Raw genomic sequence first — 54,359 nt, 5'->3', positions numbered from 1 at the left:
CGGCGGCTGCGCCGAATACTTCGCGCAACTCATCGCCATCGAGCATGACCACCGATCGTCCTTCAGTACGCAGTCTGGCAACGAGTTCACGGGCCAGCGTTGACTTGCCCGCACCTGAAAGGCCCGTAATCCAGATTACCTGTCCATCAGCATCACATTTCATAGTGTTCTGACTCGTGTTCGATTCGAGTGTATCGGCAGGCTGTTTCCTCGCATGAGGGCTGGCGTGCTTTATTTTAATGTTTGTCCCGCTCGTTAATGTCGCCGAAAGAGTCAATCGAGAGTGGGCAATACTTCGACTCGTGCCGGTATTCAATCAGGTCGTGGAACACTTCCTGAGGCAGGGGCAAGTCGCTGTATTGTGCCTGGTAGAACTTGTTGTATATGTAATAACTGTCTTCTCGTGCCAGCAGGCTGAACCCTAGCGCCATGTCTCTGAGCTCATTGCTGCTTCTGGCAATTGGCAACAGGTTGTCCATTTGCTTTAGCCAGGCGTCGACCGTGAGATTGTTTTCTTCGGTAAAGGGCACGTAATAAATCGGCAGCTTGCAGGTATTGAGCATGAACGAAACACCACCGGTAGATGCATCGGTGATGACCGTGTCGCATTGTGCGTAGAAAGCCGTGCTGCTGGTGCCGGCCTTGTCGATGGTTATCCAGTCATAGGCAGACAGTTCTTCGCACAGAGCCTTTACGGTCGGATGGGAAAGTTCGGCCATGTACGGACGCAGGATGAATTTTGCGTGGGGAATTTGCGATTTGACTGCATTGATGACGGTCTGCAGGTTTTCATACAGTGTCGCCCCGTTCGGGCAGATACCCAGTTGGGTCGGCAGAAGCCCTACGACATAGTCGTCGGAAGTTTTTTTCGAAGGCGGTGATGATTCAAAAATGCCCGGAATCTTCACGGGCAGCGTAGCCACCGGGCTGGTTTTGCGCATGTCCGAACGCAACGCCAGTCCATCGATCAGCATTGTTTTCAGAGCCTTTCTGTCGCGACGGTATGCCTGCATTCCGGCCGTAATCAAATCAAAGCCCGACCGGGAAGAAGCGATGATCGCATCCCAGTAAGAAGTCAGCTCTGCGTAGTAATACTTGTCTTTGGTCGGCATGCCGACATTGCCGTGGCTGATGAAGATGCCAAAATTTGAATCGTCCAGCAGACGCCCGGCATAGGCATCATTTGAAATGACAACCTGCGATTTCAGGCTTGCAATGAAGTCATTGCCAACCTGCTTTACCGGGAAATCGAGGACGGCTTCGACTTCCTCTCGGCTTAAGCCGGTACGATCAGTATTGAGTACGACACAGTTATACTTTTCTCGAAGCGAATTGAGCGCGGGGATCAGATACTCGAGATATGTTTTGCCACCATCCACCACGTTGCTGAGCAAGTAAACGTTTTTCATTATGAAGTTGCGCTTTTAAAGTTTGTTTAAATAAGGTCGATGTCAAGCCGGGTAATAATGCTGGGCAAGGACTTTGTAGTTGTCTGGATTTAAATTGACGACCAGGTAAACGCATGCAAGCCAAGTTTGGCTTGACTAATGACTACACTGGTTGATTGACGGCTTTGCCCGATAAGCAATAGATATCTTCTCCATGATGTCCAGCCTCCATTTTCACGCTGAAAAATGCTCTATGTCTTGACGATGGACGGATAACTAATAAAAAGAGCGTCGCCGTTATATCACATCTCGGTCTATGGCCATCGACACGGATGTTTATTTTTTGCCCCGCCCATTTGCGAGTAGCGCTGTCATTCTCACTGTGTTGCCGGCCGATATTGCAACGCCTCTGCCAAGTGCTCGCGCCGGACGTTTTCTTCCTGCCCCAGATCGGCCAACGTCCTGGCGACCTTGAGAAGTCGGTGCGCCGAGCGCAGCGACAAGGTCAGTCGTTCACAGGCTGATTCCAGCCAGGTCTCGTCGGTTGTGGATAACTTGCAGTGGCGACGCAGCCCCGGCAGATCAAGAAACGCATTGGCACATCCCTGACGTTTCTGTTGTCGCTCGCGGGCCTCGGCTACCAGCGCGGCGGCACTGGCGCTGTCTTCCCCTGGCTGGACCGCAGGGTTCAGCGCCGTTGCCTCCCGCGCCACCGTCAGGTGTAAGTCGATCCGGTCCAAGAGGGGGCCCGACAGCTTGTTGCGATAACGCTGAACCATGTCCGGCGTGCACGAACACTTGCCACTTGGTTCACCCAGATATCCACAGGGACACGGGTTCATCGCTGCCACCAATTGAAAGCGCGCTGGAAAGCGCACGCGGTCCTTGGCTCGTGCAATCACGATGTGGCCGGACTCCAGCGGTTCGCGCAGCACCTCCAGCACCTTGCGATCAAACTCCGGCAGCTCATCGAGAAACAGCACGCCGTGATGGGCCAGGGTGATTTCGCCGGGTTGCGGTTTCGAACTGCCGCCGACCAGTGCCGGGCCTGATGCCGAGTGGTGTGGCTGGCGAAAAGGACGTTGCGGCCAATGGGTCAACGGCACGCCGCTGGCGACGGATTGAATGGCGGCCACTTCCAGTGCTTCGCATTCGGACAATGGCGGGAGCAGTCCCGGCAATCGACTGGCCAACAATGTCTTGCCCGTTCCCGGCGGCCCGCTGAACAACAGGTTGTGCGCGCCCGCCGCCGCGATCAGCAGCGCACGTTTGGCTGCCATTTGCCCCTGCACTTCGTTGAGATCGGGATAGGGTCTGGCGGCATGAATCAAGCCGTCCGATACATAAGGCTCGACGGGCGTGTGCCCGTTGAAATGTGCCACCGCTTCCAGCAGATGATCCACCGCGTACACCTTCAAACCCGAGGCCAGACATGCTTCCTCGGCATTCGCCCGCGGCACCACCAGCGCCCGTCCGGCCTTGCGCGCCGCTAATGCCGCGGGCAACACGCCACGCACCGCTCGTACGGCGCCGGACAGCGCCAACTCACCCAGACATTCCACATCATCCAGCGTCAGACACGGCACCTGCACACTCGCCGACAGAATCCCCAAGGCAATCGCCAGATCAAACCGTCCGCCATCCTTGGGCAGATCCGCCGGCGCCAGATTCAAAGTGATCCGCCGCGCCGGAAACTGCAGCCCGGAATTGATGATCGCGCTGCGCACCCGATCCTTGCTCTCCTTCACCGCCGCCTCGGGCAGGCCGACCATGGTCAGCGACGGCAGACCGTTGGCCAGGTGAACTTCGACGGTGACGGCGGGGGCTTCCACGCCAATCTGGGCGCGACTGTGGACGATGGAGAGGGACATGGTCGTTCCTTGAGCTGAATCGGGGAGCCGCTTCCTGCGGGTTTTTTAAGGGTAGTTGGGAGAGCGAATCCAGGCGACACGGATCCGAGGGTAAACCTTCACTGGATGTTGCCAAGGTGCCCTTCCACGTTCAGTAGAGGCGCCACATTAGTTTTCTTCTTCGGGATTTCTTACTTGGCTTCCTCCCCCGGCCAACCAACCATCCGGTTCGAGTTCTTTACCGTACTTGGCCGCTACCTCAATAAAACGACGCTGATTGGCTGAAATACCTCCGGCTAACCGAAGTGCTTCAGCGTGATATCCAACAATCTCTTCTAGCTTTTTCCTTCTCTTTTTGTCTTTCATTGAGGCCTCGTTTTTCGGGTGACAGATGCTTCGCTGGTCACCGTAGTACAAGGAGGAAAGGTCGCGTAATCAGGCGCAGACGCTGATTTTTGTAGGGCCATGCCCTAATAGTTGTAGGACGCCGGCGAAAGGCTTTCGACGGTCTTGTATCTCTGTGTCCTATGCTCCAGTTTGGCCGCTCGATGCAGTCTCTGGAGGCGAAAAATGGACCGCAATGGTATGCGCCCGATTCATCCGGGCGAGGTTCTGAATAAAGAATTCATGGAGCCGCTGGGCATGACCGTCATGGATCTGGCCATGCCCACGAAATGGCCCGAAAGTGAGATAGAAAAGCTTGTGAAATGCCAGCTCAGGATCTGCGCCGATCTGGCAATCAGGCTTGCCATTCATTTCAACACTACACCTGAGTTCTGGATGAATCTTCAGTCGACTTACGATTTACGCAGGGCTCAGATCAGGCATGCGGGTTTATAGCGATTGCAACATCCGTGTAGCCCTTTTCCACCAAGGTCCTGCCTCTGAGCGTTTCGGCTTTTCCCGTTCCACGACCATCAGCGGCACATCCTGCAACCGAATCCACGGCTGGTTATTCCAGTGCAACAAACTCAACGTCATGTCCGGCCAACTGAGCAGGCTCAGGTGTGGGCGTTCGCTTGTGGTGGGGTGTTGGATGTCGCGCAGGGTGGGGATGACTTGGTGAGTAAGCCATTCGCGCAGGGCTCGGTATTCGGGGCAGTAGTGGTAGACGAGGAGGGCGTAGATGCCGGATTCGCTGATCAGCAGGGTGTTTTCGATCTGGTTGTGGATCAAGGTTTTGCGGGTTTGGTATTGGTCGGGGTCGAGTTTTCGCAGCATGCGTTCGTTGAGGTAGATGTGCAGCAGGCGGCTCAGGTCTCGGGCGCAGAACCAGGGTTGGTTCTGGATGAGGAGGGCGTGGAGGGGGAGTTTGTGGCGGGTGAAGATGCTAGGTGTCAGGTAGTTTTCGTCCATGGTTCAGTTCTCGAATTCAAGTGAAGAAAACTGCTTCTGTTCGTCGCCAAACGAAAAGGGTGGCAGCCATGCGCGGGTTGGCGAACCGGTGAATTCGAAACCGGCAGACCCTGAGGTCTCCCACGCAAAGCCGCCATAACTCATGGAGAGAAAAAACCTCTCTGTGAATTTAGTTGCATTGCGTCGAATTCGATCCAGGTCGCCAAACCCGGTGCTGAACATTCAGCATCGAGTGAGCTTAGGTACCGGGGCTTTTCGGCGCAATCGGACAGCGGTGGTGCAGTGTGTAGGACGTTGCCGTGATTGTTGCAGGGCTGCGGATCAAAAGATCGCAGCCTGCGTGAATTCCTACACATGAAGCTGAAGGTCGTGCCGACCTTCAATCGCTAGCAGGCTAGCTCCCACAGGGGATTACGGGGTTATTCGGCTGGCGGCGTCAGCTTCGCTTCCATCTCGGCAACCTTGGCTTCGAGGCTCTCAAGACGTGCGCGCGTACGCGCCAGCACGACCATCTGACTATCGAACTCTTCACGGCTGACCAGATCGAGTTTGCTGAAGGCACTCTGCAGCAGCATCTTGAACTGGCTTTCGATTTCGGCTTTCGGCAGCGGGGTGTCGCCGCTGAACAGGCGGGAGGCGGTGCCGCTCAGGGCGTCGAGGAAGTCTTTGGGCGCGAGCATGGTGGATGTCCTGGAAACAATGGCCGGCAGTGTATCACGCAGTGTCTATAGTCAATCTCGTGGTCAGGGATGCACGCTTTTCGCGCAGGCAGACGGACGGCGACGCACCGTTGTTGTGCGTATCCGCTGGGCCTTTTGCGCGGGATGGCTTGCGGCAGCGGCCAAGGGATTGAAATCAGGGGATTTTGGCGAGATGGCAAGGTTTCTGCTTAGTCACCTTCGACCCATGCACTGATGCAGTCGCTGTGACGAATGCAGTGCGGCAGGCGAAGCGGGGAGTTTCGTCTGATGCGGTTAGCTGGCGTCAGCGATGCGTTACAAAGCCAGGCACTGCGCTTAGACTTGAGTCGGGTTTGTTTTCCTGGGGCAAGTCCACCAATTCGGGAGAGAGTTTCATGAAGCTAGTCACTGCCATCATCAAGCCGTTCAAGTTGGACGACGTGCGCGAGTCGCTGTCCGAAATCGGCGTGCAGGGCATTACCGTTACTGAAGTCAAAGGCTTCGGCCGGCAGAAGGGTCACACCGAGCTGTATCGCGGCGCGGAATATGTGGTCGATTTTCTGCCCAAGGTGAAAATCGACGTGGCCATCGACGACAAGGATCTGGATCGGGTTATCGAGGCGATAACCAAGGCGGCCAACACCGGCAAGATCGGTGACGGCAAGATCTTCGTGGTCAATCTGGAACAGGCGATTCGCATCCGTACCGGCGAAACCGATACCGACGCGATTTAAACGCCGCCACAAACCCCAACGCCCCAGGAGAAAACAATATGACTCTGCGTAAATTCGCAGGGCTAGGAGCCCTGTTGTCCATCGTAATGCCCAGCCTTGCAATGGCGGCAGACGAAGTGGCGGCCCCGGTCCTCAATTCCGGCGACACTGCCTGGATGCTCACCTCGACAGCCCTCGTGCTGTTCATGACCATCCCGGGCCTGGCGCTGTTCTACGGCGGCATGGTTCGCTCGAAAAACATTCTTTCCGTGATGATGCAATGCTTCGCCATTACCGGTCTGATCAGCGTCCTGTGGGTCATTTACGGCTACAGCATCGCGTTCGACACCACCGGCATGGAGCAGGGCGTCGTCAACTTCAACTCCTTTGTCGGCGGCTTCGGCAAGGCGTTCCTCGCGGGTATCACGCCAGCCAGCCTGACCGGCCCTGCGGCGTTGTTTCCTGAGGCAGTGTTCGTCACCTTCCAGATGACCTTCGCGATCATCACACCGGCGTTGATCGTCGGTGCGTTCGCCGAGCGGATGAAGTTCTCCGCGATGCTGATCTTCATGGGCATCTGGTTCACCCTGGTTTACGCACCGATCGCGCACATGGTCTGGTCCGGTAACGGCGGCCTGATGTGGGACTGGGGCGTGCTCGACTTCGCGGGCGGCACCGTGGTGCACATCAACGCCGGTGTTGCCGGTCTGATCTGCTGCCTGGTTCTGGGCAAGCGCAAAGGTTTCCCGACCACCCCGATGGCTCCGCACAATCTGGGTTACACCCTGATGGGCGCGGCGATGCTGTGGGTTGGCTGGTTCGGCTTCAACGCCGGTTCTGCTGCTGCGGCCAACGGCACTGCCGGTATGGCGATGCTGGTTACCCAGATTGCTACCGCTGCTGCTGCACTGGGCTGGATGTTTGCCGAGTGGATCACTCACGGTAAGCCAAGCGCACTGGGCATCGCCTCGGGTGTGGTTGCCGGCCTCGTAGCGATTACTCCGGCTGCCGGCACCGTGGGCCCGATGGGCGCACTGGTGATCGGTCTGGCGGCGGGCGTGGTGTGCTTCTTCTGCGCCACCACCCTCAAACGCAAACTCGGTTATGACGACTCCCTGGACGCGTTCGGCGTGCACGGTATCGGCGGTATCCTCGGCGCGATCCTCACCGGTGTGTTCGCCGCACCGTCGCTGGGTGGCTTCGGCACCGTCACCGACATCGCCGCACAAGTGTGGATTCAGTGCAAAGGCGTCGGCTTCACGGTGATCTACACCGCGATCGTCACCTTCATCATCCTCAAGGTTCTGGATGCTGTGATGGGTCTGCGTGTGACCGAGGAAGAAGAGTCGGTGGGCCTCGATCTGGCACAACACAACGAACGCGGCTACAACTTGTAAGTACGCGCATTGAAAAAACTTGCCCGGTTCGCCGGGCATTTTTTTGTCTGGAATTTGTCGATCACGATACAGCTGAAAGGATTTTTCGTACGCCTTTGGTCGTGTTTACGACGGGTGTTTTTCTGCGGGCAATGGCTTACATGATTGCAGGAATATTAGGGCCTTTGTTTTTTCCCAGAGCGCGCTAGAATGCGCCCCGAACGTGCGGAGAACTGTATGTGGCAACAGACTCTGATAACCCTGCGGGCACGGCCCCGGGGCTTTCATCTGGTAACGGACGAGTTGATCAAAGGCCTGCCTGAACTCAGGGAGTGCCGGGTCGGTCTGTTGCATTTGTGGCTGCAGCATACCTCGGCGTCGTTGACCATCAACGAGAACGCCGATCCGGCGGTCCGTCGCGACTTCGAACGATTTTTCAATCGTCTGATCCCACAAGGAACAGACGGCTATGAGCATAACGACGAAGGCCTGGACGACCTCCCGGCGCACTTCAAGGCCAGCGTGCTTGGCTGTCAGATCAGTCTGCCGGTTTCGGCAGGCCGTTTGGCACTGGGCACCTGGCAAGGCGTTTATCTGGGCGAGCACCGTGATCATGGCGGTGCTCGAAAAGTCCTCGCCACCTTGCACGGTGAAGGGGCATAAACCGTTGGTCACCAATGGTTACTGATTTTTTAACGGCGACTTTCGACAGTTGCCAAAGCTGGTCTATAACTAATCTGCTTTTCGCAAGTCATGAGGTAGAACATGAGCGACGATGATCTGGAAAACGACGACCTCGAAGTAGGCGACGAAGACGAGGCCGAGGAAGGCCTGGAAGCAGCAGCGGAAGACGTTGCTGACGACGATGGCGGTGACGATACGCCGGCCCCGGCTGCCAAAGGCAAAGCCAAGGCTGCGGTGTCGGTAGACGAGTTGCCGAGCATTGAAGCCAAGAACAAGGAACGCGACGCCCTGGCCAAGGCCATGGAAGAGTTCCTGTCGCGCGGCGGAAAAGTGCAGGAAGTGGAGGCCAACGTGGTCGCCGATCCTCCGAAGAAGCCGGACAACAAGTACGGTAGCCGCCCTATCTGAGGCCTGCCGCTTGCTTGCTGAAAAAGCCCGCCGTCGCTGCGGGCTTTTTCATGCCTGAAATAAACATTTGAAGGCGATGCAGACCCTGTGGGAGCTGGCTTGCCAGCGATGGCGGCCTGTCAGACAACATTGATGTTGAATGTGCTGGCCTCATCGCTGGCAAGCCAGCTCCCACAGGGGATGAGGTGAATTCAGGCTCAGTGCTGGGCATTCCAGCGTGCGAGCACCGCTGGCAAATCGGTCAGGCTGCGAACTTCTGCATCCGGCAGGCGATCCGCTTCCCAGACTTTTCCCGTCGGGTTAAACCAGATAGCCCGCAACCCGGCTTGCTGCGCCCCGGCGATGTCATCGCCCGGATGATCACCAATATGCACGGCTGTTTCAGCCGTGGCGCCACCGCGTTGCAAGGCTTCGTGGAACAACCGGGCATCCGGTTTGGCGATGCCGATGTCTTCCGCACACAGCGCAAACTTGAAGTAATCCGCCAGCCCCAGCCGACTTACATCGGCATTGCCATTGGTGACCACGCCAAGCGAGTAATGATTGGCGAGAATCTCCAGCACCGGCTCGACTTCAGGAAACACCTCAATCTGATGTCGCGCATGCAGAAACACTTCAAAACCCTTGTCTGCCAAGTCGTTGGCTTCGCCATGGGCGTATCCAGCGTCTTCCATCGCATGAAACAACACCCGCCGGCGTAACGCACTGATCCGATGCTTGAGCCCTGGCTCGTTTGCCAATACACGCTCGCGAATCGCCCACAGATGTTCCACCGGTACCGCGCCCAGGTTCGGTGCATGTTCGCTCAACCATTCGCGCAATACCGCTTCGGCGCTGACGATCACCGGGGCGGTGTCCCACAGGGTGTCGTCGAGGTCGAAAGTGATCAACTGGATGCTCATGAATCATCGCCTTTCATGCGTTTGGCCCGTGGGTGGGCACTGTCGTAGACCGCCGCCAGGTGCTGGAAGTCCAGGTGGGTGTAGATCTGCGTGGTCTTGATGTCCGAGTGGCCGAGCAGTTCCTGCACCGCGCGCAGGTCCTGCGAGGACTCCAGCAAATGGCTGGCAAAGGAATGTCGCAGCATGTGCGGGTGCAGGTTCTGCCCCAGTTCACGCTCGCCGGCCAGTTTGACCCGCACCTGAATTGCCCGTGGGCCGAGGCGTCGGCCTTGTTGGCTGACGAACACGGCGTCGTCCGCCGGGTTGGTCATGGCCCGCAAAGGCAGCCATTGTTCGAGGGCTTCACGGGCTTTTTTACCGACCGGCAACAGACGGGTTTTACTGCCCTTGCCGAGTACCTGAACCATGCCATCGGCGAGGTCGAGTTGATCAAGATTGAGTCCGGTCAGTTCGGAAAGGCGCAGGCCGGAGGAATAGAACAACTCCAGAACCGCCTGATCGCGTCGCGCCAGAAAATCATCCTCGACCGCGCCCTCAAGCAGTTGCAATGCACGGTCGGTGTCGAGTGTTTTTGGCAGGCGACGTTCGCCTTTCGGTGGCGCCAGACCGGTCGCCGGATCGTGGTCGCAGAGGCCTTCGCGATTCAGATAGTGATAGAGCCCGCGCACCGCCGAGAGCAGTCGCGCGAGGCTGCGCGAGGACTGGCCCTGCGCGTGCAGGCGGGCGATCAGACTGCGCAGGCGCTGAATATCCAGCGCGGCCCAGCTGCCGATGTTCTGCTTGATGCACCAGCCGAGGACTTTATCGAGGTCGCGGCGGTAGGCCGACAGCGTGTGCGGCGACACCTGCCGCTCACTGCGCAGGTGTTCGCAGTAAGCGTCCAGTTGTCGTTCCATGCTCAGCGTACCGAGCGCAGGGAGCTGTTGACCCGTGGCAGCACGCGGCCCATGACTTCGGCGATGTAGCTCAGGAACAGTGTGCCGACCGAGCTCTTGTAGTGCTGCGGATCACGGCTGGCAATCGCCAGAATCCCGTGGATGCCTTGATGGCTGACCGCGACCACGGCGGTCGAGCCGATCTGCTTGCGCTGTTCTTCGCCGAAGAGGAAATCCAGTTCATGTTCGCGCAGGTTGCCGCTGACGCTTTTGCCTTCGGTGAGCAAACCGCCGATGGCCGTTTGTGCGTCGGCGTGGGTCACCCAGCGACCGACCGGCGCCGGGTTGTCGCCGAGCAGAATCAGGCTGACGAAGGGCACCTGAAAGTCCTGACGCAGGCTGTCTTCGACACTGATGACCACGTCTTCCAGGCTGGCGGCGTCCATCAGCGAGAGGATCAGGCGGCGGGTCTTGTCGAACAGCCGATCGTTGTCACGGGCGACATCCATCAAATGCGAGAGGCGGTGACGCATCTCGACATTGCGGTCGCGCAGGATGGTCATTTGCCGTTCGACCAGCGATACGGTGTCGCCGCGCTGATGCGGAATACGCAAGGCCGGGAGCAATTCTTCATGTTCGACGAAGAAGTCCGGATGAGCCTCCAGGTACGCGGCAACCGCTGCCGCCTCCAGGCTCTCGGACGCTGATTCGTCGGACTGTCGGGCGGGTACCTGAGGCTTATCGGTCATGGCTTCTGCTCACTCAAAGACGCACTTGTCCTTCGTATACACGCACTGCCGGACCGGTCATCAGCACCGGTTGGCCAGGGCCTGCCCATTCAATGGACAGACGCCCGCCGGGCAAGTCGATCAACAGCGGCGAATCCATCCACCCCTGACTGATTGCTGCGACAGCCGCCGCACAAGCGCCGGTGCCGCAGGCCTGGGTTTCCCCGGCGCCGCGTTCCCACACGCGCAATTGCGCGCGGTTGCGGTCGATGACCTGGAGGAAACCGACATTGACCCGTGCCGGGAAGCGCGGGTGGTGTTCGATCTTCGGCCCCAGCTCATGCACCGGAGCACTGTTGATGTCCTGCACGCGCAACACCGCGTGTGGATTGCCCATCGACACCGCCGCCAGTTCGACCGTGGTGCCGTCGACTTCCAACTGATAGCTTGCGGCCTGCGCCGGTGCTTCGAACGGAATGTCCGCCGGCACCAGGCGCGGGGCGCCCATGTTCACGCCGATCTGGCCGTCGTTACGCACGTCCAGCTCGATGATGCCGCCCTTGGTCTCGACGCGGATCTGGCGCTTGGCGGTCAGACGCTTGTCGAGCACGAAACGTGCGAAGCAGCGCGCACCGTTGCCGCACTGTTCCACTTCGGAGCCGTCGGAGTTGAAGATCCGATAACGGAAATCCACGTCCGGGTTGCTCGGCGCCTCGACGATCAGCAACTGGTCGAAGCCGATACCGGTGTGCCGGTCGCCCCATTGCTTGGCGTGCTTTGGCTGAATATGCGCGTGCTGGCTGACCAGGTCGAGAACCATGAAGTCATTGCCCAGGCCGTGCATTTTGGTAAAACGCAGCAGCATGGGTTACTCCGGCAGCAGGCTTTCGCCGGCAAACAGCTCGGCCACGGTTTCGCGGCGGCGCACTTCAAATACCTGATCACCGTCTACCAACACTTCAGCGGCACGGCCACGGGTGTTGTAGTTGGAACTCATCACGAAGCCGTAGGCTCCGGCCGAATGCACCGCCAGCAAGTCGCCTTCTTCCAGTGCCAGCTCGCGATCCTTGGCGAGGAAATCGCCGGTCTCGCAGATCGGGCCGACCACGTCGTACTGGCGTGCGGCGGTGTCGCGCGGCTTGACCGCGGTGACGTCCATCCAGGCCTGGTACAGCGCCGGGCGGATCAGGTCGTTCATCGCCGCGTCGACGATGGCGAAGTCTTTGTGCTCGGTGTGCTTGAGGTACTCGACCTGCGTCAGCAGTACGCCGGCATTGGCGACGATGAAACGGCCCGGCTCGAACACCAGCGCCAGATCACGACCGTGCAGACGCTCACGCACGGCTTTGATGTAGTCGGCAGCCAATGGCGGCTCTTCATCGCGATAACGCACACCCAGGCCGCCACCGAGATCGATGTGGCGCAGATGAATGCCGCAATCGCCGAGACGGTCGACCAGATCGAGCAAGCGATCAAGGGCATCGAGGAACGGCGGCAGGGTGGTCAGTTGCGAACCGATGTGGCAGTCGACACCGACCACTTCCAGGTTCGGCAGATGCGCGGCGCGCACGTACACGTCTTCGGCGTCGGCAATGGCGATGCCGAACTTGTTCTCTTTGAGACCGGTGGAAATGTACGGGTGGGTGCCAGCATCGACATCCGGGTTCACACGCAGCGAAACCGGTGCGCGAACGCCCAGCTCGGCGGCGACGACTTGCAGGCGTTCGAGCTCGTCGGTGGATTCGACGTTGAAGCAATGCACGCCGACTTCCAGCGCACGACGCATGTCGTCTCGGGTCTTGCCGACACCGGAAAACACGATCTTGTCAGGGCTGCCGCCAGCGGCGAGTACGCGCTCCAGCTCGCCACGGGAAACGATGTCGAAACCGGCGCCGAGACGGGCCAGGACATTCAGTACACCGAGGTTGGAGTTGGCTTTGACCGCATAGCACACCAGATGCGGCATGCCGGCCAGCGCATCGGCGTAGGCCAGATACTGGGCTTCGATGTGCGCGCGCGAGTAAACATAGGTGGGCGTGCCGAAACGGTCGGCGATGGCGGACAGCGCCACACCTTCCGCGAACAGCTCCCCGCCACGGTAGTTAAAAGCGTCCATGGCGATCCCTTAGTAAACGTCGTGCTTGTGTGCCTTGGAGGCAGGCTGCTTTTGCGAAGACTGGGCTTGCTCGGCCGGGTCCTGATCGTCATCGGGCAGGTACAGCGGGCCTTTTTGACCGCAGGCCGAAACGAGGCAGGCAACCGCGACGAGCGCAGCAAGGGAAGAGATCAGGCGCTTCATGGCGAAATCCTTGAAAATGCGTTAATTGCGCCGGAGTATACCGGCCACCCGGCGGCTTGCCTATGTGATGGCCCACCCGTCCGGCGGGGCTCGTCCGCCAGTACGTAGAACCCTGTGGGAGCGGGCTTGCCCGCGATTGCGGTGGTTCAGTCGACATTGATGTTGAATTTGCCGGCCTCATCGCGGGCAAGCCCGCTCCCACAGGTACGGTGTTTACAGTGCCATAGAGGTGCTTGGTCGTTAATCTTTGCAATCGGCCAGCGGCGTCCGTATCTTTCGGCGCTTGAGCCTGATCAGACATTTTTTGAGGTTGCCGCAATGAGTTTGTCCGAAGCCCGTTTCCACGATCTGGTCGATGAAACCCAGGAAAAACTGGAAGACATCTTTGACGAAAGCGACCTGGATATCGACATGGAGAACTCGGCCGGTGTGCTCACCGTCAAGTTCGAAAACGGCTCGCAGCTGATCTTCAGCCGTCAGGAGCCACTGCGTCAGCTGTGGCTGGCGGCGGTGTCCGGTGGTTTCCACTTCGACTACGACGAAGAGAGCGAACGCTGGATGTGCGACAAGAGCGAAGAGCAGCTAGGCGAAATGCTTGAGCGCATCGTCAAGCAGCAGGCCGGCGCTGATTTCGATTTCGAAGGTCTGTGATTCCGTGACTGACACCGCTCCTGTTCGTCCGCCCAAGCCGCTTTACAGCAACGTCAGCCCGGCGGTGCCTTCGCCGTGCAGCGGCGTGTGCCGACTGGATGAACAGAAGGTTTGCCTCGGTTGTTTCCGGCATGTTGAGGACATTCGCGAATGGCGCTCGGCAGACGACGAGCGGCGGCGGATCATCTGTCAGCAGGCTGCCGCACGAAAATCCCTGACTTGACCCTGTGGTGAGGGGATTTATCCCCGACAGACTGCGCAGCAGTCTCAAAAGCTTGGGGCCGCTGCGCGACCCATCGGGGATAAATCCCCTCGTCACAGGGGGTTCTTGCCAGATCAAAAGTGGGTGGCTTGTATATTTTTTGAGCTGTGATAGTGTCCGAACACGCCTCAACCCACCGAGGCTCGGTGAAAACCCCGTCTTTTTTGGCGGGGTTTTGCTTTTTTTGTGCAGAAGAAAGGAGTCTGCCCGGATCATGACCGCACCTTCCATCACCCTTACCCGTCTGGACGTACAACGTCTGGAGCGCCTGATCGACAGCCTGGATGACTCGCTGCCGGGCGTGATTGCGCTGCAAACCGAACTGGACCGCGCCGATACAGTGGTCGGTCACGATGAAGTCCCCGCCGATGTCGTGACGATGAATTCCCGCGTGCATTGCCGCGAAGAAGGCAGTGGCAAGGATTACCACCTGACGCTGGTCTATCCCAAGGATGCCAACGCCGATGAAGGCAAGATCTCCATTCTGGCGCCGGTCGGCAGCGCGCTGCTGGGCCTGAAGGTCGGTCAACACATCGACTGGCCGGCTCCCGGTGGCAAGACCCTGAAGCTGACCTTGCTGGAAGTCGAATCGCAACCGGCCAACGGTGGTGATTTTCGCGAGTGACCCGCCTCAGACCTGTTCGAGCGCCTCGTTCAGGGCGCGCTCCAGGTCGGCCTTGTAGCGCAGATACAGATTGCTTGAACTTTGCCCGTCACCGAGCAGGCCCGAAAGGTCCAGATCGGTGATGTAGCAGCGATAGCGCTCGGTCTCGCGGCGCTGCTCGACGATCTCCCGGGCGACTAAGCTGAACAGCTGGTCGCCATGTTCCAGCTCGCTGAATTCCCGTTGATTGCAATACAGAGTGACCTGCACTTCCCCCGGTGCGGCTTTGCCGACGATCGCCTGCACGTCGTAGAACGGTTTGTTCACTGGCGTCTGCGGCGCCGGCCGCGCTTCGACCCGTCGCGCCCGTCCCGGCCCCGAAGGTAATAACTGGTAATACAAAGTCTCAAGGCTTGCCGAAGGCGCGGCGTCCATCGGCAGCGACGCTTCGCGTCGATACTGGATCGATTGCAGGAAACGCTGCATGGGCACCAGCAGACTTTGCTCATCGTGATACGGCAAATGCTGCTGCCACAGCGCGTTGAATTCATCCAGCACGTACAGCTCGGCTTGCTGTTCGGTGATCCTGTAGAACACCTGAATGCTTTCCGGCTGGCCCATTGGCAGGATCAGCGCGAGGTCGTGATCCTCCAGCGCCATCGGGTCCAGTTGCAGTGGGCTGTAGCGCGGCTGTTCTTCGCCGAGGTAATCGAGCAATGCCGGCAGTGTCGCGAGGGCGACGTGGTTGACTTGCCCCGGCACCAGTTCCAGAACGTGGTAGTGCTGCTGCACCTGAATCAGGTAGCGATGATTCAATTCGCTGAGCAGCAGGTTCTGCGCGGTATCGACAATTTCTTCCACGCGACGGGCGATGAACTGCGCACGGTTATGGCAGAAGCAGCGCACCTTCAACGACGGTTGCAACGGCCCGCGCGGCAGATTGTTGAGGTAGTCACGCAGGCAGTCGAGCAGGGCGTGGGGACCGTCGAAGCGGTTGACCAGCACTTCGTTCCAGCTGTTGAGCGTGACCTGATCGAGGGTCAGCACGAGGTTTTCGCGCACTCCGGCGTAACTCAGCGAATCGGTGCGCTCGGTGGTCATCAGAATATTGAGGTCGCGGTGATGCTTGAGCGGATCGACGCCGACGTTGACCAGCATCAGCACTTCGCTCGGCACGGCTGCGCGCAACAGCGGTTCTTCAGCCACGGTGGGCAAGGGCAGGGCGATGCACTGTTGCAGGCTACCGAGCAGATTGAACAGTTCGAACTCGCTCAGGTCGCTGGTGCCGGGGTGCAGGGCCAAGCGGGTGCTGCTGTCGATCACGCCGTTGCGATGGCACCAGGTCAGCAGTTCGAGCAATTCGCGGCTGCGCTTGATCGGCGCAAAGTGTTCCCATTCCAGCGCCGTGAGGCTGCCGTTGTACAAGCCCCACTGGGTTTGCCCGGGTTCCTTCTTGTTGCGCGACTGCACCAGGGTCAGGGTGTCTTCAGCCAGATCGGGGGCGATGCCTGGGTTGATGAACTCGACCTTGTCGGCCTTGCGCTCGAACGCGGCATAAAGCCTGCGACCGAGCACATTGAGATCGCGCTTGTTGATCAGACTGACGGTTTGTTCGGTGCGGGCGAACTGGGTCAGGAAGCGATAGCTGTAATTGAGCTCGCTCACCAGCGCACGACGTTCGGCGCTGACCTGACGGACTTTCCACTGGCTGCGACTGTCGAGCAGCGCCAGTTGTCGCTGATCCCAATGCCATTCGTTGGCCAACCGTTCCAGCAGCGAACGTTGCCAACCCTGGCTGCGACTGCTGCCGGTGAGCTTGCGATTGACCTTCAGGTACAGCGCGCGGCGCACCAGCTCCAGACGTTCCGGCTCGTTGCGCGCGATGAGGTATTCCTCGATGCGCCGGTACACGACCATGTACGGGTCGAGTTCATCGAGATCGAGCTGATTGGCAAACACGGCTTTTTTGAAGCGCAGGCTCAGGCATTGCACCTTTGGATGTTCACTGGCGTAAACCTCGGTCAGCAGCAGTTTGAGCACTGACTTGTACGGCGACTCGATGCCCTTGAACAGCTGCCACAGTCCGGCACCGATGAACTCTCCCGGCGGAATCGTCGCCAGATGGCCGAGATCCAGGGTTTCGTCGGCGCGGATGAAGCGCTTCGACAGCAGCGTGTGGGTGTAAAGGTCGTAGGCGTTTTCTTCGTAGACCGGCACCAGCCACCAGATCGGTGTGCGCCCGGCCAGCCAGATTGCGGTGCGGTAGAACTCGTCCAGCAGTAGATAGTGCTGAGTGGTACCGCAGTTTTCCGAGCTGAGTTGGGTGTCGCGTTCGCCTTTGACGAAGCGCACCGGGTCGATCAGAAAGAAATGCGCCTCGGCGCCCTGACTTGCGGCCCAGGTTTCCAGTAGCTGGCATTTCTTGCTCAGCTCGGCCAGCTCGCTTTCAGTCAGGTCCGGCGCATGACAGACCCACACGTCCATGTCGCTCTGATCGGCCTGGGCCAGGGTGCCGAGGCTGCCCATCAGGAACAGCCCGTGAATCGGTCGCGGCGGATTGCTGCCGTGGCGCGGCTTGTAGGAAAAGGAACGGGTCAGGCGCTGGGCTTCAGCGAGGGCGCTGGCATCCGGCTCGTAATTCGACAGGCCGGCCGGCGTGCTGCCCGAGACATAGCCTGGCAGCAGCGGATGATTGACGTGGAAGAACAGCGGCAGCAGCGTCAAAACGCCTTGCTGGCGTGTCGACAGCCCCTCCATTGCACGGCCCAGGCGACCTTCGTTGAGTTTGAGAAAACGTGCGCGCAACTGGCTGAGGACCTTGCGGTCGATTCCCTCGTCCAGATCGGGGCGGATTTCATGGGTGCGCGTCATGTCAGCTCAAACCGGCTCGCAGGCTCGGACGTAGAGGGTCTCGGAATGTGGGAGAGTTTAGCCTTTGCGCAATGGGACTTTTAAGCTGAATTTGTTTTTTGACGTCAGATTTTTATCGCGGGGTGACTTGGTGGGCCCGCGGAAATCCCGTGGCAGGAGTTCCCGTGGGCAAAGTCAGCGGGATCAGGCGGTTTCTTGCTCTCTCAGAATGGTCAGCACGGTTTGCACATTTTGCGCGGCGTCACGGCCCAGGCTGGTCAGATAACCGCCATCGGGCTGGTCGGTGAGTTCTTTTTCAAAGAGGCGTTGGGCAGCAGCGATGTGCTTCGGGGCAGCGGTCTGATGAATTTTCAAACCTTCCTGGGAACTGTCCAGGTTGAAGAGTGCGAGGACTTCCAGTTCGGCAACCAGCTCAGGGGTAAGCGACATAAGGACTCCAGACTTTCTAGGAATTGGACGACAGCGTCCCTAAGGTGAACCCGCTTTTGCGGCGTGTCCAGTGCTCAGATCAGGGATTTTGTCTTGAGGCGGATTCCAGTGTAGTCGGGGTCAGTGAGATGGCTGGCCGGATACGTAACAAACCTTGTGGGAGCGAGCCTGCTCGCGAATACGGTGTGTCATTGAGCGTGTTTTTGCTGATGCACCGCATTCGCGAGCAGGCTCGCTCCCACAGGGGATTGTGTTGTTACTGCTTTTCGGGCGGCAGCTCTGGCAGTGCGCGCAGTGCCGCTTCGTACCATTCGGTGTTGAATGGGCGGTCTTCATCAAGCATCGCGTCAATCTCGTAGGCCAGTACGTGAGCCATCAGATTGAGGATCTCTTCGCGCTCGACACCGACCAGGGTCAGCTTGTTTAGCGTGGCTTTGGCTGCCGGCGGGTTGTCGCTTTCGATCTGGTTCTCGATCGCTTCGATCAGCGTGCTCTCGGTGAACTCTTCTTCGTCGTTGTCGATGTCTGTCGGCTCGCTCATGGCAGGCTCCTCAAGGAAAGGCGCCAGTTTACCCGCATTCAGCGCCATGATGCTGCTGGCAGGAATCGCCTGGGCGATCTATAAACAGACACCGCCCACCCCGCACGGCCTTGGAGGCAATGTGATGCTCAAACTCTACGGATTCTCTGTCAGCAACTACTACAACATGGTCAAACTGGCGCTGCTGGAAAAGGGCCTGCCGTTCGAAGAAGTCACGTTCTACCCGACGCCGACCCCGGAATCCCTGGCCATCAGCCCGCGTGGCAAGGTGCCGGTACTGGGCGTGGACGCGGGGTTCATCAACGAAACCGCGATCATCCTCGAATACCTCGAACAGACCCAGAAAGGCACACCGCTGCTGCCGAGCGATCCGTTTGCGCGTGCGCAGGTGCTGGCGATTGCCAAGGAAATCGAGCTGTACATCGAACTGCCGGGCCGTGCCTGTTATGGCGAAGCGTTTTTCGGCACAACGCTGCCGGAGGCGATCAAGGAAAAGACCAAGGCCGAGCTGCTGCTGGGTTTTGCCGCACTGGGCCGTCACGGAAAATTCGCCCCGTATGTGGCGGGCGACAGTCTGAGTATTGCTGACTTGTACTTCCTCTACAGCGTGCCGTTGGCGTGCGCGGTCGGGAAGAAGTTGTTCGATCTGGATTTGCTGGCAGAGATGCCGAAGGCGAAAGCGCTGCTGGAGCGGCTTGAGCAGAATCCGCATGTGCAGAAAATCGCTGCGGATAAAGAGGCGGCGATGCCGACGTTTTTGGCGATGATCGCTGCCAAGAAGTGAGTTTTCCAGCGTTCTGAAGTCAGTCATCGCTGGCAAGCCAGCTCCCACAGGTCTTTGGGTCGAACGCAAAATTGTGTTCCAGTAAAGACCCCTGTGGGAGCTGGCTTGCCAGCGATGCTTTTAGCGGCTGGCGATCAGTGCCTGACCACGAACCACGGCTGCCTTGACCTGCGCCGGCGCGGTGCCGCCGATATGGTCACGGGCATTCACCGAGCCTTCCAGGGTCAGCACGGCAAACACGTCCTGTTCGATCTGGTCGCTGAACTGACGCAATTCTTCCAGGCTCATCTCGGCCAGATCCTTGCCAGTGTCGACGCCGTACTTCACCGCGTGGCCAACGATTTCGTGACAGTCACGGAACGGCAGGCCGCGACGTACCAGGTAGTCCGCCAGGTCGGTCGCAGTAGAGAAACCGCGCAGTGCTGCTTCGCGCATGATTGCGTGTTTCGGCTTGATCGCCGGGATCATGTCAGCGAACGCACGCAGCGAATCGCGCAGGGTGTCGGCGGCGTCGAACAGCGGTTCCTTGTCTTCCTGGTTGTCCTTGTTGTAGGCCAGTGGCTGGCCTTTCATCAGGGTCAGCAGGCCCATCAGTGCACCGAACACACGGCCAGTCTTGCCACGCACCAGCTCTGGCACGTCCGGGTTTTTCTTTTGCGGCATGATCGAGCTGCCGGTGCAGAAGCGATCCGGCAGATCGATGAACTGGAACTGCGCGCTGGTCCATAGCACCAGCTCTTCGGAGAAACGCGACAGGTGCATCATCGCGATGCTCGCAGCCGAGCAGAATTCGATGGCGAAGTCGCGATCGGACACGTTGTCCAGCGAGTTGCCGCCGACGGCGTCGAAGCCCAGCAGCTGTGCGGTGTATTCACGGTCGATCGGGTAAGTGGTGCCGGCCAGCGCGGCGCTGCCCAACGGCATGCGGTTGGTGCGCTTGCGGCAGTCGACCAGACGCTCGTAGTCGCGGCTGAGCATTTCGAACCAGGCCAGCATGTGGTGCCCGAAGGTCACGGGTTGTGCGGTCTGCAAGTGGGTGAAGCCCGGCATGATGCTCGCGGCTTCGCGCTCGGCCTGCTCCAGCAGGCCTTTTTGCAGACGGGTGATTTCGGCGAGGATCAGATCGATTTCGTCACGCAGCCACAGGCGGATGTCGGTAGCGACCTGGTCGTTGCGGCTACGCCCGGTGTGGAGTTTCTTGCCGGTGACGCCGATGCGGTCGGTCAGGCGTGCTTCGATGTTCATGTGCACGTCTTCGAGGTCGATGCGCCAGTCGAACTGGCCAGCCTCGATTTCACCCTGAATGGTGTTCAGGCCGTCGATGATGCTGTCGCGCTCGGCATCGGTCAGCACGCCGACCTTGGCCAGCATGGTGGCGTGGGCGATCGAGCCCATGATGTCGTGGCGATACAGGCGCTGGTCGAAAGTGACGGAGGCGGTGAAGCGGGCGACGAAGGCGTCGACGGGTTCACTGAAGCGGCCGCCCCAGGACTGATTGGTCTTGTCAGTGCTCATGAATTCGCTCGTATCGGCTTGAAGAAAGAAGGCGTGAAACGCTGGCGCGGATAATAACAGGGTTGCCAATCCTGTCGCTGACACCGGTCGATACGTTTTTTTCTCATCGTGTCCTTCATAGTCAGCGTGTTCCCCGGGGGAATTTGCGTAAGGATATTTTTCGATTGAGCAATATCGGCCCGACGAACGTCTACAGTTGGACATAAGGGTCGGTGCAAGTCGGATCGCGCAAAGGTCTGGCTGCCGACTATAAGAAGAGGGGGGTGGGTGTATTGTCCTTGGGCAAACCCCGCGCAAAGCGCAGGAAACAGCGGGCTTCGAGCAGTACGACCCGGACACTGGCAAATATTGCTGGCCGACGTACGGCACTTTTTGGCGCTCGGGCTAGTCTTAGCGTGGATCGCGGTGACGGACGTCACTTCACCTGTCTACGCTATCCTTGTGCGAGACTCACGCAGGAATCCAGCGCAATATGAATGTCCTGATCGTTGATGACGAACCACTGGCTCGCGAGCGCCTTAGCCGAATGGTGAGCGAGCTCGAGGGTTACACAGTCCTGGAGCCCAGCGCCACGAATGGCGAAGAGGCGTTGGCGCTGATCGACAGCCACAAGCCGGATATCGTGCTGCTCGATATCCGCATGCCGGGCCTGGATGGCCTGCAGGTCGCTGCCCGTCTGTGCGAGCGTGAAACGCCGCCTGCCGTGGTGTTTTGCACCAGTCCCGATGAATTTGCCGTGGAAGCCCTGCAGGCCAGCGCCGTGGGCTATGTGGTGAAACCCGTGCGAACCGAACATCTGCATGACGCCTTGAGAAAGGCTGAACGTCCCAATCGGGCGCAACTCTCGGCCCTGACCCGTCCCGCCGCTGAAAGCGGCAATGGCCCGCGCAGTCACATCAGTGCGCGTACCCGCAAAGGCATTGAACTGATCCCGCTGGATCAGGTGGTCTATTTCATCGCCGACCACAAGTACGTGACCTTGCGCCATGAAGCCGGCGAAGTGCTGCTGGACGAGCCGCTCAAGGCCCTCGAAGACGAATTCGGCGAGCGCTTTGTGCGCATCCACCGCAATGCGCTGGTCGCCCGTGACCGCATCGAACGTCTGCAACGTACGCCGCTGGGGCATTTCCAGTTGTTCCTCAAAGGCCTTAATGGTGATGCGCTGATCGTCAGCCGTCGGCATGTGGCGGGTGTGCGCAAGATGATGCAGGGCCTGTAACCCGGTCTTCCCGGGCGATTCTTCAGTCTATTCACCAGGCATCGCAGGCCAGGGAGGCCGCGCCGTTTCTGATTCAAGTCAAAGTGGATTTGGCTGAGCTGTTATTATCCGCCGTATCTATTCAGTACGGATTGATCCATGTCCTCTCGCGAAATCCGCATCGCCACCCGTAAAAGTGCGCTGGCCCTCTGGCAGGCCGAATACGTCAAAGCCCGTCTGGAAGCGGCCCATCCGGGCTTGCTGGTGACGCTGGTGCCCATGGTCAGTCGCGGCGACAAGTTGCTCGATTCGCCACTGTCGAAAATCGGCGGCAAGGGACTGTTCGTCAAGGAACTGGAAACCGCGCTGCTGGAAAATGAAGCGGACATTGCCGTTCACTCGATGAAAGACGTGCCCATGGACTTCCCTGTAGGCCTCGGTCTGTTCTGCATCTGCGAGCGCGAAGACCCGCGTGATGCCTTCGTTTCCAATACCTATGCAAGCCTTGAAGCGTTGCCGGCCGGCAGCATCGTTGGCACCTCCAGCCTGCGTCGTCAGGCACAGTTGCTGACCCGTCGGCCGGACCTCGAAATCCGTTTCCTGCGCGGCAACGTCAATACCCGTCTGGCCAAGCTGGATGCCGGTGAGTACGACGCGATCATCCTCGCGGCGGCCGGCCTGATCCGTCTCGGTTTCGAAGACCGCATCACCTCGGCCATCAGCGTCGATGACAGTCTGCCGGCCGGTGGCCAGGGCGCAGTCGGCATCGAATGCCGCAGTGCCGACACTGAAATTCACGCCTTGCTGGCGCCGCTGCATCACGCTGATACTTCTTCGCGGGTGACCGCTGAACGTGCGCTCAACAAGCATTTGAATGGTGGCTGCCAAGTGCCGATCGCCTGCTACGCGGTGCTCGAAGGCGAGCAATTGTGGTTGCGCGGTCTGGTCGGCGAGCCGAGTGGCGGTCGTTTGATCAGCGCCGAAGCCCGCGCGCCACGCGCCGATGCCGAAGCGCTGGGTGTGAAGGTTGCCGAAGACTTGCTCGGCCAGGGCGCCGAAGAAATTCTCAAGGCAGTCTATGGCGAGGCAGGTCACGAGTGATCGGTTGGCGCCTGCTGCTGACGCGCCCTGCGGATGACTGTGCGGCGCTTGCCGCGACGTTGGCCGCCGAGGGGGTTTCCAGCAGTTGCCTGCCGCTTTTGGAAATCGCGCCGCTGCCGGTCTCTGACAAAATATGTCAGGCGATCGCGCGCTTGCCGAGTTGTAGCGCGGTGATTGTGGTCAGCAAGCCGGCGGCACGCATTGCGGTGGAACTGCTCGACGCTCAAGGGTTGCAGTCGCTGGCGATGCCGTGGTTCAGCGTCGGCGCGGCGACGGCGCAGATTCTTCAGGATCGTGGCCTCGACGCACATTTCCCGGACGGCGGTGATGACAGCGAGGCTTTGCTGCAATTACCGAGTCTGCGCGAGGCTGTCACTCAGCCCGGTTCGCAGGTGTTGATCCTGCGCGGGGTGGGCGGCCGCGAGTTGCTCGCCGAGCGCCTGCGCGAGCTTGGTGCTAGTGTCGAGTATCTGGAATTGTATCGACGTGACTTGCCAGCCTACGCGCCGCAAGCACTGCCACGACGGATCGAAGCGGAACGCTTGAACGGGCTGGTGGTCAGCAGTGGACAGGGTTTCGAGCACTTGCGTCAGTTGGCCGGCGATGCCTGGCCGACGATTGCGCGGTTGCCGTTGTTTGTTCCAAGCCCAAGAGTTGCCGAGCTGGCACATGCCGCCGGGGCTCAAACAGTTGTGGATTGCCGCGGCGCGAGTGCCGCGGCTTTGCTGACGGCGTTACGGGAGCATCCCGTGCCCGTTCTCTAATGCAAAGGATGGATACGTGAGCGAAACAGCCTTGCCAAAAGATGACGTCCAACCGGTGATTGATGCACAGGTTGAAACTCCACTGCCGGCCAAAGAGCCGCGCCGAGGCAATGGCCTGGCCATCGTCGCCCTGTTGCTCGGTGCTGCCGGTGTTGCGATCGGTGGCTGGGGAGTCTGGCAGGTGCGTCACCTGCAAACCAACACCCAACAGCAGTCGGGTCAGGTGCAGGCGTTGAACGATCAGGCGCAAAGCCTGAAGCTCAACGAGCAGCGTCTGACCGAGCGCCTCGCGCAGTTGCCGGGGGCTGACGAACTCGCCGAACGCCAGCGTCTGGTGACGCAGCTTCAAGGCGATCAACAGCGCCTCAATCAGCGTCTGGAAACTGTCCTCGGCGCCAGCCGCAAGGACTGGCGTCTGGCCGAAGCCGAACACTTGCTGCGTCTGGCCAGCCTGCGTCTTTCGGCGTTGCAGGACATCAGCAGCGCCCAGGCCTTGGTGCAGGGCGCCGACGAAATCCTCCGAGAACAGAACGATCCCGGTTCCTTCGCTGCCCGTGAGCAAGTGGCGAAAACCCTGGTCGCGCTGCGCAGCACCGAGCAGCCGGATCGCACCGGATTGTTCCTGCGTCTGGGCGCGCTGCGTGATCAGGTCATCGACCTGACCGAACTGGCGCCGGAATACAAGGATCGCGGCGAGTCGCTGCTCGGCCTGACCGCCGATGGTGATGGCGCGAGTCGCTGGGCGCAGTGGTGGGACAAGGTTTCTCGCTACATTCGCATCGATTTCAACGCCGACAAGAATGTGAAGCCGCTGTTGGCCGGGCAGAGCCTGAGCCAGGTGCGTCTGGCCCTGAGCCTGGCGCTGGAGCAGGCACAGTGGGCGGCGCTCAACGGTCAGGCGGCGGTCTACACCCAGGCGCTGACCGAGGCGCGTGACGTGCTCAAAGGCAACTTCAATCCGGACAATCCGCAAAGCAAAGTGATGCTCGAACAGGTGGGTGAGCTGAGCAAGGAACCGGTCACGGTCAAGACTCCGGATCTGACCGGCACTTTGAGTGCGGTGCAGGCCTACCTCGAGCGGCGTAACGTCAACGCCGAAGAGTCGGTGAAACCCTTCGCCAAACCTGCTGCCAACACTGCGCAGGAGGCCACGCCATGAAACGCCTCTATGTGATCGTGTTTCTGGTGATCGCGGCGACGGCGGCGCTGGGCCTGGCGATTGCCGAGCATTCCGGTTACGTGCTGGTCGCCTACAAGTCCTTCCGTTATGAGTCGAGCCTGTGGGCGACGTTGGCGCTGATCGCGGTGTTGTGGTTGCTGATCTGGGGCATCAAGGCCCTGGTCGAGCTGGTCACGGCGTCCACCGGGGTGGTCAATCCATGGTCGCGGCGCAACCGCAGCCGGCGCGTGCAAGTGGCTATCGAACACGGTCAACTGGATCTGGCCGAAGGTCGCTGGGCCAGCGCCCAGCGTCATTTGTACCGGGCCGCCGAAGCCGAACGCCAACCGCTGCTGTATTACCTCGGCGCCGCCCGCGCGGCGAACGAGCAAGGCAATTACGAAGAATCCGATCACCTGCTGGAGCGTGCGCTGGAGCGTCAGCCACAGGCGGAGTTGGCGATTGCCTTGAGCCACGCACAGTTGCAGACCGACCGGGGCGATACCGACGGCGCGCTGGTGACATTGCAGGCCATGCATGAACGCCATCCGCACAATGTGCAGACGCTGCGCCAATTGCACCGTCTGTATCAGCAGCGCGGTGATTGGTCGGCGGTGATTCGTCTATTGCCGGAACTGCGCAAGGACAAGGTCTTGCCGGCCACTGAACTGGCTGAGCTTGAGCGCCGCGCCTGGGGTGAAAACCTGTCGCTGGCGGCGCAGCGCGAGGAGGATGGCTCGGTGGGCGTGCAGTCGCTTGATCGGGCTTGGCAACAACTCACTTCGGCGCAACGTCAGGAACCGCCGCTGGTGCTGGCCTATGCCGAACAGCTGCGTCAGTTGGGCGCGCAAGTGCAGGCGGAAGAAGTGCTGCGCACGGCACTCAAGCGCAGGTACGACAGCCATCTGGCGCGTCTGTATGGCCTGGTGCGAGGCAGTGATCCGGCGCGTCAATTGCAGACCGCTGAAGGCTGGCTCAAGGATCATCCGAATGATCCGAGCCTGCTGCTGACCCTGGGGCGTCTGTGTCTGCAAACCAGTCTGTGGGGCAAGGCACGGGATTATCTGGAAAGCAGTCTGCGCGTGCAGCGTAATCCGGAAGCCTGTGCAGAGCTGGCACGTTTGCTCGCTCAATTGGGTGATACCGAGCGCAGCAATCAGTTGTTCCAGGAAGGTCTCGGCTTGCTGGATGAGCGCTTGCTGGCAGCACCGTTGCCAGTCCCGGCTCGCGTCTGAAGTCACGAGGGAGATTGCTCCCTCGTTCATCCTTGATGCACGAAAATTCACCTTCCTTGGGTGTCTGGGGCGAAGTCCTACAGCGTGCTACACCTTTTCCTCCTGAACCTGTCGGGTTTTCCCTACACCTCTGGTGAACTGTCGGCAGGGCCTTGCCTTGAAAGGCTGACACGCTTTCCTCTACCGTAACCGCCTGTCTCTAAAGTTACGGAAAAGCCATGTCGTTGGCCTGCTCACGCTCCTTGTTCTTCATGGTTTTCACTGCGGGTGCCTTTGCTCTGGGAGCTTCCTATTATCTTGAATACGTGGTCGGCCTGACGCCGTGCAGTTTGTGCCTGGTGCAGCGGCTGTTCCTGACGTTGCTGTGCGCATCCTGCGGTCTGGCGGCGGTGCACGGCCCCGGTCGTGGCGGCTTGTGGCTTTACTGGCTACTCGCGCTGGGCGCGAGTCTGGGTGGCACCACCGCAGCCTGGCGGCAAGTGTTGATCCAGAGTGATCCGGTGCTGCAATTGATCAGATGTACCCCGGATCCGCAGACGCTGTTTAGCGGGCTGCCCTGGATCTGTGCGTTGCAAAAGATGTTTGACGGTGGTGCCGATTGCGCCGAAATCTCCTGGACGCTGTTCGATCTGAGCATCCCGGAGTGGAGCCTGTTGTTCTTTGTCGCGGTGTCGATTCTTGCCGTGTATCAATTGTTGCGCCTGCTCTGGAACGCCTTGCAGCGACCGCTCAGCGGCGAAGCGTCGCACCGGGCGCCGCTGCGGGATTAAACACTTGTATGAACTTTATCTCCTGCGTACCTTGAAGCCATAAGCGTGCGGGCATAATCTGGCCCGCACGTGTCATTGGATTTATGTTGCTCGATGACGCTCTGCCCGATCGCCCCCAAGCCAAAAAGAGAGGGCGCGGGTGTAGAGCAGCATGACCCACAAGGGAAGAGAGATCGCCATGCTCGAAAGTTGTCAGAATGCTCAGGAACGTTGGGGTGGGGTTCATCTGCTGATCGACCGCTGGTTGCAAGAGCGTGAAGAGCTGATCGGCGCCTACGACAACCTCGGTGCACAACCTCAGGCGTTGTCCGAGAACCGCAAACCCTTGCAGGAGTTCTGCGGCGTGCTGGTCGATTACGTTTCGGCCGGGCACTTCGAAATCTACGAACAGCTGACTGGCGAAGCCAAGGCGTTCAACGACAAGCGTGGCCTGGAGCTCGCCGAGACGATCTATCCGCGTATCGACGTCATCACCGAGAAGCTGCTCGCCTTCAATGACCTTTGCGATGAAGGCAAATGCGTTGCCGAGAAATTCAAGGAGCTCGGTGGCCTGCTTCACGAACGCTTCGAACTGGAAGATTGCCTGATTGAAGTGCTGCACACAGCACACAAGGAAGAAGATCCGGTGCAGGCCTGATCCTTTTTTCTGATCAAAAAAACGGTGCGCCCAAAGCGCACCGTTTTTTATTGCCTGCTCAACTCGTCGCGCCACGCAACTCCACTTCAAATACCAGTGGTGTAAACGGTGCAATCAAGTCCCCGGCACCGTCGGCGCCATAGGCCTGATCCGATGGAATCACCAGCCGCCATTTCGCACCCACCGGCATGTTTTGCAGGGCTGTACGCCAGCCGGCAATCACGCTGTCGAGATTGAACCATTGCGGCTGAGTGTTCTGATCGAACACCGTGCCGTCGGGCAACCGACCGATGTACAACACCTGCACTTTTCCATCCGGCCCGGCTTTGGCGCCAGTGCCCGGTACCAGTTCGGTCAGAAGGATGCCGTCGGCCAGTTCCTTGACGCCCGGTTTGGCTTTTTCAGCGGTCAGAAAACGCTGTTCGTTTTCCATCGCGGCGTCGCTCGAAGGCTGTGCGGAGTGCTCGGCATTTTGCGCTTCATGATCGGCCAGAATCTGCTCGATACGTGCCTCGCTCAGCGCCAGTGGCTTGCCTTGATAGGCCTGTTGCAAACCATCAATCAGTGCCTGGATCTGTAACTGCGGAACCTCTTGGCGCAGCCGTTCACCCAGACTTGCACCAAGGCTGTAAGCCAGATCATGTGCATCGTTCGCGGTGGTTTTTTCGTCAGCGTGGGCGGCCGAAAAGATCATGCAGAGGGATAAAAAAAGGTAGCGCGACATGGGCACTCTCCGTCCTGAGATGCGGAGGATTATGCCAGCGCGAACGTCTGCAACGGTGAACTGCTTTTGACTTCGTGCAGAACATTTTCACTTCGTTGCAACGCAACCGTTTCGATACTGTCAAGATGACCTAGCGGCGGTAACTGCAGAGGTCTAGTATGAGCCGCACTCACGTCAGCCAGGAGGTAAACCATGTCGGCCACCAAGAAGCCTGTAAATACTCCGTTGCACTTACTCCAACAACTCTCGGGCAGCTTGCTCGAGCATCTGGAAAACGCTTGCTCCCAAGCCTTGGCTGATGCTGAAAAACTGCTCGCCAAACTGGAAAAGCAACGCGGCAAGGCGCAAGAAAAACTGCACAAATCCCGCACCAAATTGCAGGACGCAGCGGCCGCCGGTAAAGCCAAGGCGCAGACCAAGGCCAAAGGCGCAGTGAAAGAACTGGAAGACCTGCTCGATGCGTTGAAGGATCGTCAGTCCGACACTCGCAGCTACATTCTGCAACTCAAGCGCGACGCCCAGGAAAGCCTGAAACTGGCCCAGGGTGTTGGTCGCGTTCAAGAAGCCGTGGGTAAAGTATTGTCCACTCGCGCAGCCAAACCGGCAGCGGCACCAGCGAAGAAAGCAGCTGCAAAACCTGCTGCGGCCAAAGCCCCGGCGAAAACCGCAGCGGCCAAACCGGCTGCTAAAACTGCAGCCAAACCTGCGGCCAAAGCACCGGTGAAAGCGGCTGCCAAACCTGCTGCCAAAACCGCTGCAAAACCTGCAGCGAAAAAACCGGCTGCCGCGAGTGCTGCAAAACCGGCGGTTAAAACCACCGCTGCAAAACCAGCGGCCGCCAAGCCAGCTGCCAAACCTGCCGCAGCAAAACCTGCTGCAAAACCAGCCGCTGCCAAAGCAGCTCCAGCGAAAACCGCAGCCGCCAAACCTGCCGCTAAACCCGCTGCCAAAGCTTCGGCAAAACCAGCGGCAAAACCTGCTGCTAAACCCGCCGCTGCCAAACCAGCCGCCAAGACTGCTGCCAAACCGGTTGCAGCCAAACCAGCTGCAAAAGCGCCTGCCAAGCCGGCTGCCAAACCAGCCGTGAAAGCCGCCGCCAAACCGGCAACCAAGCCTGCCGCGAAACCGGCCGCCGCTGCCAAGCCAGCGACTGCTGCCGCCAAGCCTGCTGCTGCTAAACCAGCTGCCAAGCCAGCCGCAAAACCAGCCGTGAAAAAGCCAGCCGCTGCCAAACCAGCCGCCGCCAAACCGGCAACCGCGCCAACGGCCAAGCCTGCCACGCCGGCAACTCCGGCTGCACCGGCACCTGCCGCCTCTACCTCGACCCCTTCGACTGCGCCAACGCCAGCCGCCGTGTCGAGCGTCACCAGCAACCCGACCAGCGCTTCCTAAGTGCCGGTTGCCGCGACGCGCAGCACTTGCAGCGCGTCGCGGTTCGGACTGGCCGTCGCACCGGCCAAGTCTTCCAGCCAGGTGTTGGAACCTGCGCCGTTTCGCGTCCACTCCTGCGCCAGACCCTCAAGCCGTGACAGCAACGCTCGCTCAGCCTCAAGCTCTAGTGATTTGATCTGCTCGCGCATGCCTTTCAGCACCGCATCATCAATCGCCCGCGCTTTCCATTGCATGCGCATTGCTCGCAGCGGCTGCACCACCTCGACATCCCAAGGCTCGGTCAACGCCTGAAGCAGCCGTACGCGTTGTTCATCGCACGTCACCCCGCGTTGCTCCAGCCATAAACCGCACAACAGCAGACACACATTGGCCCCCGCCGTTTGCAGTTGCAGGCAGGCGTCTTCCACGCCCGGGCGGGCGTAAGTGGCAAGGGAAAAGCTCCACAGGTCAGAGGACATCGTGCTACTCGCGCCAGTTGTGAGCGAAGCTGGTAGACTCCGCCGCCATTATGATCCGACTTCAGAACCTGACTTTACAGCGTGGCCCGCAACGTCTGCTAGAAGACGCCGAGCTGACCCTGCACGCCGGCCACAAAGCCGGCCTCATCGGTGCCAACGGCGCCGGCAAATCCAGCCTGTTCGCCTTGATTCGGGGTGAGCTGCACCCTGATTCGGGTGACTGCTATTTGCCGGCCGACTGGCGCATCGCTCACATGCGCCAGGAGATCGAGACGCTCGAGCGTCTTGCCGTCGACTATGTGCTCGACGGCGACCTGCGTCTACGCGAGGTGCAACGTGACCTCGCGGCCGCCGAAGCAGCGCATGACGGTGCCGCTCAGGCCCGTCTGCACGCCGAGCTCGACAGCGCCGACGGTTACACCGCCGATGCGCGAGCGCGCAAGTTGCTCGCCGGTCTGGGTTTCACCAACGAGCAGATGGATCGTCAGGTCGGCGATTTCTCCGGTGGCTGGCGGATGCGCCTGAATCTGGCGCAGGCCTTGATGTGCCCATCGGACCTGTTGTTGCTCGACGAACCGACCAACCACCTGGACCTCGACGCGATCATCTGGCTCGAAGAGTGGCTGAAAAGCTACCCGGGCACCTTGCTGCTGATTTCCCACGACCGTGATTTCCTCGACGAAGTCGTCGATCACGTCGCCCATGTCGATCAGCGCAAAATCACTTTGTATCGCGGCGGCTACACCGCGTTCGAACGCGCCCGTGCCGAGCGTCTGGCCCAGCAACAACAGGCTTACGAGAAGCAGCAGGCGCAACGTGCGCACATGGAAAGCTACATCGCCCGCTTCAAGGCCCAGGCCACCAAGGCCCGTCAGGCGCAGAGCCGGATCAAGGCGCTGGAGCGTATGGAAGAGCTGTCGGCGGCCCACGTCGATTCGCCGTTCGACTTTGTGTTCCGCGAGTCGACCAAGATCTCCAGCCCGCTGATCGACTTGTCCGATGCACGTCTCGGCTACGGCGATAAAACCATCCTGGAGAAGGTCAAGCTGCAACTGACCCCAGGTGCGCGGATCGGCCTGCTTGGTCCGAATGGCGCGGGTAAATCGACGCTGATCAAGAACCTCGCCGGCGAGCTGTCACCGATCGCCGGGCGCCTGACCCGTGGCGAGAACACCGTGGTCGGCTACTTCGCCCAACATCAGTTGGACTCGCTGGACGCCAAAGCCAGTCCGCTGCTGCACTTGCAGCGCTTGGCGCCAACCGAACGTGAGCAGACCCTGCGCGACTTCCTCGGCGGTTTCGACTTCCGTGGCGCGCGCATTGATGAGCCGGTGCTGAATTTCTCCGGTGGTGAAAAGGCGCGACTGGCCTTGGCATTGATCGCCTGGGAACGGCCGAACCTGCTGCTGCTCGACGAACCGACCAACCACCTCGATCTGGAAATGCGCCTGGCGCTGACCATGGCGCTGCAGGAATTCAGCGGTGCGGTACTGGTGGTGTCTCACGATCGTCACTTGCTCAAGAGCACCACCGATAACTTCTACCTGGTCGCTGACGGCAAGGTTGAAGAGTTCGATGGCGACCTCGAAGACTATGCGCGCTGGCTGGTCGAATACCGTCAGCGCAACGCGCCGGTCAGCAACACCCCGGTCAATCCGGACAAGACCGACAAGAAGGCGCAGCGTCAGGCTGCTGCTGCGTTGCGTCAGCAATTGGCGCCGCACAAGCGCGAAGCCGACAAGCTGGAAGCCGAACTGGGCAAGCTCCACGAGAAACTCGCCAAGGTCGACGCCAGCCTCGGCGACAGCGACATCTACGAGCCGGCGCGCAAGAACGAATTGCGTGATCTGCTGGCCGAGCAGGCCAAGCTGAAGGTTCGCGAAGGCGAACTGGAAGAGGCGTGGATGCAAGCCCTGGAAACGCTGGAAAGCATGCAGGCGGAGCTGGAGGCGCTGTCCTGATGGAAGCGTTCAAGCTGCCGCTGCCGGCGATGTGGGTCGAGCCGATCTGGCTCGGCGTACAGATTCTGCTGATTCTGTTGGCCGGTTACATTGCCCAGCGCTTTGTCGCCAAATGCCTGACCCGTCTGGGTGAGCGTTATCCGTTCCCGCCGCAGTTGCTGATGCCACTGCGAGGCGTGCTGCGCTGGCTGATCATGGGCAGTGCGGTGATTTTTGTGCTCGAGCGCCTCGGTGTTTCGGCCACGGTGTTGTGGACGGCGTTGTCCGGTTTTGTTGCCGTGGCGGCGGTGGCGTTCTTCGCGATGTGGAGTGTGCTGTCGAACCTGCTCTGCGCGATTCTGATCTTCACCGTCGGGCCGTTTCGCCTGGGGGATATCGTCGAGTTGGTCGACACCACGGACAAGCCCGGTGTGAAGGGGCGAGTGGTGGCGATCAATCTGCTCTACACCACGCTGATCGAGGCTGAGGAACTGGGCACCGGTAGCGCGATGGTGCAGGTGCCGAACAGTTTGTTCTTCCAGCGCTCGGTGCGGCGTTGGCGCGGGACGGATGTGTTTCCGTCGAGCGGCTTCGAGAAGTAGATTTCGGGGCGTCTGTTCTGACGCTTTCGCGAGCAGGCTCGCTCCCACATTTGAAATGCGTTTCCCTGTGGGAGCGAGCCTGCTCGCGAAAAGGTCCACCAGCCGTGATTGCTGCACCATCCTGCAAAAAATTAATGGTCAACCATTCCAAACCGCATTAGCTTGGACGTCTGTGACGATTCAGAGTCGAGGTGTGCGATGGAGCTTCAAACATGGCTGGCGTTTTTCGCCGCCTGCTGGGTGATCAGTCTTTCTCCGGGCGCCGGCGCTATTGCGTCGATGTCCAGCGGTCTGCAATACGGCTTTTGGCGTGGCTACTGGAACGCCCTGGGCCTGCAAATCGGCCTCGCGGTGCAGATTGCAATTGTTGGTGCCGGTGTCGGCGCGATTCTCACTGCTTCGGCCACCGCGTTTCATGCGATCAAATGGTTCGGCGTGGCCTATCTGGTGTATCTGGCGATCAAGCAATGGCGCGCACTGCCCATGGACATGAGCGATGACGCGGCAGTACGGCCAATCGGCAAGCCGCTGGCGCTGGTGTTCCGTGGCTTTTTGGTGAACATCAGCAACCCCAAGGCACTGGTGTTCATGCTGGCGGTGCTGCCGCAGTTCATCAATCCGCATGCACCGCTGTTGATCCAGTACGTGGTGATCGGCGTGACCATGATCGCCGTTGACCTGGTCGTCATGGCCGGCTACACCGGACTGGCGTCGAAAGTGCTGCGCCTGCTGCGCACGCCAACGCAGCAGAAACGCATGAACCGCACCTTTGCCGGTTTGTTCATTGGCGCGGCGGCGTTTATGGCGACATTGCGTAAAGCGGCGGTCTAAAAGCCCCGGCCAGAAAAAAGGCGACCTCGTGAGGTCGCCTTTTTTATTGCCCTTTCTGGAGTGAGCTTTTGTGGCGAGGGGATTTATCCCCGTTGGCTCGCGCAGCGGGCCCTCTTGATCTTAAAAGAAAGGGCCGCTTCGCAGCCCAACGGGGATAAATCCCCTCGCCACAGGAAAGCATTTCTCCAAATCAATCAGCGCAAGATCACCGGCGCAGTATCACGCGGCAGATTGTTGCGCTGCGGCGCTTCACGCGGCTGCTCGTAGCCGCCACCACCGAGCTGTTGGCTCAGTTGCCCGGCGACGTCTTCGCCCAGCGCCTTCGACACTTCACGCACCACCCGTGGGCGGTTCAGCGAGATCTTGATGTCGCGGCCGTTCACCAGTTTGGTGTCCTGCGCTTCACCCATTGCCGTGAAGGCCGAAGTGATTTCGAAGGTCTTGGTGTTGATCAGGCTGAAATCCGCCACCAGCGTCAGGCCCAGTACCGCCGAATAGCTGTCGGTGTGCGCCAGCTCGTTCATGTCCTGGGTGAAGTCGATGTCCGACACCGTGCCAAACAGTACGTAGTCGGCGCCTTTGAAGTTGCCGGCCTTGATGCGTTTGATCACGTCATAGACATCGCCCTTGGACGACGCGGTGTACGGCGTGCCCTGCACCAGCTGAAACATGCCGGTACGCAGAATTTCACCCTTGATGTCGCCGGTGAATTTGCGCAGCTCGCCCTGTTCGATGTAGCTGGTGGTCGCTTCGATCTCGTTGTAGCTCGAAGAACCGCTGGCGCTGTAGTAACTCTCGCGATGATTGCTCTGGGCCGAAACGATGTGGATGTATTGCTCCACACGCTCCTGGTACGCCAGATCCGTCACCGCGACTTTCGGGGCCGCTTGCGCGCCAAACGCGCAAGCCAGGGCCATCATGCCAATCCATGCGCGCATCGATTAACGCTCCGTGGTTTTGCGGATCTCTTTTTCGTCCATCCACTCGGCCAGACCGCTTTCCACGTCAATCAATTGCAGGCTGAATTTGTAGAAGACGTCTTTGTAATCGCTGCTGCGCTTGACGATCGAGCTGATCGAGCCTTCGATGCGGTACTTGGCAGCCACCATGTTGCCGGTCTTGGCCACGGTGCTCTTCTTGTACAGACCGCTCTGGTTTTGCAGCTTCAGCTGGTCAACCTGGCTCTGCATCGCATTGTTGTCGCTGGCAAAACGCGCAACGCCGGTTTTCATCAGCTGGGTCTTGATGCTGGTGGTGATTTCGCGGGTATCGATGTACTCGCTGGTCTTGTTTTTCACGTCGTAGACCTGAACCACAGGACGGTTCTGCAGAATGCCGGACTGAGCCAGCGAGCGGGTCATCGACTCGGCGATCATTTGCAGGTCGGTCGAACCGAATTCGTTGGTCACGGTTTCAACCGCTTTGGTGTCGCCGTAGCTGATGTTCTTGCTGCCCAGGGTCGGCGAGGTGTTGGCGCAGCCGGAGGCCAGCAGGGCGATAACGGCGATGCAGGAAAAGCGTACAAACATGGCAGTGTTCTCTAAATCAGAAATAGGGTGGCGGGCTTACGGCGTCTTGAGTTCCAGACGGAAGTCCACGGCTTTCGGGGTCGGGGCGATGCCCTGGATGAAGCTGGTCTGGGCGCCATACATCATCTGGCTCTTCCAGACTTCTTCCTCGGCAATCGGGAAACCTTCCGGGCCGAGCCAGGCGAAGCGGTAGTAGAACGTCTTGTTGCTGTTGAGGGTGTTGCTCAACTGCACGTTGACGGTCATGAAACCGTTTTCGCGGGCGACGCGCATGGCGCCGACGACGATGTGTTTCTGCGGCCCCATGGCCACGACTTTGCTCGCGGCGCTGCCCGGCTCAGGTGGCGGCGGGGTGGCGCAGCCGCTCGCCAGCAAGGCGAGGGCGGCGACGGCGATGAGTTTGAAGCGCATGCAAAGACTCCGTTCTTAAGGTTGTTTGAGGCTGGCCACGTTGGTCGCGCCGGCGCTCGGGATGACATGGGCGGCGAGACCGCCAGCGAACACCTGATTGCCGACGGCACGCAGGCTGATCACTTGATAGCGCTGGTCAACGGTGACCTTGACCACCGAACCGCCCACGGCGCTCGGCAGGGTAACCTGATGCTCACCCTTTTTCAGGCGCAGACGCACCACTTGGGTGTTGTCCGGCAGGGTGCGCCACGTACGGGTATCGGCACCTTCGAGCACGGCTGAAGAAATACCGACCGCGAGACCTGCCAGCGGGTTGGTTTCGTTGATCTTCTTCTGCGCTACGCCTTTGGTGATCGCGCGCACGGTGGTGCGCACGATGATCCCCGGCATGTCATCGCGCAAGGCGCGGCGGGACATGGCGGTGGTGCTGTTGAGGGCGGTCAGATTGACCTGCTGGCCGTCGACACCGATCTGCGCGAATGGCGCGGTGGAGGTGTCAGCCTTGATGATCGGGAACGACAGCGGGGTGATCACCACGTTGTTGGAGATCGGCAACGGCAGCGGCACCCGAATCGAATCACGGGACGGCGCCAGGCCGCTTTGCACGACGATCAGGATGTCGCTGTCGTCGCTTTTGCTCGGCTTGTCGAGGTTGACCAGCGCCTGTTCCAGCAGCGGCGTGTTCGGGCGCAGTTCGGCTGCCTTGCGGTAGCCCGGCGCAGCCAGATCTTTTTCACCGAGGGCTTCATAGACGAAGCCGGCCAGGTAATGGCTGAACGCACTCTGGTAGCTGTTTTTCAGGCTGACCACTTCCGGCGCGTCGAGGCTGGCGACCGGATAGCCCTGCAGGTCCTTGTATTGAGTCTTGATGCCTTCTTTCTCGGCCTCTTCCTCGCTCTTGAGGTATTCCTTGTCACGCAGGTCGGCGATCACCGCTTCGCGTTCGTGAGTCTTCTTGATCGCGGTGCGTGCGCCGTCGAAGTCATTCACCGCCAGCAGGTTCAGGGCCATCTGCGTGGTCAGCATGACTTTTTCGTAGTCGTAACCTTCGTAGCGGCGAACCTTGTCGTTGACGACGAAGCTGCCGAACTGAGCGAGGTATTTGCCGGTGTCGAGCTTGACCGAATCTTCCCACTGACCGACCACTACATCGGCGCTGGTCCAGGCGTTCTGGCTGCCGGACAGGTCGCCCTTGGCGCGCAGCAGTTCACCTTTCTCGAAGTAATAGAGCAGGTCTTTGTCAGGGCCGGTGTTGTTCTTTTCCAGCAAGGTCAGCGCGGCGTCGACGTTGCCGGAGGCCAGTTGCTGGTTGGTCTGTGCCAGTTCGGAGTCGTAGTTGCGAAACGCCGAACAGCCGGACAGCAGAGTGACGGCGCTGAGCGCGATCAGAGTGGGAGCGCGGAATGCCATGGGGGTACTTCTTCCCTGGAGTAACTACAGCCGCGGATGCTGGTCGGGCTGGTGTGACCCATCGACAGTGGCGTTGGCCTCCTGCCAATTCCTCATAACCAGAGGAGCTTTAATGCCGTTTCGCAATAGCGAGGGCGCGGCATTATAGGCGGGCGGTGCTGGCTATGTAATAGCTTTTTAATTGCATTTGTTAGTTTCGTGCCATTAGTTATTTCAGGCCGGATACGCGGTTGACCGCAGAAGCACCGGGCTGAAAAGCGCTGCCATTCGCGAAGATACGGTCTCCCAGCACGCGCAGGCCAATCATCTGACGGTTCTGATCGATACGGATTTTCAGCGGCGCAGTGGCATTCGGCAGGCTGATCAGGTGATCGCCCTTTTTCAGGCGCAAACGCGCGACCTGTGTGAGATTGGGCAGGGTGCGCCAAGTGCGTGTATCGGCCTGCTCGAAACCATCCCAGTGAGTCACGTATGAGGCCTTGCTCGGATCGCGGCGATTGTCGGTGCCCTGAACGTCTGCTGCGAGGAATGCCCGGTAGGTGGTGCGCTGAATAATCCCCGGCATATCGTCACGCAACGTCCGCAAGGACATGTCAGTGATGTTGTTGACCGCGATCAGCTTTTTCTGGCGCCCGTCGATGCTGACCTGGCTGATTGGCTGGGTGGAGGTGTCGGGCACCATCACCGGGAAGGAGATATTGGCAACGATGACTTGCCCGTCCGCCAGCTTCACCGGGTAGGGCACACGCACCGAACTGCGCGCGGGCGCCAGGCCACTTTGCACGATGATCAGCACGTCGCTTTCGTCGGCTTTGAGTCCGGGGCTGTCGAGGTCGCGTAATGCTTGCTGGAAAAACGCCATGTCCGGGCGCAGCTCAATGGCCTGACGATAACCCGGTGCCGCGAGATCCTTTTCACCCAGCGCTTCGTAGGTGAACCCGGCGAGATAGTGGCTGAACGCACTCTGATAACCGTTTTTCAACGCAATGACGGCGGGCGAATCGAGCATGACTACCGGGTAACCTTGCAGATCCTTGTAGTGCACGCGCGCGCCCTGAGCCTTGGCCGCTGCTTCGACGCGTTCGTATTCCAGTTCTCGCTGACGGGCGATCAGCGTTTCCCGCTCATGGGTTTTCTTGATGTCGGCCCGGGCGCCGTCGAAGTCATTCGCGGACAACTGGTTGAGGGCCATTTGCGTGGTCAGCATGACCTTTTCGTAGTCGTAGCCATCGTAACGGCGAATCTTGTCGTTGATGATGCCGCCCCAGTGATCGCCCATCGCGGCGAGCAATTTATCGCCGGTGGTTTCGATAGTGTCCTGACGCTGAATGATCATCTGTTCGGCACTGCGCCACGCCACCTGACTCTGCGGCAGCTCACCGCCGGCACTGAGGACTGCACCTTTCTCCAGGTAATAGAGCAAATCCTTTTCGGCATCGGGGTTGTGCGCTTCGATCAGTGCGAGTGAGGCGTCGACGTTGCCGGACTTGAGCTGGTCGGTGGTCTGTTGCAGTTCCAGGTCGTAATTGCGGTAAGCGCCGCATCCCGCCAGTTGCACAAGGGTCGCGATCATGAGGGGCAGCAACAGGCATTGGCGCATTGGAAGGGGTCATCCTTGAGCAGAAAAACGACAAGTCGACGCAGTATAGAGGTGAGTAGTGGCCATATGCTGCTCTGTTTTGCGCCGACACTTCGTGCCCTGCAACGGTTACAGGTGGGATGGCCGAGTGGATTGAGCTAGCCTTGGCCACCTGTCTTTCACTGAGTCCGGGACTTCAATGAATCAACTGCTGGCCATGCGTGCGTTTCGTTGCATCGTCGAGTGTCGCGGCTTCAGCGCCGCCGCCGAGCGACTCGACACCACGCACTCGACCGTTTCCCGGCAATTGCAGCAGTTGGAAACCGAGCTCGGCACGCGGTTGATCAACCGCAACACCCGGCGCTTCAGCTTGACCACCGCCGGGCAGCAGTATTACGCCGCGTGCGTGGACATTCTTGATCGACTGGATCAAGCCGCCATCGCAGTCGGTCAGGCCCATGAAAGTCCCAGCGGCGTCCTGCGTATCAGCGCACCGATGGTGATCGGCACGCTGGAGCTGGCGAACTGGCTCCCGGCGTTTCAGCAGCGTTACCCCGACATTGACGTCGATCTGTCCTGCGACGACCGCTTCGTCGATCTGATTGCCGAAGGTTTCGATGTTGCGCTGCGCATTTGCGGGCCACTGGCGGACTCGTCATTGGTGGCGCGATTGCTCACGGTCTCGGACATGTTGCTGGTGGCATCGCCGGCTTATGTGGCGCGCCATGGTCTGGTGCGTCAGGCCCGGGAGTTGACCGGGCATCAATTGTTGGCGTTTGCCGGTGGCAGCGACTGGTTGTTGTCCGATGCGCGCGGAGCAACCACGCCGCTCAGGGCACAAGGTCACTTCAAGGCGAACTCGATCAGCTCACTGCATGCTGCCGCGCTGGCCGGTGTCGGCATCGCCTCATTCACCCGGGCCACGGTGCAGGACGACTTGTTGAGCGGGCGGCTGGTGCAGATCCTGCCCAACTGCACCCTCGGCCAGCGGCATTATTACGCGCTGTATCCGCATGCCCGACATGTCGCACTGAAGGTCAAAGTGTTCGTTGATTTCATGACCGAGCATTACCGGAACCTGAGCACACCCACGCGTTAAAAACGCCGAAACGCCGACAAAGCTTGAGGGAAACGTGTTCGAAGTGAACAATATGTAACTTCGCATTTCCACTTGAGACCTCTTCATGACTGCCTCGTCCCGATTTCTGGCCTGGCTGGTGTTTCCGTTGTGCGCCCTGAGCAGCTTCAACCTGCTGGCCGATACCGTGGAAGGCGCACCGCAAGCGCTGCACCTGCTTGATTACATCAGCGCCGACTACCCGCAGACGGTCGCGGCGGGCAAAGTCGTCGACGACTCCGAATATCGCGAGCAGCTCGAGTTCACTCAGGCGCTGCAAGGCTTGATCGCCGACATGCCGGCCAAACCCGAGAAAGCGGCGCTGGAGCAGGGTATCGAAGCGCTGCACGCGGCGATCACGGCGAAGCAGGACGGCGCCGACGTTGCCCGTCAGGCCCGGCAACTGGGCGCACAACTGGCCGTGGCGTATGAAGTCAGCCAGGCGCCGATCATCACCCCAGATCCGACCCGTGGCGCGCCGCTGTATGCGCAAAACTGCTCGGTGTGCCACGGCGACAGCGGCGCCGGCGACGGTCCGGCAGGTCTGGGCATGACGCCAGCGCCGGCCAATCTGCGTGACGCGGCGCGTCTGGATCACCTGAGTCTGTACGCGATCTACAACACCCTCGGCCAAGGCGTCGAAGGCACCGACATGCCGGCGTTTGCCGATCAACTGGATGATCGTCAGCGTTGGGATCTGGCCACCTACATCGCCGGCTTCAGCGCCGACGCCGCGGCGGCCACCTCCGAGAAAACCTACAACATCGCCGATCTGGCTCGCCAGACGCCGGCCGAAGTGCAGGCCGCCGAAGGTCCGCAAGCCGCTGCGACGTTCCGTGCCCAACGTGCACAGCCGCCGCAGGTCAAACGCGGCCCGGCGCAGTTGCTCGACTACACCGCAGCAACCCTGGACAAGAGCCTCGCGGCTTACCGCGCCGGAGAACACGATCAGGCCTACGACCTGTCGGTAGCGGCGTATCTGGAAGGTTTCGAACTGGTTGAAAGTTCGCTGGATAACGTCGACGCCAACGTGCGCAAGGACACCGAGAAGTCGTTGATGGCTTACCGGCAGTCGTTGCAGGACGGCCTGCCGGTGGCGCAGGCCGAACAACGTCTGGACGCGGCGAAAGCCAAACTCAAAGAGTCCGCCGGGTTGCTCGGCAGCGATGGCCTGAGCTGGTCGCTGAGCTACATTTCCGGCCTGCTGATTCTGCTGCGTGAAGGTCTGGAAGCGATTCTGGTGCTGGCGGCGATCCTCGCGTTCCTGCGCAACACCGGTCAGCAATCGGCGGTGCGCAGCGTCAACGTCGGTTGGGGCCTGGCGTTGCTGGCCGGCCTCGGCACTTGGGCGCTGGCGGCGTACGTGATCGACGTCAGCGGTTCGCAACGTGAGCTTCTGGAAGGTGCGACGGCGCTGTTCGCCAGTGTGATGGTGTTGTGGCTCGGCGTGTGGATGCACGACCGTCGCCACGCAGCGGCCTGGCAGGATTACATCAAGAGCAGCCTGGTGGGCGGCGGCGGGCGTTTTGGTTTTGCGATTCTGGCGTTCTTCTCGGTCTATCGCGAACTCTTCGAAGTGATCCTGTTCTACGAAACCCTGTGGCTGCAGGCCGGTCCTGCCGGGCATGACGCGGTGCTCGCCGGTGGGGCGACGGCGCTGGTGCTGCTGGTCGGTCTGGCGTGGGTGATCCTGCGCGGTTCGGCGAAACTACCGCTGACACTGTTCTTCAGCATCAACGCCGCGCTGCTGTGCGCGCTGTCGGTGGTGTTTGCCGGGCATGGCGTGAAGGCGTTGCAGGAAGCCGGAATCTTCGGCACGCGGCCGGTGGCGTTCTTCGAGTTCGATTGGCTGGGGATTCACGCCGATGCCTATTCGCTGACGGCGCAGGCTGTGGCGATCCTGGCGATTGTTGTGTTGTACGGGCGCAGTTGGGTGGCCGAGAAGAAGCGGGTCACCGCTTAACCGCATTCGCTGCGCTCACATTCGCGGGCAAGCCCGCTCCCACAGGATTTGCGCGTAACCTGTGGGAGCGGGCTTGCCCGCGATGCTTTTTGGGAAGAGGAAAAGATGATGCGTGTATGGATCGATGCCGACGCCTGCCCTCGGCAGGCGAAGGATCTGGTGGTGAAGTTCGCCCTCAAGCGCCAGTTCGAGGTGGTGCTGGTGGCCGGGCAGCCGCAGACCAAACCGGGGCTGGCCATCGTCAAGCTGATCGTGGTGCCGAGCGGCCCGGATGCGGCGGACGATTATCTGGTCGAGCACGCGGTGCCTGGTGAGCTGGTGATCTGCAGCGATATCCCGCTGGCCGATCGGCTGGTGAAGAAGGGCGTGGCGGCGCTGGATCCGCGCGGCAAGGAGTTCGATGCGCAGAACATGGGCGAGCGCCTGGCCGTGCGCAACCTGTTCACCGATCTGCGTGAGCAGGGTCAGATGAGTGGCGGCCCCGCACCGTTCGGCGATCGCGAGAAGCAGGCGTTCGCCAATGCGCTGGACTGGATCATCACGCGTCTGACCCGCAAACCCTGAGCCTTACGAACGCTCGTTCCCATGCTCCGCGTGGGAACGCATCTTGGGACGCTCCGCGTTCCGGCCTCACCGCAAATGTACCGCCGAAGTGAGCAGGCGCGGAGCGCCTATGGCGGCATTCCCACGCAGAGCGTGGGAACGATCGTGCGGGAGAATCAGGCATCGTTCTCGTGGGTCAGTTCAAGTACGCGGTCGACGAGTTTGTTGATCCCCGACGCCGCTTCGCTGATGTTCTGCGCCAGCATGTACGCCGGGGTAGTCACCAGTTTGCGCGCCTTGTCTTCGACGATGTCGGTCACCGCGCAGTCTTCGTGAGTTGCGCCCATCTTGTTCATCGCCGTGGCGGTGTCGGCGTCATTGCCGATGGTGCAGGTCACGCCCGGGCCGTAGATCTTTGCCGCGAGTGCCGGCGAGATGCACATCAGACCGACCGGTTTGCCCGCTTCGGCGAACGCTTCGGCCAACGCCAGAACCTCAGGCTGCACGGTGCAACCAGCGCCCTCGACGGCGAAGTTTGAAAGGTTTTTCGCTGCGCCAAAACCGCCCGGCACGATCAGCGCATCGAAGTCGTCGACATCGGCCTCGCGGATGTCCTTGATGTTGCCGCGAGCGATGCGTGCCGATTCCACCAGCACATTGCGCGACTCGGGCATTTCTTCACCGGTCAGGTGATTGATCACATGCAATTGCGCGATGTTCGGCGCGAAGCACTGCACCTGCGCGCCGCGTTGATCGAGGCGCAGCAGGGTGATGACGCTCTCGTGGATTTCGGCGCCGTCGTATACGCCACTGCCGGACAGGATCACTGCAACTTTTTTGCTCATGGGTTTCTCTCCAGATTCATGGCGCTAAATGTCCACTAATTTGTCGCGTGTTGCCATAGGGTTAAGGGGCGGCTACACCTAGGATCTGTCCTTGGTATTCCAGTCAGGACGCGTCATGGACTTCATTCTGTATGCGGTGCCGTTTTTCCTGGTGTTGATCGCGGTGGAACTGATCGCCGACCGTTGGCGCGGGGTGAGCAACTATCGCCTGGCCGACGCGGTGAACAGCATCAGCACCGGAGTGCTGTCGACTACCACGGGCTTGCTGACCAAGGGCGTGGGCCTGGTGACCTATGCCTTTGCCCTTGATCATCTGGCGCTGTTCAGATTGCCGGTGGATAGCTCCTGGGTCTGGGTGTTTGCCTTCGTCCTCTATGACTTCTGCTACTACTGGCTGCACCGCATGGGGCATGAGCGCAACATCCTCTGGGCGGCGCACTCGGTGCATCACCAGAGCGAGGAGTACAACCTCTCCACTGCGTTGCGCCAGACCAGTACCGGGTTTCTGCTCGGCTGGATTTTTTACCTGCCGATGGCCGTGCTCGGCGTGCCGCTGCTGGTGTTCGTCAGCGTCGCGGCGCTGAACCTGCTTTATCAATTCTGGGTGCACACCAAGCACATTCCCAAACTCGGCTGGTTCGAGTGGTGCTTCGTCACGCCATCCAATCATCGGGCTCACCATGCACAGAACGCTCTCTACATGGATCGCAACTACGGCGGGGTGTTCATTCTTTGGGATCGGCTGTTCGGCACGTATCAAGAAGAGGACGACAACGAACCGGTGATTTTCGGCGTGACCACGCCGCTGGCGAGCTGGAATCCGCTGTGGGCCAATCTGCAGTTTTATACGCAGTTGTGGGATGACGCGCGGCGGGCCGAGAGTCGGTGGGACAAGCTGCGGATCTGGTTCATGCGCACGGGTTGGCGGCCGGCGGACGTCGCGGCGAAGTACCCGATGAGCAAACCGGATCTGACCCGGTTCCGTAAATTCGAAGTGCCGCTTGAGCGCCGCCAGCAGTGGTACGTGGCGCTGCAGTTCTGCGTCTATATCGCGTTGGGCAGTTACTTGATGAATCTGGAACACAGCCTGCCGATCGCCGCGTTGATGCTCGGCTGGGGCGCGGTGGCGTTCGGTGTGTTTGGGTTGGGCGTAACCCTGGAGAATCGCCCGTGGGCGCTGAAGGTAGAACTGCTGCGGCTGGCGTTGAACCTGCCATTGGTGTGGCTGGCGCCGCTGGTCGGGCTATGGCCGGCCAGCCCGTTGGTGTGGGCCGGCCTGCTCGGTTACAGCCTGCTCAGCGGCATCGGGCTGTATGGCTGTCGCCAGCGAATTACTCGGCTGGCGTCTTAGGTTCGGCGGCTTTGGCCTGTTCAGCCTGGTGCAGCTGTGCGGCTTTCGCGGCTTGCTCGTCGGCGTAGACCTGTTTCGCCAGACGGGCATTCTTGAAGCGACGACGCAGCCACAGGCCAACGCCCAGTACCAGCAACGCCCCGAGTACCCACAGCTCGTATTTCTTGATACTGCCGAGCATGCCTTCCAGCACCGCGCCGAAGTGATAAGCGGCGGCTGCCAGTGCGGTGGCCCAGATCGCCGCGCCAATCCCGTTGAGCAGCAGATAACGTCCCGGCGGATAACCCGACAGGCCGATCGCCACCGGCATCACCGTGCGCAAGCCATAAACGAAGCGGAAGCTCAGAACCCAGATGTCCGGATGCTTGCGGATGTGCTCCAGCGCGCGGTCGCCCATCAGCTGCCAGCGCGGTTTGCGTGCGAGCAATTTGCGCCCGTGCTTGCGGCCCAGGAAGTACCACAGCTGATCGCCGGCATAGCTGCCGAAGAACGCCACGACCACCACCAGGTTGATGTCCATGTAGCCACGGAACGCAAGGAAGCCCGCGAGCACCAGGATGGTTTCGCCTTCGAAGAACGTGCCGAGGAACAAGGCAAAGTAGCCAAAGTCATGCAGAAATTGTTGGAGCATTGTCTGGGTGCTGGCGAAATGAACGCGCAGCCTAACCCTTCGGACACATTCATGAAAGTGTCGAAATGTGTCTCGACGTGAACAATTCCTACACTGAGAATGGAATGCGGCTACATGTCACGGGTCTCACACAACTGTCATCTGTTAGTCATAATGGCCGTCTATAACTGTCACGCTCGCCCGTTTGCGCGGGCTCAGGAGTCTGCCGTGAGCTTTACCCCTGCCAACCGTTTATTCCCAGCCACGCGCCTGCGCCGCAATCGCCGTGATGATTTTTCGCGTCGGCTGGTGCGGGAAAATGTGCTGACGGTCGATGACCTGATCCTGCCGGTGTTCGTGCTCGACGGTGAAAACCGTCGCGAAGCCGTGGCGTCGATGCCGGGTGTAGAGCGTTTGACCATCGACCTGCTGCTTGAAGAAGCGGCGAAATGGGTCGAGCTGGGGATTCCGGCGCTGGCGCTGTTCCCGGTGACGCCACCTGAACTGAAATCCCTCGACGCTGCCGAAGCCTGGAATCCTGAAGGCATCGCCCAGCGTGCGACCCGCGCGTTGCGTGATCGCTTTCCGGAACTGGGGGTGATCACCGACGTCGCCCTCGATCCGTTCACCACCCACGGTCAGGACGGCATTCTCGACGAAGACGGCTACGTGCAGAACGACATCACCGTCGACGCACTGGTCCGCCAGGCCTTGTCCCATGCCGAGGCCGGCGCTCAAGTGGTTGCGCCGTCGGACATGATGGACGGCCGTATCCAGGCGATCCGCGAGGCGCTGGAGATTGCCGGACACGTCAATGTGCGGATCATGGCCTATTCAGCCAAGTACGCTAGCGCCTATTACGGCCCGTTCCGCGATGCCGTGGGTTCGGCTTCGAACCTGGGCAAGGCAAACAAGGCTTCCTATCAGATGGACCCGGCCAACAGCGACGAAGCGCTGCACGAAGTCGGCGCGGACTTGTCTGAAGGCGCGGACATGGTCATGGTCAAACCGGGCATGCCGTACCTGGACATTCTTTTCCGGGTAAAAGATGCCTTCAAAGTGCCGACCTTCGTCTATCAGGTTAGCGGCGAATACGCCATGCACATGGCGGCGATCCAGAATGGCTGGTTGAGCGAGGCGGTGATTCTTGAATCACTGACCGCCTTTAAACGTGCCGGCGCTGATGGCATCCTGACTTACTTTGCTGTCCGCGCCGCTCAATTGTTACGAGAGCAGAAATAGCCCTCCCAGGAACATTCGATGAATACCGAAGGACTCACAGAAGTTGCAGTAAAAGAAGCTCAGCCGGTGGTGGAGCAAATCACCGAAACCCCGCCGGAACTGGAGCCTGCGCCACCCGCGCCGGTCACCGAACCTGCTGCGGCGGCACCGGTGATAGCGATTCCCGGCCTGGATGACAGCAGCCTGTATATCCATCGCGAGCTTTCGCAACTGCAATTCAACATCCGCGTGCTGGAGCAGGCGCTGGACGAGTCCTATCCGTTGCTGGAGCGGCTGAAGTTCCTGCTGATCTTCTCCAGTAACCTCGACGAATTCTTCGAAATCCGCGTTGCCGGCCTTAAAAAGCAGATCACCTTCGCCCGTGAACAGGCCGGCGCCGATGGCCTGCAACCGCATCAAGCGCTGGCGCGGATCAGTGAGCTGGTCCACGGTCATGTTGACCGTCAGTACGCGATCCTCAACGATATCCTGCTGCCGGAGCTGGAAAAGCATCAGGTGCGCTTCATCCGTCGCCGCCACTGGACGACCAAGATCAAAACCTGGGTGCGCCGCTATTTCCGCGACGAGATCGCACCGATCATCACCCCTATCGGCCTCGACCCGACGCACCCGTTCCCGTTGCTGGTGAACAAGAGCCTGAACTTCATCGTCGAGCTCGAAGGCATCGACGCCTTCGGTCGCGATTCCGGTCTGGCGATCATCCCGGCACCGCGCCTGTTGCCACGGATCATCAAGGTACCGGAAGAAGTCGGCGGCGCCGGCGACAACTATGTGTTCCTCTCGTCGATGATCCACGCTCACGCCGATGACCTGTTCCAGGGCATGAAGGTCAAGGGCTGCTACCAGTTCCGCCTCACCCGAAACGCCGACCTGGCGCTGGATTCCGAAGACGTCGAAGACCTTGCCCGCGCCCTGCGTGGCGAGTTGTTCTCGCGTCGTTACGGTGACGCGGTGCGTCTGGAAGTCGCCGACACCTGCCCGAAACACCTGTCGGACTACCTGCTCAAGCAGTTCAACCTGAGCGAGACCGAGCTGTATCAGGTCAACGGTCCGGTCAACCTGACGCGCCTGTTCAGCATCACCGGTCTGGATAGTCATCCGGAGCTGCAATACACGCCGTTCACCCCGCAGATCCCGAAACTGCTGCAAAACAGCGAGAACATTTTCAGCGTGGTCAGCAAGCAGGACATTTTGCTGCTGCACCCGTTCGAGTCGTTCACCCCGGTGGTCGACCTGCTGCGCCAGGCGGCGAAAGACCCGCACGTTCTGGCCGTGCGTCAGACGCTGTACCGCTCCGGCGCCAACTCGGAAATCGTCGATGCGCTGGTAGACGCCGCGCGTAACGGCAAGGAAGTCACGGCGGTCATCGAACTGCGTGCGCGTTTTGACGAAGAATCCAACCTGCAACTGGCCAGCCGTCTGCAAGCAGCGGGCGCGGTGGTGATCTACGGCGTGGTCGGCTTCAAGACCCACGCCAAGATGATGCTGATCCTGCGTCGCGAGGCCGGCGAGATTGTGCGTTACGCGCACCTCGGCACCGGTAACTATCACGCCGGCAACGCCAAGCTCTACACCGACTACAGCTTGCTGACCTCCGACGATGCCTTGTGCGAAGACGTCGGCAAACTGTTCAGCCAGTTGATCGGCATGGGTAAAACGCTGCGCATGAAGAAGCTGTTGCATGCGCCGTTTACCCTGAAGAAGGGCATGCTCGACATGATTGCCCGCGAAACCCAGTTCGCCGTCGAAGGCAAACCGGCGCACATCATTGCCAAGTTCAACTCGCTGACCGATCCGAAGATCATTCGCGCGCTGTACAAGGCCAGCCAGTCCGGCGTGCGCATCGATCTGGTGGTGCGTGGCATGTGCTGCCTGCGGCCGGGCATCGCCGGGGTTTCGCACAACATTCATGTGCGCTCGATCATCGGCCGCTTCCTTGAGCACACCCGGGTGTTCTACTTCCTTAATGGCGGCGAGGAGCAGATGTTCCTCTCCAGTGCCGACTGGATGGAACGCAACCTCGACAAGCGCGTCGAGACTTGCTTCCCGGTGGAAGGCAAAAAGCTGCTGACCCGCGTGAAGAAAGAGCTGGAGCTGTACCTGACCGACAACACTCACAGCTGGAGCTTGCAGTCGGATGGTCGTTATATCCGCAACACGCCGACCGGCAACCAGAACCCGCGCAGTGCGCAGGCGACGTTGCTGGAGCGGTTGGGCAGCCCGATTTTGCCGGTGAGCAGCTGACCTTCAGCCCATAAAAAAGGCGATCCCACGGGATCGCCTTTTTTGTGCCTGCCGTTCACTCACCTGTGGCGAGGGGATTTATCCCCGATGGGGCGCGAAGCGGCCCCGGTCTTTTTCCCCAAAAAAAGCTGGGACTGCTCCGCAGTCCATCGGGGATAAATCCCCTCGCCACAAGGGTTATCAGTGGACGGTGAGGACGATGCCAACCCGCGTCAACCAATCCGCCTCAAGCCCGAAATCCGCCTGAGTCAGCTGATTCTCATCCAGCCAGTTTTCCGGGAATTCCACATCCAGAGTGTTGCCCTTCGCATGCAAAACCACCTGCGGCATCGCCTGCGTCCCACGAATGTGGTGGAACAGAATGGCAAAGCGCAGCAACACGCAGAGGCGGATCAGCTTGTCGCCGTCGTCACCGAAATCGGCAAACTTGTCCTTGGGAATGTTGCGGCGATGGCCGCGCACCAGCAGGGCGAGCATTTGCTGATCTTCGCGGGAGAACCCGGCCAGATCCGAGTGCTCGATCAGGTAGGCGCCGTGCTTGTGGTAGTGATAGTGGGCGATGTCGAGGCCGACTTCGTGCACTTTCGCAGCCCAGCCCAGCAGTTCGCGCCAGATACCGTCATCCAGTTCCCAGTCCGCAGCCACCTGATCGAAGGCGTGCAGGGCTTTGCGTTCAACCCGCGCGGCCTGTTCCAGGTCGACGTGATAGCGCTCCATCAGCGAGGTCAGGGTGCGTTCGCGCACGTCTTCGTGGTGATGGCGACCTAGCAGGTCGTAGAGCACGCCCTCACGCAGCGCACCGTCGCAGTGATCCATGCGTTGCAGTTCAAGGGCGTCGAAGATCGCTTCGAGAATCGCCAGACCTGCCGGGAAAATTGCCCGGCGATCAGGCTTGATGCCTTCGAAATCGATCTTGTCGACATCGCCGAGTTTGAACAGCCGGCGCTTGAGCCACGCCAGACCTTCGGCATTCACTTCACCAGTGCCGTGCCCGCCGGCCTTCAGCGCCAGGCCGATGGCGCGGATGGTGCCCGAGGAGCCGATGGCTTCATCCCAGGTCAGGCGATGCAGGGCGTGTTCGATGCTCATGATCTCCAGTCGCGCCGCCGTGTAGGCCTGGGCGTAGCGGGCCGGAGTAATCTTGCCGTCCTTGAAATAGCGTTGAGTGAAGCTGACGCAGCCCATCTGCAGGCTTTCGCGCAGCAGCGGTTCGAAGCGCTGGCCAATGATGAATTCGGTACTGCCACCGCCGATGTCGGCGACCAGGCGTTTGCCCGGGGTGTCGGCGAGGGTGTGCGACACGCCCAGATAGATCAGGCGCGCCTCTTCACGGCCGGAGATGACTTCCACCGGGTGGCCGAGGATTTCTTCGGCGCGGTGAATGAATTCGAGGCGGTTGCGCGCTTCGCGCAGGGCGTTGGTGCCGACGATGCGTACGGCGCCCAGCGGCATACCGTTGATCAGTTGGGCAAAACGCTTGAGGCAATCGAGGCCACGTTGCATCGATTCTTCGTTGAGCTGGCGCTGATCGTCGATGCCGGCGGCCAGCTGAACCTTCTCGCCCAGGCGCTCGAGAATGCGGATTTCGCCGTTCTGGGCCTTGGCCACGACCATGTGAAAGCTGTTGGAGCCCAGGTCGATTGCGGCGATCAGGGACAGATTCTTGGCTTGGGATTGCGGCATGGTCTGGGGGTCTCGGTCGATAACCCCGACATCGTGCCACGATCAAACGCTGGCGCCAACGCGCACGGTTGAAACCGTTGATTCAGCGCAGAAAAGCTTGAGACCGCAGCGCGGTCAATCGCGGGCGAGCCCGCTCCCACAGGTTTTTGTGTCGAACACACAATCATGTTCCGCCGCAGAACCCTGTGGGAGCGGGCTGGCCCGCGAAGGGGTCGCTAAAGTCCCTGAATAACCTTCAGGCTGTCGCTTCAACCGTACCAATGAAGTTGGCCAATTCCACCGTCTGCGGATTGGCAAACAACACCTTCGGATCCCCCACCTCATGCACCTTGCCGTGGTGCATGAACACCAGTTTGTCACCCACCTCACGAGCAAAGCGCATTTCGTGGGTGACCATGATCAGCGTCATGCCCTCCTTGGCCAGTTGGCGCACCACGGCGAGCACTTCATTGACCAGTTCCGGGTCGAGCGCCGAGGTGATCTCGTCACACAACAGCACCTTGGGCGACATTGCCAGCGCCCGGGCAATCGCCACCCGTTGCTGTTGCCCGCCGGACAACCGATCCGGGAAGGCATCAAATTTCTCCCCCAGGCCGACCCGTTCGAGCATCTTGCGCGCCAGATCCGCAGCCTTGGCCTTGGGCACCTTCTGCACCACTTGCGGCGCGAGCATCACGTTTTCACCCACGGTCAGGTGCGGGAACAGGTTGAACTGCTGAAACACCATGCCGACCTTCTGCCGCAGGCTGCGCAGGTCGGCGCGGGCGGCGTCGAGGTACTCGCCGTCGACTTCGATCACGCCGTCGTTGATCGATTCCAGGCCATTGAGCGTGCGCAGCAGGGTCGATTTGCCCGAGCCGCTGCGGCCGATGATTGCCACCACCTGGCCTTCCTCGACGCTGAGGTCGATACCTTTGAGCACGTGGTGATCGCCGTAGTATTTATGCAGGGCGGAAATTCTAAGCAGAGGCATGCAGTCTCCTTTCCAGGTAGCGCGCACTGAGGGACAAGGGGTAGCAGAGCAGGAAGTAGCCGAGGGCGACGAGGCCGTAGACCATGAACGGTTCGAACGTGGCGTTGGCGAGCATGCCGCCGGTCTTGGTCAGTTCGGTGAAACCGATGATCGAGGTCACGGCGGTGCCTTTGACCACTTGCACCGAAAAGCCCACGGTCGGCGCCACGGCAATGCGCAAGGCTTGCGGCAGGATCACGTAGCGCAGCTGTTCCAGGGGATTCAGCGCCAGACTCGCCGAGGCTTCCCATTGGCCATTCGCGATCGATCCGACGCAGCCACGCCAGATCTCCGCCAGATAGGCGCTGGTGAACAAGGTCAGAGCAATCGCCGCCGCCATCCACGGCGAGATTTCGAGCCCCGCCAGTGCGACGCCGAAGAACACCAGAAACAGCTGCATCAACAGCGGCGTGCCCTGAAACAGTTCGATCCAGGTCCGGGCGATGTTGCTCGACACAGGGTTTTTCGAGATGCGCATGATCAGGATCAGCAGCCCGACGAGGCCACCGCCGATAAACGCCACCAGCGACAACGCCAGCGTCCATTGCAGACCGGTGAGCAGGTTGCGCAGGATGTCCCAGAAGGTGAAGTCGCTCATTGGCTGCTCCTCGCGATGTAGCGGCGGCCGACCCAGTTCAGCAGTTGGCGGATCAGCAGCGCCATGCACAGGTAGATCAGCGTGGTCAGCGCGTAGGTTTCAAAAGCGCGGAAGTTGCGCGACTGAATGAAGTTGGCGGCGAAGCTCAGCTCCTCGGTGGCGATCTGCGAACACACCGCCGAGCCGAGCATGACGATGATGATCTGGCTGCTCAGGGCCGGCCAGACCTTGCCCAGCGCCGGCAGCAGCACCACATGGCGGAACGCCTCGAAGCGCGTCATTGCCAGCGCGGCGGCGGCTTCCAGTTGTCCGCGCGGGATCGCCTGAATGCCGGCGCGGATGATCTCGGTCGAGTAAGCGCCGAGGTTGATCACCATCGCCAGCACCGCCGCCTGCCACTCGGAAATCTGCACGCCCAGCGACGGCAGGCCGAAGAAGATGAAGAACAGTTGCACCAGAAACGGCGTGTTGCGGATCAACTCGACGTAGACGCCGAAGATCGCCGAGAACGGGCGAATATTCCACGCCCGCACCAGCGCCCCGACAATGCCCACGCCAACCCCGAGCAGCGCGCCAATGGCCGTCAACTCAAGGGTGAACAGCGCGCCGCGCAGCAACAGGTCGGTGTTTTCCAGCACCGGCATGAAATCGAACTGATAAGCCATGAAAGTCTCCCGCGCAGTCGATCAGAGATCGGCCGGCAGCGGCTCTTTCAGCCAGGTCTGCGAGTTCTTTTCCAGAGCGCCGTCAGCCTTGGCGGTGGTCAGGATGTCGTTGACCTTGGCCAGCAGCGCCGCTTCGTTCTTGTTCACGCCAACGTAGACCGGCGAATCCTTGAGCTTCACTTTCAGCGCCGGCACACGTTTTGGGTTCTTTTCGCTGATCGCGACCATCACCACGTTGCCGCTGGCGATCAGGTCGACTTGGCCTGCGAGGTAAGCGGCGATGGTCGAGTTGTTGTCTTCGAAGCGCTTGATGGTCACGCCTTCGGGGGCAACCTTGGTCAGCTCGATGTCTTCGATGGCGCCACGGGTGACGCTGATGGTTTTGCCTTTGAGGTCGTCAAGGTTGGCGATCGCAGCGTCTGGCGGGCCGAACACGGCGAGGTAGAACGGCGCGTAGGCGCGGGAAAAATCGATGACTTTCTCGCGCTCGGGGTTTTTGCCGAGGCTGGAAATCACCAGATCGACCTTGCCGGTGGTCAGGAACGGGATGCGGTTAGTGCTGTTGACCGGCGTCAGTTCGAGTTTGACCTTGAGTTGATCGGCCAGCAGTTTCGCCGTATCGATGTCCAGGCCACGAGGCTTCATGTCCGGGCCGACCGAGCCGAAAGGCGGGAAGTCCTGCGGCACCGCAACTTTCAATGTGCCGCGTTTGACCACATCGTCGAGACCGTCGGCGTGAGCAGGGGCTTGGCTTAGCAGCAGAGAGGAGAACAGGGCGGCGAGGAGGGCGCTGTAACGCTTGGTCATGGACAATCTCCGGATCGGCGGGAAGTTAAATCTGCGATCGGACAGAGCATGTGCCGTGCCAATACGCGTATTTCGTCCCGGCAGGCCGCAGTTTCAGCGGGTTTGTTCGGTCTTACTGGTCTGAACAGTCAGGTTGTTTTTCGCACTGCCATGGCGCATCGGCCCGCCGCACCGAACCCCGCTGGGGCACGACTTGCCGGACTCGGCGAATAGCTTTACAACTAGCCGCACATTGGCCTGGCGCGTCCGAAAAACCATGAATTCGATCTCCCGTGCGGTACCCGAAGTGGCGCTGCAAGCGATCCGCAAACTGATCACCGAACAGGGCTTTGGCGCGGGCGATGCCTTGCCGTCACAACGGGATCTGGCGTTGCAGTTGGGCGTCAGCCGCGCTTCGTTGCGTGAGGCGTTGTCGTCGCTGAGTGCCCTCGGGGTGGTCAGCATTCAGCCGGGCAAGGGGGTTTTCGTACAGTCACCGGTCGAGTTGTTGCGCGGTGAGAATGCTCCAGGCTGGTCGTTCGCGGCGCAGGCCTCGCCGCTGGATATCTTTCAACTTCGCTATGCACTGGAAGGCTTTGCCGCCGGGCTGGCGGCGGTGACGCTGAGCACGTTCGATCTGGATGTGCTGGAAGACAACGTGGCGGCGATGCGCGAGCAGTTGAAGGCTGGCGATTTCGAAGCAGCGGCAAAACTGGACTTTGAGTTCCACCGGCGAATCCTGCTGGCCAGCGGCAATCAAGCGATGCTGAGCATCCTCACCGCCAGCGCCGAGATCTTCCTGGAGAGCCAGAAACTACCGTTCATCCGCGCCGAACGGGCCATGGAAACCTGGCAGGAACACCGCAAGATCCTTCGTGCACTGGCTCGCCGTGCCTCGGGCGCTGCACAAAAAGCCATGCAGGAGCACGTGCGCAACGCGGCACTGCGCACCGGAATCGCTTTCATCGCCCCCGCCACGGCGTGACTTGAGCTATACCCAAACTCATGGGGCACCATAGCAAGACTCAATCATCTGCGGCTTCC

The 54,359-nt window shown here is 60.2% G+C and carries 58 protein-coding genes and 1 pseudogene (1 of these 59 only partly in view); 28 read left to right on the top strand and 31 right to left on the bottom strand.

The genetic code is table 11. The annotated features are described in order from the left end of the window. From KI231_RS28610 to KI231_RS28595, 4 genes are all read right to left on the bottom strand, one after another. A protein-coding gene (locus tag KI231_RS28610) for an adenylyl-sulfate kinase (RefSeq protein WP_213026944.1) crosses the window boundary here: on the bottom strand, nt 1-163 show its 5' portion. It extends 380 nt beyond the left edge of the window; only the first 163 of its 543 coding nucleotides appear in the window; the start codon lies at nt 161-163; its stop codon lies beyond the left edge, outside the window. Nucleotides 164-236: 73 nt separating this feature from the next. After that, nucleotides 237-1,409 (bottom strand): hypothetical protein, encoded by a 1,173-nt coding sequence (locus KI231_RS28605; protein WP_213026943.1) that lies wholly within the window; start codon nt 1,407-1,409, stop codon nt 237-239. Between the two features lie 356 nt (nt 1,410-1,765). After that, the gene (locus tag KI231_RS28600; protein ID WP_213026942.1) at nt 1,766-3,259 is read right to left on the bottom strand and encodes a YifB family Mg chelatase-like AAA ATPase; all 1,494 of its coding nucleotides are present in this window, start codon (nt 3,257-3,259) and stop codon (nt 1,766-1,768) included. A 147-nt stretch (nt 3,260-3,406) separates the two neighbouring features. Next, entirely contained in the window at nt 3,407-3,604 is a 198-nt protein-coding gene (locus tag KI231_RS28595; protein WP_103302563.1) for a hypothetical protein, read from the bottom strand. Nucleotides 3,605-3,808: 204 nt separating this feature from the next. On the opposite strand from KI231_RS28595, the gene KI231_RS28590 reads away from it, so the two are divergent. After that, the gene (locus KI231_RS28590) at nt 3,809-4,078 is read left to right on the top strand and encodes a HigA family addiction module antitoxin (RefSeq protein WP_213026941.1); all 270 of its coding nucleotides are present in this window, start codon (nt 3,809-3,811) and stop codon (nt 4,076-4,078) included. Here the strand turns inward: KI231_RS28590 and KI231_RS28585 are convergent. From KI231_RS28585 to KI231_RS28575, 3 genes are all read right to left on the bottom strand, one after another. Next, a complete protein-coding gene (locus KI231_RS28585; RefSeq protein ID WP_213026940.1) occupies nt 4,073-4,594 on the bottom strand; it encodes a BRO-N domain-containing protein in 522 nt (173 codons plus the stop codon). The genes KI231_RS28590 and KI231_RS28585 overlap by 6 nt on opposite strands. 3 nt (nt 4,595-4,597) lie before the next feature. Further along, nucleotides 4,598-4,816, bottom strand: coding sequence for a hypothetical protein (locus KI231_RS28580; RefSeq protein ID WP_213026939.1), 219 nt, complete (start codon nt 4,814-4,816; stop codon nt 4,598-4,600). 197 nt (nt 4,817-5,013) lie between these two features. Further along, the gene (locus KI231_RS28575) at nt 5,014-5,274 is read right to left on the bottom strand and encodes an accessory factor UbiK family protein (RefSeq protein ID WP_007920416.1); all 261 of its coding nucleotides are present in this window, start codon (nt 5,272-5,274) and stop codon (nt 5,014-5,016) included. 395 nt (nt 5,275-5,669) lie between these two features. Here KI231_RS28575 and glnK point away from each other — a divergent pair, with 395 nt between their 5' ends. From glnK to sutA, 4 genes are all read left to right on the top strand, one after another. Continuing rightward, nucleotides 5,670-6,008, top strand: coding sequence for a P-II family nitrogen regulator (glnK, locus tag KI231_RS28570; RefSeq protein ID WP_002555808.1), 339 nt, complete (start codon nt 5,670-5,672; stop codon nt 6,006-6,008). Between the two features lie 38 nt (nt 6,009-6,046). After that, nucleotides 6,047-7,384 carry an ammonium transporter gene (locus KI231_RS28565; protein WP_103302560.1) on the top strand — a complete coding sequence of 446 codons (1,338 nt, stop codon included), beginning with the start codon at nt 6,047-6,049 and terminating at the stop codon, nt 7,382-7,384. Nucleotides 7,385-7,600: 216 nt separating this feature from the next. Then, nucleotides 7,601-8,026: a secondary thiamine-phosphate synthase enzyme YjbQ gene (locus tag KI231_RS28560; RefSeq protein WP_102901435.1), complete on the top strand. Its 426-nt coding sequence runs from the start codon at nt 7,601-7,603 to the stop codon at nt 8,024-8,026. A gap of 102 nt (nt 8,027-8,128) precedes the next feature. Further along, nucleotides 8,129-8,455, top strand: coding sequence for a dormancy-specific transcriptional regulator SutA (sutA, locus tag KI231_RS28555; RefSeq protein ID WP_007920420.1), 327 nt, complete (start codon nt 8,129-8,131; stop codon nt 8,453-8,455). A gap of 197 nt (nt 8,456-8,652) precedes the next feature. On the opposite strand, the gene KI231_RS28550 is transcribed toward sutA, so the two are convergent. From KI231_RS28550 to lptM, 6 genes are read right to left on the bottom strand one after another with little or no spacing between them, the layout of a single operon-like run. Further along, entirely contained in the window at nt 8,653-9,357 is a 705-nt protein-coding gene (locus KI231_RS28550; RefSeq protein ID WP_213026938.1) for an HAD family hydrolase, read from the bottom strand. Further along, nucleotides 9,354-10,253 carry a tyrosine recombinase XerC gene (gene xerC / locus KI231_RS28545; RefSeq protein WP_213026937.1) on the bottom strand — a complete coding sequence of 300 codons (900 nt, stop codon included), beginning with the start codon at nt 10,251-10,253 and terminating at the stop codon, nt 9,354-9,356. The genes KI231_RS28550 and xerC overlap by 4 nt, the downstream gene beginning before the upstream one ends. A gap of 2 nt (nt 10,254-10,255) precedes the next feature. Further along, a complete protein-coding gene (locus KI231_RS28540; protein ID WP_103302558.1) occupies nt 10,256-10,981 on the bottom strand; it encodes a DUF484 family protein in 726 nt (241 codons plus the stop codon). Nucleotides 10,982-10,994: 13 nt separating this feature from the next. Continuing rightward, entirely contained in the window at nt 10,995-11,825 is an 831-nt protein-coding gene (gene dapF, locus KI231_RS28535) for a diaminopimelate epimerase (RefSeq protein WP_103302557.1), read from the bottom strand. A 3-nt stretch (nt 11,826-11,828) separates the two neighbouring features. Then, nucleotides 11,829-13,076: a diaminopimelate decarboxylase gene (lysA, locus tag KI231_RS28530; RefSeq protein ID WP_213026936.1), complete on the bottom strand. Its 1,248-nt coding sequence runs from the start codon at nt 13,074-13,076 to the stop codon at nt 11,829-11,831. Nucleotides 13,077-13,085: 9 nt separating this feature from the next. Further along, nucleotides 13,086-13,259 (bottom strand): LPS translocon maturation chaperone LptM, encoded by a 174-nt coding sequence (gene lptM / locus KI231_RS28525; RefSeq protein WP_042561715.1) that lies wholly within the window; start codon nt 13,257-13,259, stop codon nt 13,086-13,088. A gap of 318 nt (nt 13,260-13,577) precedes the next feature. Here lptM and cyaY point away from each other — a divergent pair, with 318 nt between their 5' ends. The 3 genes from cyaY to rnk all read left to right on the top strand — a co-directional run bounded on the left by cyaY (nt 13,578) and on the right by rnk (nt 14,797). Beyond that, on the top strand, nt 13,578-13,910 hold the full coding sequence (cyaY, locus tag KI231_RS28520; RefSeq protein WP_008084571.1) for an iron donor protein CyaY: 333 nt from the start codon (nt 13,578-13,580) through the stop codon (nt 13,908-13,910). Between the two features lie 4 nt (nt 13,911-13,914). Beyond that, nucleotides 13,915-14,133 carry a DUF1289 domain-containing protein gene (locus KI231_RS28515; RefSeq protein ID WP_103302555.1) on the top strand — a complete coding sequence of 73 codons (219 nt, stop codon included), beginning with the start codon at nt 13,915-13,917 and terminating at the stop codon, nt 14,131-14,133. Nucleotides 14,134-14,386: 253 nt separating this feature from the next. Next, complete coding sequence (gene rnk, locus KI231_RS28510; RefSeq protein WP_103302553.1) at nt 14,387-14,797, top strand: nucleoside diphosphate kinase regulator; 411 nt, start codon at nt 14,387-14,389, stop codon at nt 14,795-14,797. A gap of 6 nt (nt 14,798-14,803) precedes the next feature. On the opposite strand, the gene KI231_RS28505 is transcribed toward rnk, so the two are convergent. The 3 genes from KI231_RS28505 to KI231_RS28495 all read right to left on the bottom strand — a co-directional run bounded on the left by KI231_RS28505 (nt 14,804) and on the right by KI231_RS28495 (nt 18,617). Then, entirely contained in the window at nt 14,804-17,647 is a 2,844-nt protein-coding gene (locus tag KI231_RS28505; protein WP_213026935.1) for a class I adenylate cyclase, read from the bottom strand. Between the two features lie 183 nt (nt 17,648-17,830). Then, nucleotides 17,831-18,076: a TIGR02647 family protein gene (locus KI231_RS28500; RefSeq protein WP_039757399.1), complete on the bottom strand. Its 246-nt coding sequence runs from the start codon at nt 18,074-18,076 to the stop codon at nt 17,831-17,833. 256 nt (nt 18,077-18,332) lie between these two features. Continuing rightward, nucleotides 18,333-18,617, bottom strand: a complete 285-nt coding sequence (locus KI231_RS28495) for a hypothetical protein (protein WP_103302551.1) — start codon at nt 18,615-18,617, stop codon at nt 18,333-18,335. A 124-nt stretch (nt 18,618-18,741) separates the two neighbouring features. Between KI231_RS28495 and KI231_RS28490 the strand changes: the two genes are divergently transcribed. After that, on the top strand, nt 18,742-19,401 hold the full coding sequence (locus KI231_RS28490; protein WP_213026934.1) for a glutathione S-transferase family protein: 660 nt from the start codon (nt 18,742-18,744) through the stop codon (nt 19,399-19,401). A gap of 120 nt (nt 19,402-19,521) precedes the next feature. On the opposite strand, the gene argH is transcribed toward KI231_RS28490, so the two are convergent. Next, nucleotides 19,522-20,916 carry an argininosuccinate lyase gene (gene argH / locus KI231_RS28485; RefSeq protein ID WP_008084559.1) on the bottom strand — a complete coding sequence of 465 codons (1,395 nt, stop codon included), beginning with the start codon at nt 20,914-20,916 and terminating at the stop codon, nt 19,522-19,524. 335 nt (nt 20,917-21,251) lie between these two features. On the opposite strand from argH, the pseudogene KI231_RS30455 reads away from it, so the two are divergent. The 8 genes and pseudogenes from KI231_RS30455 to rsd form a co-directional block, all read left to right on the top strand. Beyond that, nucleotides 21,252-21,392: pseudogene (locus KI231_RS30455) on the top strand (sensor histidine kinase); the annotation flags it as partial. Then, nucleotides 21,389-22,135, top strand: a complete 747-nt coding sequence (locus KI231_RS28480; protein WP_103302550.1) for a LytR/AlgR family response regulator transcription factor — start codon at nt 21,389-21,391, stop codon at nt 22,133-22,135. The pseudogene KI231_RS30455 and the gene KI231_RS28480, both read left to right, overlap by 4 nt. 138 nt (nt 22,136-22,273) lie before the next feature. Further along, nucleotides 22,274-23,215, top strand: a complete 942-nt coding sequence (gene hemC, locus KI231_RS28475; protein ID WP_213026933.1) for a hydroxymethylbilane synthase — start codon at nt 22,274-22,276, stop codon at nt 23,213-23,215. After that, entirely contained in the window at nt 23,212-23,979 is a 768-nt protein-coding gene (locus KI231_RS28470) for a uroporphyrinogen-III synthase (RefSeq protein ID WP_213026932.1), read from the top strand. The genes hemC and KI231_RS28470 overlap by 4 nt, the downstream gene beginning before the upstream one ends. 16 nt (nt 23,980-23,995) lie before the next feature. Continuing rightward, nucleotides 23,996-25,138, top strand: a complete 1,143-nt coding sequence (locus tag KI231_RS28465) for a uroporphyrinogen-III C-methyltransferase (protein ID WP_103302547.1) — start codon at nt 23,996-23,998, stop codon at nt 25,136-25,138. After that, entirely contained in the window at nt 25,135-26,373 is a 1,239-nt protein-coding gene (locus KI231_RS28460) for a heme biosynthesis protein HemY (protein WP_213026931.1), read from the top strand. Before KI231_RS28465 ends, KI231_RS28460 begins: the two co-directional genes overlap by 4 nt. Before the next feature lie 218 nt (nt 26,374-26,591). After that, on the top strand, nt 26,592-27,143 hold the full coding sequence (locus tag KI231_RS28455; protein ID WP_103302545.1) for a disulfide bond formation protein B: 552 nt from the start codon (nt 26,592-26,594) through the stop codon (nt 27,141-27,143). A 178-nt stretch (nt 27,144-27,321) separates the two neighbouring features. Then, complete coding sequence (gene rsd / locus KI231_RS28450) at nt 27,322-27,780, top strand: sigma D regulator (protein ID WP_103302544.1); 459 nt, start codon at nt 27,322-27,324, stop codon at nt 27,778-27,780. Nucleotides 27,781-27,838: 58 nt separating this feature from the next. Here the strand turns inward: rsd and KI231_RS28445 are convergent, their stop codons facing one another. Beyond that, nucleotides 27,839-28,504, bottom strand: coding sequence for an FKBP-type peptidyl-prolyl cis-trans isomerase (locus KI231_RS28445; protein ID WP_103302543.1), 666 nt, complete (start codon nt 28,502-28,504; stop codon nt 27,839-27,841). Nucleotides 28,505-28,696: 192 nt separating this feature from the next. Here KI231_RS28445 and KI231_RS28440 point away from each other — a divergent pair, with 192 nt between their 5' ends. Then, the gene (locus tag KI231_RS28440) at nt 28,697-29,896 is read left to right on the top strand and encodes an AlgP family protein (RefSeq protein ID WP_213026930.1); all 1,200 of its coding nucleotides are present in this window, start codon (nt 28,697-28,699) and stop codon (nt 29,894-29,896) included. Here KI231_RS28440 and KI231_RS28435 read toward each other — a convergent pair. Further along, a complete protein-coding gene (locus tag KI231_RS28435) occupies nt 29,893-30,354 on the bottom strand; it encodes a TIGR02444 family protein (protein WP_213026929.1) in 462 nt (153 codons plus the stop codon). The genes KI231_RS28440 and KI231_RS28435 overlap by 4 nt on opposite strands. A gap of 50 nt (nt 30,355-30,404) precedes the next feature. Between KI231_RS28435 and KI231_RS28430 the strand changes: the two genes are divergently transcribed. The 3 genes from KI231_RS28430 (at nt 30,405) to KI231_RS28420 (ending at nt 33,727) form a co-directional block, all read left to right on the top strand. After that, nucleotides 30,405-32,315, top strand: a complete 1,911-nt coding sequence (locus KI231_RS28430; protein WP_103302540.1) for an ATP-binding cassette domain-containing protein — start codon at nt 30,405-30,407, stop codon at nt 32,313-32,315. Beyond that, a complete protein-coding gene (locus KI231_RS28425) occupies nt 32,315-32,896 on the top strand; it encodes a mechanosensitive ion channel family protein (RefSeq protein ID WP_213026928.1) in 582 nt (193 codons plus the stop codon). The genes KI231_RS28430 and KI231_RS28425 overlap by 1 nt, the downstream gene beginning before the upstream one ends. 198 nt (nt 32,897-33,094) lie before the next feature. Further along, nucleotides 33,095-33,727, top strand: coding sequence for a LysE family transporter (locus tag KI231_RS28420; protein ID WP_103302538.1), 633 nt, complete (start codon nt 33,095-33,097; stop codon nt 33,725-33,727). Nucleotides 33,728-33,921: 194 nt separating this feature from the next. On the opposite strand, the gene KI231_RS28415 is transcribed toward KI231_RS28420, so the two are convergent. From KI231_RS28415 to KI231_RS28395, 5 genes are all read right to left on the bottom strand, one after another. Further along, nucleotides 33,922-34,665: a penicillin-binding protein activator LpoB gene (locus KI231_RS28415; RefSeq protein WP_213026927.1), complete on the bottom strand. Its 744-nt coding sequence runs from the start codon at nt 34,663-34,665 to the stop codon at nt 33,922-33,924. Nucleotides 34,666-34,668: 3 nt separating this feature from the next. Continuing rightward, a complete protein-coding gene (gene lpoB, locus KI231_RS28410; RefSeq protein ID WP_103302536.1) occupies nt 34,669-35,256 on the bottom strand; it encodes a penicillin-binding protein activator LpoB in 588 nt (195 codons plus the stop codon). A 36-nt stretch (nt 35,257-35,292) separates the two neighbouring features. Further along, nucleotides 35,293-35,667, bottom strand: coding sequence for a YcfL family putative periplasmic lipoprotein (locus KI231_RS28405; protein WP_011336502.1), 375 nt, complete (start codon nt 35,665-35,667; stop codon nt 35,293-35,295). 15 nt (nt 35,668-35,682) lie between these two features. After that, nucleotides 35,683-37,077: a COG3014 family protein gene (locus tag KI231_RS28400; protein ID WP_103302535.1), complete on the bottom strand. Its 1,395-nt coding sequence runs from the start codon at nt 37,075-37,077 to the stop codon at nt 35,683-35,685. Between the two features lie 208 nt (nt 37,078-37,285). Then, the gene (locus KI231_RS28395) at nt 37,286-38,677 is read right to left on the bottom strand and encodes a COG3014 family protein (protein ID WP_213026926.1); all 1,392 of its coding nucleotides are present in this window, start codon (nt 38,675-38,677) and stop codon (nt 37,286-37,288) included. A gap of 178 nt (nt 38,678-38,855) precedes the next feature. On the opposite strand from KI231_RS28395, the gene KI231_RS28390 reads away from it, so the two are divergent. The 3 genes from KI231_RS28390 to KI231_RS28380 all read left to right on the top strand — a co-directional run bounded on the left by KI231_RS28390 (nt 38,856) and on the right by KI231_RS28380 (nt 42,300). Then, nucleotides 38,856-39,755 (top strand): LysR family transcriptional regulator, encoded by a 900-nt coding sequence (locus tag KI231_RS28390; RefSeq protein ID WP_213026925.1) that lies wholly within the window; start codon nt 38,856-38,858, stop codon nt 39,753-39,755. 85 nt (nt 39,756-39,840) lie between these two features. After that, on the top strand, nt 39,841-41,736 hold the full coding sequence (locus tag KI231_RS28385) for an FTR1 family protein (protein ID WP_213026924.1): 1,896 nt from the start codon (nt 39,841-39,843) through the stop codon (nt 41,734-41,736). Nucleotides 41,737-41,844: 108 nt separating this feature from the next. Then, the gene (locus tag KI231_RS28380; RefSeq protein WP_213026923.1) at nt 41,845-42,300 is read left to right on the top strand and encodes a YaiI/YqxD family protein; all 456 of its coding nucleotides are present in this window, start codon (nt 41,845-41,847) and stop codon (nt 42,298-42,300) included. Nucleotides 42,301-42,455: 155 nt separating this feature from the next. On the opposite strand, the gene elbB is transcribed toward KI231_RS28380, so the two are convergent. Beyond that, entirely contained in the window at nt 42,456-43,124 is a 669-nt protein-coding gene (gene elbB, locus KI231_RS28375; protein ID WP_103302530.1) for an isoprenoid biosynthesis glyoxalase ElbB, read from the bottom strand. Between the two features lie 115 nt (nt 43,125-43,239). Here elbB and KI231_RS28370 point away from each other — a divergent pair, with 115 nt between their 5' ends. Continuing rightward, nucleotides 43,240-44,475: a sterol desaturase family protein gene (locus KI231_RS28370; protein WP_213026922.1), complete on the top strand. Its 1,236-nt coding sequence runs from the start codon at nt 43,240-43,242 to the stop codon at nt 44,473-44,475. Here the strand turns inward: KI231_RS28370 and KI231_RS28365 are convergent. Further along, on the bottom strand, nt 44,456-45,106 hold the full coding sequence (locus KI231_RS28365; protein ID WP_103302528.1) for a DedA family protein: 651 nt from the start codon (nt 45,104-45,106) through the stop codon (nt 44,456-44,458). The two genes, KI231_RS28370 and KI231_RS28365, sit on opposite strands and share 20 nt — an antisense overlap. 207 nt (nt 45,107-45,313) lie before the next feature. On the opposite strand from KI231_RS28365, the gene hemB reads away from it, so the two are divergent. Both hemB and ppk1 read left to right on the top strand, forming a co-directional pair. Then, a complete protein-coding gene (gene hemB / locus KI231_RS28360) occupies nt 45,314-46,327 on the top strand; it encodes a porphobilinogen synthase (protein ID WP_103302527.1) in 1,014 nt (337 codons plus the stop codon). Between the two features lie 18 nt (nt 46,328-46,345). After that, entirely contained in the window at nt 46,346-48,571 is a 2,226-nt protein-coding gene (gene ppk1, locus KI231_RS28355; protein ID WP_103302526.1) for a polyphosphate kinase 1, read from the top strand. A gap of 180 nt (nt 48,572-48,751) precedes the next feature. On the opposite strand, the gene ppx is transcribed toward ppk1, so the two are convergent. The 5 genes from ppx to KI231_RS28330 all read right to left on the bottom strand — a co-directional run bounded on the left by ppx (nt 48,752) and on the right by KI231_RS28330 (nt 53,336). Continuing rightward, nucleotides 48,752-50,254, bottom strand: coding sequence for an exopolyphosphatase (ppx, locus tag KI231_RS28350; protein ID WP_103302525.1), 1,503 nt, complete (start codon nt 50,252-50,254; stop codon nt 48,752-48,754). A 235-nt stretch (nt 50,255-50,489) separates the two neighbouring features. After that, on the bottom strand, nt 50,490-51,227 hold the full coding sequence (locus KI231_RS28345; RefSeq protein ID WP_103302524.1) for an amino acid ABC transporter ATP-binding protein: 738 nt from the start codon (nt 51,225-51,227) through the stop codon (nt 50,490-50,492). Beyond that, nucleotides 51,214-51,864 carry an amino acid ABC transporter permease gene (locus KI231_RS28340; protein ID WP_213026921.1) on the bottom strand — a complete coding sequence of 217 codons (651 nt, stop codon included), beginning with the start codon at nt 51,862-51,864 and terminating at the stop codon, nt 51,214-51,216. Before KI231_RS28340 ends, KI231_RS28345 begins: the two co-directional genes overlap by 14 nt. Next, nucleotides 51,861-52,529, bottom strand: a complete 669-nt coding sequence (locus tag KI231_RS28335; RefSeq protein WP_213026920.1) for an amino acid ABC transporter permease — start codon at nt 52,527-52,529, stop codon at nt 51,861-51,863. The genes KI231_RS28340 and KI231_RS28335 overlap by 4 nt, the downstream gene beginning before the upstream one ends. 21 nt (nt 52,530-52,550) lie before the next feature. After that, a complete protein-coding gene (locus tag KI231_RS28330; RefSeq protein WP_103302521.1) occupies nt 52,551-53,336 on the bottom strand; it encodes a transporter substrate-binding domain-containing protein in 786 nt (261 codons plus the stop codon). A gap of 256 nt (nt 53,337-53,592) precedes the next feature. Here KI231_RS28330 and KI231_RS28325 point away from each other — a divergent pair, with 256 nt between their 5' ends. Continuing rightward, the gene (locus KI231_RS28325) at nt 53,593-54,300 is read left to right on the top strand and encodes a FadR/GntR family transcriptional regulator (RefSeq protein WP_213026919.1); all 708 of its coding nucleotides are present in this window, start codon (nt 53,593-53,595) and stop codon (nt 54,298-54,300) included. Nucleotides 54,301-54,359: the final 59 nt, after the last annotated feature.

This window comes from Pseudomonas sp. Seg1 (assembly GCF_018326005.1).
Classification (GTDB): domain Bacteria; phylum Pseudomonadota; class Gammaproteobacteria; order Pseudomonadales; family Pseudomonadaceae; genus Aquipseudomonas.
This window is presented reverse-complemented; position numbering and strand designations above follow the sequence as displayed.

Excerpts from the sequence above, each read along its gene's own strand:
- KI231_RS28605 (WP_213026943.1), bottom strand. The coding sequence starts at position 1,409 with ATGAAAAACGTTTACTTGCTCAGCAACGTGGTGGATGGTGGCAAAACA.
- KI231_RS28600 (WP_213026942.1), bottom strand. The coding sequence starts at position 3,259 with ATGTCCCTCTCCATCGTCCACAGTCGCGCCCAGATTGGCGTGGAAGCC.
- KI231_RS28595 (WP_103302563.1), bottom strand. The coding sequence starts at position 3,604 with ATGAAAGACAAAAAGAGAAGGAAAAAGCTAGAAGAGATTGTTGGATAT.
- KI231_RS28590 (WP_213026941.1), top strand. The coding sequence starts at position 3,809 with ATGGACCGCAATGGTATGCGCCCGATTCATCCGGGCGAGGTTCTGAAT.
- KI231_RS28585 (WP_213026940.1), bottom strand. The coding sequence starts at position 4,594 with ATGGACGAAAACTACCTGACACCTAGCATCTTCACCCGCCACAAACTC.
- KI231_RS28580 (WP_213026939.1), bottom strand. The coding sequence starts at position 4,816 with ATGTTCAGCACCGGGTTTGGCGACCTGGATCGAATTCGACGCAATGCA.
- KI231_RS28575 (WP_007920416.1), bottom strand. The coding sequence starts at position 5,274 with ATGCTCGCGCCCAAAGACTTCCTCGACGCCCTGAGCGGCACCGCCTCC.
- glnK (WP_002555808.1), top strand. The coding sequence starts at position 5,670 with ATGAAGCTAGTCACTGCCATCATCAAGCCGTTCAAGTTGGACGACGTG.
- KI231_RS28565 (WP_103302560.1), top strand. The coding sequence starts at position 6,047 with ATGACTCTGCGTAAATTCGCAGGGCTAGGAGCCCTGTTGTCCATCGTA.
- KI231_RS28560 (WP_102901435.1), top strand. The coding sequence starts at position 7,601 with ATGTGGCAACAGACTCTGATAACCCTGCGGGCACGGCCCCGGGGCTTT.
- sutA (WP_007920420.1), top strand. The coding sequence starts at position 8,129 with ATGAGCGACGATGATCTGGAAAACGACGACCTCGAAGTAGGCGACGAA.
- KI231_RS28550 (WP_213026938.1), bottom strand. The coding sequence starts at position 9,357 with ATGAGCATCCAGTTGATCACTTTCGACCTCGACGACACCCTGTGGGAC.
- xerC (WP_213026937.1), bottom strand. The coding sequence starts at position 10,253 with ATGGAACGACAACTGGACGCTTACTGCGAACACCTGCGCAGTGAGCGG.
- KI231_RS28540 (WP_103302558.1), bottom strand. The coding sequence starts at position 10,981 with ATGACCGATAAGCCTCAGGTACCCGCCCGACAGTCCGACGAATCAGCG.
- dapF (WP_103302557.1), bottom strand. The coding sequence starts at position 11,825 with ATGCTGCTGCGTTTTACCAAAATGCACGGCCTGGGCAATGACTTCATG.
- lysA (WP_213026936.1), bottom strand. The coding sequence starts at position 13,076 with ATGGACGCTTTTAACTACCGTGGCGGGGAGCTGTTCGCGGAAGGTGTG.
- lptM (WP_042561715.1), bottom strand. The coding sequence starts at position 13,259 with ATGAAGCGCCTGATCTCTTCCCTTGCTGCGCTCGTCGCGGTTGCCTGC.
- cyaY (WP_008084571.1), top strand. The coding sequence starts at position 13,578 with ATGAGTTTGTCCGAAGCCCGTTTCCACGATCTGGTCGATGAAACCCAG.
- rnk (WP_103302553.1), top strand. The coding sequence starts at position 14,387 with ATGACCGCACCTTCCATCACCCTTACCCGTCTGGACGTACAACGTCTG.
- KI231_RS28505 (WP_213026935.1), bottom strand. The coding sequence starts at position 17,647 with ATGACGCGCACCCATGAAATCCGCCCCGATCTGGACGAGGGAATCGAC.
- KI231_RS28500 (WP_039757399.1), bottom strand. The coding sequence starts at position 18,076 with ATGTCGCTTACCCCTGAGCTGGTTGCCGAACTGGAAGTCCTCGCACTC.
- KI231_RS28495 (WP_103302551.1), bottom strand. The coding sequence starts at position 18,617 with ATGAGCGAGCCGACAGACATCGACAACGACGAAGAAGAGTTCACCGAG.
- KI231_RS28490 (WP_213026934.1), top strand. The coding sequence starts at position 18,742 with ATGCTCAAACTCTACGGATTCTCTGTCAGCAACTACTACAACATGGTC.
- argH (WP_008084559.1), bottom strand. The coding sequence starts at position 20,916 with ATGAGCACTGACAAGACCAATCAGTCCTGGGGCGGCCGCTTCAGTGAA.
- KI231_RS28480 (WP_103302550.1), top strand. The coding sequence starts at position 21,389 with ATGAATGTCCTGATCGTTGATGACGAACCACTGGCTCGCGAGCGCCTT.
- hemC (WP_213026933.1), top strand. The coding sequence starts at position 22,274 with ATGTCCTCTCGCGAAATCCGCATCGCCACCCGTAAAAGTGCGCTGGCC.
- KI231_RS28460 (WP_213026931.1), top strand. The coding sequence starts at position 25,135 with ATGAAACGCCTCTATGTGATCGTGTTTCTGGTGATCGCGGCGACGGCG.
- KI231_RS28455 (WP_103302545.1), top strand. The coding sequence starts at position 26,592 with ATGTCGTTGGCCTGCTCACGCTCCTTGTTCTTCATGGTTTTCACTGCG.
- rsd (WP_103302544.1), top strand. The coding sequence starts at position 27,322 with ATGCTCGAAAGTTGTCAGAATGCTCAGGAACGTTGGGGTGGGGTTCAT.
- KI231_RS28445 (WP_103302543.1), bottom strand. The coding sequence starts at position 28,504 with ATGTCGCGCTACCTTTTTTTATCCCTCTGCATGATCTTTTCGGCCGCC.
- KI231_RS28440 (WP_213026930.1), top strand. The coding sequence starts at position 28,697 with ATGTCGGCCACCAAGAAGCCTGTAAATACTCCGTTGCACTTACTCCAA.
- KI231_RS28435 (WP_213026929.1), bottom strand. The coding sequence starts at position 30,354 with ATGTCCTCTGACCTGTGGAGCTTTTCCCTTGCCACTTACGCCCGCCCG.
- KI231_RS28430 (WP_103302540.1), top strand. The coding sequence starts at position 30,405 with ATGATCCGACTTCAGAACCTGACTTTACAGCGTGGCCCGCAACGTCTG.
- KI231_RS28425 (WP_213026928.1), top strand. The coding sequence starts at position 32,315 with ATGGAAGCGTTCAAGCTGCCGCTGCCGGCGATGTGGGTCGAGCCGATC.
- KI231_RS28420 (WP_103302538.1), top strand. The coding sequence starts at position 33,095 with ATGGAGCTTCAAACATGGCTGGCGTTTTTCGCCGCCTGCTGGGTGATC.
- KI231_RS28415 (WP_213026927.1), bottom strand. The coding sequence starts at position 34,665 with ATGCGCGCATGGATTGGCATGATGGCCCTGGCTTGCGCGTTTGGCGCG.
- lpoB (WP_103302536.1), bottom strand. The coding sequence starts at position 35,256 with ATGTTTGTACGCTTTTCCTGCATCGCCGTTATCGCCCTGCTGGCCTCC.
- KI231_RS28405 (WP_011336502.1), bottom strand. The coding sequence starts at position 35,667 with ATGCGCTTCAAACTCATCGCCGTCGCCGCCCTCGCCTTGCTGGCGAGC.
- KI231_RS28400 (WP_103302535.1), bottom strand. The coding sequence starts at position 37,077 with ATGGCATTCCGCGCTCCCACTCTGATCGCGCTCAGCGCCGTCACTCTG.
- KI231_RS28395 (WP_213026926.1), bottom strand. The coding sequence starts at position 38,677 with ATGCGCCAATGCCTGTTGCTGCCCCTCATGATCGCGACCCTTGTGCAA.
- KI231_RS28390 (WP_213026925.1), top strand. The coding sequence starts at position 38,856 with ATGAATCAACTGCTGGCCATGCGTGCGTTTCGTTGCATCGTCGAGTGT.
- KI231_RS28385 (WP_213026924.1), top strand. The coding sequence starts at position 39,841 with ATGACTGCCTCGTCCCGATTTCTGGCCTGGCTGGTGTTTCCGTTGTGC.
- KI231_RS28380 (WP_213026923.1), top strand. The coding sequence starts at position 41,845 with ATGCGTGTATGGATCGATGCCGACGCCTGCCCTCGGCAGGCGAAGGAT.
- elbB (WP_103302530.1), bottom strand. The coding sequence starts at position 43,124 with ATGAGCAAAAAAGTTGCAGTGATCCTGTCCGGCAGTGGCGTATACGAC.
- KI231_RS28370 (WP_213026922.1), top strand. The coding sequence starts at position 43,240 with ATGGACTTCATTCTGTATGCGGTGCCGTTTTTCCTGGTGTTGATCGCG.
- KI231_RS28365 (WP_103302528.1), bottom strand. The coding sequence starts at position 45,106 with ATGCTCCAACAATTTCTGCATGACTTTGGCTACTTTGCCTTGTTCCTC.
- ppk1 (WP_103302526.1), top strand. The coding sequence starts at position 46,346 with ATGAATACCGAAGGACTCACAGAAGTTGCAGTAAAAGAAGCTCAGCCG.
- ppx (WP_103302525.1), bottom strand. The coding sequence starts at position 50,254 with ATGCCGCAATCCCAAGCCAAGAATCTGTCCCTGATCGCCGCAATCGAC.
- KI231_RS28345 (WP_103302524.1), bottom strand. The coding sequence starts at position 51,227 with ATGCCTCTGCTTAGAATTTCCGCCCTGCATAAATACTACGGCGATCAC.
- KI231_RS28340 (WP_213026921.1), bottom strand. The coding sequence starts at position 51,864 with ATGAGCGACTTCACCTTCTGGGACATCCTGCGCAACCTGCTCACCGGT.
- KI231_RS28335 (WP_213026920.1), bottom strand. The coding sequence starts at position 52,529 with ATGGCTTATCAGTTCGATTTCATGCCGGTGCTGGAAAACACCGACCTG.
- KI231_RS28330 (WP_103302521.1), bottom strand. The coding sequence starts at position 53,336 with ATGACCAAGCGTTACAGCGCCCTCCTCGCCGCCCTGTTCTCCTCTCTG.
- KI231_RS28325 (WP_213026919.1), top strand. The coding sequence starts at position 53,593 with ATGAATTCGATCTCCCGTGCGGTACCCGAAGTGGCGCTGCAAGCGATC.